Here is a 57,671-nt window from a genome sequence, read left to right as displayed (position 1 = left end):
AAGCCCGGCGGCAATCGGCGAAGACCTCGCGGCGATCCTCTATACATCCGGTTCTACCGGCTCACCCAAGGGCGTGATGCTGTCGCATCGCAATCTCCTGGCCGGCGCGCGCATCGTGCGCACCTATCTGGAGATTACCGGCAAGGATCGCATTCTTTCCCTACTGCCCTTCAGCTTTGATTATGGCCTCAACCAGCTGCTGACGGCAGTGGAACAGGGCGCGACAACAATCATCTCCACCTTTAGGCTCGGTGACGATATCGTCCGCGACCTGCGCGACCATGCCGTGACCGGGCTTGCCGGGGTGCCGACAGTCTGGGCGATCCTGACGAGGGCGGCGCCGTCGCTTGCCAGGACGCCGCTTCCGCATCTGCGTTACATCACCAATTCTGGCGGGCGCGTGCCGCAGGAAACTGTGAAGGCACTGCGCGAAAAGCTGCCGGACACGAAAATCTACCTGATGTACGGCCTGACCGAAGCCTTCCGCTCCACCTTCCTGCCGCCGGATGAAATCGATCGCCGCCCGACCTCCATCGGCAAGGCCATTCCCGAATGTGAGATATTCATCGTCACCGCCGAGGGACAGCGGGCAAAGCCCGGCGAACCCGGCATTCTAGTGCATCGAGGCCCGACCGTTTCGCTGGGCTACTGGAACCGGCCGGAAGACACGGCGAAAGTCCTGCGCCCGCATCCCTTCATTCCGGCGGCACTGGGCGGAGAAACCGTATGTTACTCCGGCGATCTGGCGGTGGAAGACGAAGACGGGTTCTTCAGCTTCGTTGCCCGTAACGATGCGATGATCAAGTCTTCGGGTTATCGCATCAGCCCGACCGAAGTCGAAGAAAGCCTGATGTCGACAGGCTTGTTCCAGCAGGTCGCCGTCATCGGCCTTCCGGACCCCTTTGCGGGGGAAAAGGTGCATGCCGTGGCGACTGCCGCCAATGAAAATATCGATGTTTCCGCGGCACTGAAGAAGGCCGCTGAAATGCTCGCCCCCTTCATGATCCCGCGCGCCATCGAGCTGGTCGACCGGTTGCCGGTCACCGCCAATGGCAAGGTGGACTACCGCGCGCTTGTGCGCGAACGGACGGACAATGGCGCCCACGGATAAACCCCAGAGCCACGGTCCCGCCCTTGCGGCCGCGTCATTCGATATCAGTGAAAACGATCTTGTGATCGGCGGGCTTGCCGTGCGCGATATCGTCGCCGAAACCGGAACTCCATGCTTTCTCTATGATGCTGGCGCGATGCGCCGCGCCTACCGCGATCTCCAGGCGACGCTCTCCGGTTTTGCCGATATCTATTATTCGGTGAAGGCCAATCCCCTGCCCGCCATCATCGCACTCTTCCGGCAGGAAGGCGCCGGCGCGGAAATCGCTTCCGCTGGCGAATATCGCGCCGCTATAAAGGCTGGTGTCGCGCCGGAAAACATCATCTTTGCCGGGCCCGGCAAAAGCAGAGCCGAATTGCACGAAGTGATCACGGGCGGCATCGGCGAAATCCATATCGAAAGCGCCGAGGAAATTGCCCGCATCGAGGCAATCGGCAAACCCGTCAAGGCCTCTGTCCGCATCAATCCGGTGCCGGATGCGCAAGCCGGCGCCATGCGCATGGGCGGCAAGGCCACCGCTTTTGGTTTCGATGAGGAAGAACTGGAAAATATCCTGCCGCTTTTCCGGCATGCGGGCGTTATCGATCTCGTCGGCATCCATATCTATGGCGGCACGCAGATTCTCGATGCGGACATGCTTGTCTCGCAATGGCGACATGCCATCGCAATTGCCGCCCGCATGGCGGAAATGCTCGGCAAGCCGCTTGAAACCATCGATCTCGGCGGCGGCCTCGGCATCCCTTACTTCGCCGGCGAAGCACCGCTCGATCTCGCGAAGGTAAAAGCCGCCGTGCCCGATCTGAAGGCACTGCTGAAAGCGCATCCGCTGATCGCCGACGCCCATGTCATCGTCGAGCCCGGCCGCTTCCTCGCCGGTCCGGGCGGCATCTATACGGCCGAAGTCAATTCCGTGAAGACCTCGCGCGGAACCACCTTCGTTGTGACGGATGGCGGCATGCACCATCACCTGGCCGCTTCGGGCAATCTCGGTCAGATCGTCAAGCGCAACTATCCCATCGTTGCGCCCGCCATGATGCAGGCCGACCACGCGGAGACTGCAACCATCGTCGGCCCGCTCTGCACGCCACTCGATACGCTGGCTCGCAATGCGGCATTGCCGAGGCTCCAGGCCGGTGACCTCATCGCCATCCTGCAGTCAGGCGCCTATGGCGCAAGCGCCAGCCCCGGGGGTTTTCTAAGCCACGCGGTGGCGAAGGAAGTGCTGGTGGAAAATGGGGCGTTTGAGATGATCGGGCGATAATCACCCTCGCAGCAGCCTGTCCCCCACAGCGAATTTCGATTTCAGCAGGCACTCGTCATATTCCGCCTCAGCCACGGAATCGAAGACGATGCCGCCGCCGACATTAAAGACGGCGCGACCGTCATCGAACAGTGTCATCGTACGGATCGCCACCGAAAAGCGCATTTCACCACCAGGAGACATGAGGCCGATGGCGCCGCAATAGGCGTCGCGGGGCGCCGCTTCCAGTTCGCGCAGGATTTTCATCGCCCACATTTTTGGCGCACCGGTAACCGATCCGCAGGGAAACAGCGCGGCGAAAATGTCTTCCACCGTCATGCCGGGCAAAAGTTTCGCCCTGATATGGCTGACCATCTGGTGCACGGTCGGATAGGTCTCGATATCGAAAAGCCGTGGCACATCGAGGCTGCCGACCTCGGTGATGCGGGAAATATCGTTGCGCAAGAGATCAACGATCATGCGGTTTTCGGCGAGCGTCTTTTCATCCGCAAGCATCGCCGCGATGATCGCCCTGTCCTCCTCCGCATCCGCTCCGCGCGGCGTCGTTCCCTTCATGGGATGGGTTTCGATGAACCCCTGCCCGTCAACCGAGAAAAACAGTTCCGGCGAGCGTGACAGGATGACCGGGCCGCCGAGATCGACCAGCGCGCCATATTTCACCGGCTGGCGCTCGATCAATGACCAGAATGCCGTCAGCGGATCGCCGCTCCAGCGGGCATGGACGGGCATGGTCAGATTGCCCTGATAACAGTCGCCCCGGCGTATATGGTCGTGCAACAGTTCGAAACACCGCCGATACTCGGGAAGTGTCCATGCCGGAACCGGATCGGCAAGAAACGCATCCGCGCCCGGAACTTCGTCAGGCCGCGCAAAGCGGCCGTCATCCGGCTGCGGGCCGGAAAAGACCCCGAAATTCAGGAACGGCACGTTGCGCGGTTCTTCCGCAAAAGGCGCAAGCTTCGGCTCGAACAGGAAACCGGCCTCATAAGACATATAGCCAGCTAAATATTTTCCGGCACGGCGCAGTTCTTCCATGCGCTTCAGCGCTGCAAAAAACGCTTCTCGCTCATCCGCTACGATGATTTCCTCCGGCTCGGTGAAGGCTGTCACCGTGCCGGTCGTGTCATCCCGGAAAAGAACGTAAGGCGCATGTGCCAAGGAAAAATCCGTAGAAGGTAAATCTGGAGACTTCAGGGCGTCGGAAAGAAACCTTTCCATCGTCATCCCCGGTTCCCGGATCAAGTCCGAGGATGTCCCGAGGATCTACCACCCGTTGACATTAGCGACCTCGGCAGATCCTCGGCACGAGACCGAGGATGACGTCGAGTGTGGAGACAGGTCACGAGGCATTAAACCGGATCTATATCGCCCCGCGCCCACATTTCGATGGTTTCCGCATAAAAATCGGCGAAACGGCCTTCCTCGATCGACTTGCGGATACCCTGCATCAGCTCCTGATAATAGGCAAGATTGTGCCAGGAAAGGAGCATGCCGCCCAGCGCCTCGTTGGCGCGTACGAGGTGATGCAGATAGGCGCGGGAGTAATCGCGCGAGGCCGGGCAGTTGGATTGTTCGTCGAGCGGGCGCATATCCTCGGCATGGCGGGCATTGCGGATATTGACCTTGCCGCGGCGCGTGAAGGCCAGACCATGACGGCCGGAACGCGTCGGCATCACGCAGTCGAACATGTCGATGCCGCGCGCCACCGATTTCAGGATATCGTCAGGCGTGCCGACGCCCATCAGGTAACGCGGCTTTTCAGTGGGCAGCACCGGCAGGGTAATATCGAGCATGCCCAGCATCACATCCTGCGGCTCACCGACGGCAAGGCCGCCGACCGCATAACCCTTGAGATCGAGCTGCTTCAGCCCTTCGGCGGAGCGAATGCGCAGGTCCGGCTGGTCGCCCCCCTGCACGATGCCGAACATGGCCTTGCCGGGCTGGTCGCCAAAGGCGACGCGGCAGCGCTCGGCCCAGCGCAGCGACATTTCCATGGCGCGCTCGATTTCCTTGCGCTCGGCCGGCAGCGCGATGCACTCATCGAGCTGCATCTGGATGTCCGAATCGAGCAGGCCCTGAATTTCGATCGAGCGTTCCGGTGACATGTGATGCAGCGAACCGTCCACATGGCTCTTGAAGGTCACGCCCTTCTCATCCAGCTTGCGCAGACCGGAAAGCGACATCACCTGAAAACCGCCGCTATCGGTGAGGATCGGGTGTGGCCAGCGGATCAGCTCATGCAGGCCGCCAAGGCGGGCGACACGCTCGGGGCCGGGCCGGAGCATCAGGTGATAGGTATTGCCGAGAATGATGTCCGCCCCCAGCTCGCGCACCTGATCAAGATACATGGCCTTGACGGTGCCGACAGTGCCGACGGGCATGAAGGCGGGCGTGCGGATGACGCCACGCGGCATGGCGACTTCGCCGAGGCGCGCGCCGCCGCTCGTGGCTTTCAGGGTGAAGGTGAATTTGTCGTGCATCAGTTTTTCCGGAACAACAGGCTGGAATCGCCATAGGAATAGAAACGGTATCCGGTTTCGATGGCGTGCTTATATGCGTCACGCATCGTTTCGAGACCGCAGAAAGCCGAAACCAGCATGAACAGCGTCGATTTCGGCAGGTGGAAATTGGTCATCAGCATATCGACCGCGCGGAAACGATAACCCGGCGTGATGAAAATGCCGGTCGCATCGGACCACGGGTGAATGGTGCCATCCTCCGCAGCCGCGCTTTCGATCAGACGCAACGACGTCGTGCCCACGCAGACAATGCGCCCGCCCCGCGCCTTGATCGCATTCAGCCTGTCGGCTGTTTCCTGCGAGACGTGGCCGATTTCGAAATGCATCTTGTGATCGTCGGTATCATCGGCCTTGACCGGCAGGAAGGTGCCTGCCCCAACGTGAAGCGTCACGAAATGCCGCTCGATACCGGCCTTGTCGAGCGCCGCAAATAGCTCAGGCGTGAAATGCAGCCCGGCGGTAGGCGCGGCAACGGCGCCCTTCTCGCGGGCATAGATGGTCTGGTAGTCGGTCTGGTCCTGCGCATCTTCCGGCCGTTTGGCCGCGATATAGGGCGGCAGGGGAATATGGCCGACGGAGGCAATGGCCTCGTCCAGAACGGGACCGGAGACGTCGAACAGCAGCGTGATCTCGCCCTCCTCGCCCTTCTGCTCGACGGTGGCCTCCAGATGGGCAAGGCCGCAGGCATTGTCGCGCTCATAACCGAAACGGATGCGGTCGCCCTGCTTGATGCGCTTGCCGGGACGCGCGAAAGCCTTCCAGCGGGACTGATCGGCGCGCATGTGCAGCGTGGCCGAAACGGCCGTCTCCGGCGCGCCTTCGCGCAGCCTGACACCTTCAAGCTGGGCGGGAATGACGCGGGTGTCGTTGAAAACAAGCGCATCGCCGGCCCGCAGGAAGGACGGCAGGTCGAAAACGCGATGGTCTTCCATGCGATTTTCATTCGGATCGACCACCAGCAGGCGCGCGCTATCACGCGGGTTGGCCGGGCGAAGGGCGATATTCTCCTCGGGCAGATCGAAATCGAACAGGTCTACACGCATTGCAAGGGCTCTCGAAAATATCAAAACCCGCCCTCAATGGGGCGGGTGGTGGGAGTGACAAGCTTCGTCTAACGAGACGTCATCCTCGGGCTTGATCCGGGGACCGAGGATGACGGCTGAGAGGTTGGCACCCTTGTCATCAATGTGAAACGCCCCGCAGTTTCCTGCGGAGCGGGTAAACACGTTATACGCTACCTTCAAGCCGCCGAAGCGAGCTTCATGGACACGATCGAATCGGGGTCCTTCACCGGCTCGCCGCGCTTGACCTTGTCGATGGCTTCCATGCCCTCGATGACCTGGCCCCAGACGGTGTACTGCTTGTTGAGCCACGGGGAATCCGTGAAGCAGATGAAGAACTGCGAGTTGGCGGAGTTCGGGTTCTGCGAACGGGCCATGGAGCAGGTGCCGCGCACATGCGGGATGGCGGAGAATTCTGCCTTCAGGTCCGGCTTTTCGGAGCCGCCCATGCCGGCGCGGGCCGGGTTGAAGCTTTCGGAACCCTTCTTGCCGAATTTCACGTCGCCGGTCTGGGCCATGAAGTCTTCGATAACGCGGTGGAAAACGACGCCGTCATAAGCACCTTCCGATACCAGTTCCTTGATGCGGGCAACGTGGCCCGGAGCAACTTCCGGAAGCAGCTGGATCACGACCTTGCCGGTCGTGGTTTCCATGATGATGGTGTTTTCCGGATCCTTGATCTCGGCCATGATTATTCTCCTCTGTTCGGGCTCTATTGCCCTGTCTTACTTCTTGCCGACAGTGACCTTGATCATCCGGTCGGGGTTGGAAACTTCGCCGTTGCTGCCCTGCCCGCGCTTGATCTTGTCCACGGCTTCCATGCCGGACACGACCTTGCCGACCACGGTGTACTGGCCGTTCAGGAACGGACCGTCGGCAAACATGATGAAGAACTGCGAATTGGCGGAATTCGGATCCTGCGAACGGGCCATGCCGACCACGCCGCGCGTGAACGGAACCTTGGAGAATTCGGCCGGAATATCCGGCAGGTCGGAGCCGCCAGTACCTGCGCGCTGGGCGCTGAAGCCCTTCTCCATGTTGCCATACTGCACGTCGCCGGTCTGCGCCATGAAGCCGTCGATGACGCGGTGGAAAGCCACGTTGTCGTAAGCGCCCTTCTTGGCCAGCGCCTCGATCTGCGCCACGTGCTTCGGCGCGACGTCGGGCATAAGCTCGATGACAACGGGGCCGTCCTTCAGCTGGACGGTGAGAAGTTCGGCGGCAGACGCAAAGGTGCTGGCGGCAAGCGCGCCCGCAAACATGGCGCCGGCAAAGGCAAATCGAACGAGTTTCATCGGATTGGCTCCAAATGTAAGGCTGAAGTCAGCGCTTCAGCTTGGCGTTAAGGGCTTCAAGCACGGCTTTCGGCACGAAGGCTTCGACATTGCCGCCCATGGCGGCGATCTGCCGAACCAATGTGGCTGTAATGGGTCGCGACGAGGTGCCGGCGGGCAGGAACACGGTCTGGATATCGGGCGCCATCTGGCGGTTCATGCCCGCCATCTGCATTTCATAATCGAGATCGGTGCCGTCACGCAGGCCGCGCAGCAGAAGTCGCGCGCCATGCTGACGGGCCGCATCGACAACCAGATTATCGAAGGAGACGACGTCCATGCGCGCCGCTTCGCCCGGCAGCTGCTCCGCAAGCGCCTGCTTTATCAGCGCTGCCCGTTCCTCGAAACTGAACATCGGCGCTTTTCCGGGATGAATGCCAACCGCGACAATGACCTTTGACGCCACGTTCAGCGCCTGGAGAAGCACATCCAGATGTCCGTTGGTCATCGGATCGAAGGATCCTGGATAAAAGGCAATCGTCATATCGCTCTCAGATGGTGGGCGCGTCTCGACGCTTCAGCATATGTGCCGCCTTTTGTCATGGAGAAGCACGCGGCGCAAGACTTTATAACCACCCCTCACAAGCGCGGCCGTGCCGTGAACCCCCGATGAACGGGCCGTTCAGTGCGGTTTCAGAGCCATTTTGTTTAAATGCACAGCATCGGGAAACCGAAATGCCTTTCGCCCGTTAAGCAACCGGAGAATCGAAAATGCTGGCCTTCATGATCGTCGTTTCGGTCATCTCGTCATTCGCAGCCGAGTATCTTTTCCTCGAATGAAGGCCTCATCCAGTTTCCTGAACGCCAGATGAACGAGCCATTCAAGGAAGTTTCACCGGGGCGATGCTAATCGATTTTTATGATTGACGCGGAACATGATCGGACATGGTGCGTTAACAAGAAACCAAAGGAACAGACAAATGTTTGTAAGAGAAAAACAGTCTACTTCGGCGAAAATCAGCGTCATCAGCACCGCCTGGACAGTTCTGGTTATCGCAATGGTAGCAACGACGTTTAGCCTTTATGAACAGAAGCCTGAAAAGCTTGGACCTGACTATCCGCAACTGACCGCCCGCTACCAGTATATGAATTATTACTGATAACGGGGAGAAACTCTCGAAACTCCGGAGACGACATCATGTTCACATTTCTGACGATGCTTCTTGCCCTGATCAGCGTAATGTTCGTGATGTCAATGATCTCTGTCGTTGCCGAGATGCGACGCGAGGACGAGGAGTTCAAGGCGATGGTCCGGCGCGACCGCGCTTTCTGAGTGCGGCAGGCTGGCATAAATCCGCTTTAAGAATGATTGTTCTCAGCCGCCCTGGAGCCTCCGGGCGGTTTTGTTTTGAAAGGCCTGCGATGGCCGCCCTCGTTCCTGTGCTTGTCACGGGAATCCAGTCAACACACGTCTGTGCGACGGGAAGACTCTTTTCAGCCCAAGGACTTGGGCGGGCTCGATTCCTGTCACAAGCACAGGAATGACGGTGTGGACGCCGCTGATATCCATCCGTTGCCTCCATTTCGGCGCCTCCAATCACACAACCGTTTTCAAAACCCCGTTTTTCCAAGGGAAATTCCCTTCAATTTCCGAATGGATTGATTTAAGGAACGCCGATACGTTGCGGGCCGGACAGCCGGCGACCGCGATGACGTTCCTGTGAGGTTTGCATAACGATGCTCGATTCCCTGAGAAATGCTTCTCGAACCATGGCAGCCAAGCTGCTGCTTCTCCTGCTTGTTGTTTCTTTTGGCATCTGGGGCGTTTCCGCATCGCTTGTCACCGCCAATTCCCACGCCGTCATGACGGTGGGTGACCAGACGGTCAGCCCGGAGGAATTCCGCCTCGCCTATCAGCGGCAGATTTCCGATCTCAGCCGCCAGTTCGGCACAAGGCTGACGACCGAACAGGCCAAGGCCTTCGGCATCGACCGCCAGGTCTTCAGCCAGCTTGCAGCCGGGGCATCGCTTGACGAACTCGCTTCGAAGATGAACCTCGGTCTTTCAGAAGACCGTCTTGCCAAACTCATTGCCGAAGACCCCGCCTTTAAATCGGTCAATGGCCAGTTCGACCGCAACCTCTTTACGGAGCGCCTGCGCAATTCCGGTTTCCGCGAGGACGACTACATCAAGGAACGCAGCAAGGTCGCCGTGCGCAGCCAGATCGTTGAAGCCGTCTCGGACGGTTTTGCCGCACCGCAGGTTCTCGTGGATGCCCTGAAGCAATATCGCAACGAGCAGCGCGCCGTTGATTATGTCATTCTTTCGAACGCCGTCATCCCGCCGGTCAAGGCCCCCGGCGACGACGTGCTCGCCCCCTGGTTCGAGACGAACAAGACGAAATATCGCGCGCCGGAATTCCGCAAATTCACCTATGTGAAGCTGGAACCTTCCGACATCGCGGAGCCAGCCTCGGTAACGGACGCCCAGATCGCCGATTATTATAACAGCCACAAGGACAGCTTCCGCACCGCCGGCCGCCGCACGGTCGAGCAGCTGACCTTCCCGGACAAGGAAATGGCCGCCGCCGCCGCCGAGCAGATCAGGCTCGGCAACACCACCTATGACCAGGTGGTGAAGGATCAGGGCAAGACGCCGTCCGACGTCACGCTTGGCGAATTCACAAAGGATACCATCCCCGACCAGTCGATTGCCGATGCCGCTTTTGCCATCCAGAAGGATGGGGGCGTTTCGCCAGTGGTTGAAGGTTCGTTCGGCCCGGTACTTCTGCGCGTCACGGGCATCAAGCCGGAAACCACCCGCACGCTGGAAGAGGCAAAGGAAGACATCCGCAAGGATCTCGCCACCGCTGCCGCCGCGGAAGAAATCACCAATGTGCACGACCGTTACGAGGATCTGCGCGCCGGCGGTTCTTCGCTTGCGGACGCCGCACAGCAGTTGAACCTGAAACCGGTCACCATTGCCGCCATCGACGCAGCCGGTCTCGACGAAAAGGGCGATGCGGTCGAAGGCCTGCCCTCCCCGCAGCTCGCCCAGGACGTGTTCAAGACCGAACCCGGAACCGAGGCCCTGCCGATCAATCTCGGCCGCGAAGGTTACATCTGGTTCGACGTCGAGCAGATCATCCCTGCCCGCGACCGCACGCTTGCCGAAGTCCGCGACGATGTCGTGGCCGACTGGACGGCCGAGCAGCAGCGCACCGCACTTGCCGCCAAGGCCGACGAGCTGAAGGCCCGCGTTGAAAAGGGCGAGACGCTGGAGGCTGTCGCGGGTGAGCTGAGCCTTGCAGTCGAACAGAAATCCGGCCTGCGCCGCACCAGCGAAGATGCGATTTTCGGTCGCCAGACCATCGCCGCCGTCTTCTCGGGCGCCGAAGGCGTGGTCGGCACCGCGGCCGATGCCGATGGTTCCAGCCGCATCCTCTTCAAGGTCACCTCTGTCGACACCAACGCGACGCCGGACGCGCTCGCCAATGACGACCAGCAGTTTGCCGCCATTGCCCGCGCGGCCGGCGACGACATGCTGGACCAGATGGTCAACCGCCTGCAGAATGACTATGGTGTGACGATCAACCAGGCCCTCGCCGATCAGGCGATGGTCGGCTTCTAACCCGGGAGGCGACGAGATGGCCGAACTGAAGCCGCTGATCGCCAGGGTCGCGAATGGAGAAAGCCTGAACCGCGCGGATGCGCGCACGGCTTTCGACATTCTGATGTCGGGCGAAGCCACGCCGTCGCAGATCGGCGGTTTCCTGATGGCGCTGCGCGTGCGCGGTGAAACGGTCGACGAAATCGTCGGCGCAGTCTCCTCCATGCGTTCCCGGATGTTGCCGGTTTCCGCCCCCGCCAATGCCATCGATATCGTCGGCACCGGCGGCGACGGCATCGGGACCTACAACATCTCGACACTCGCCTCGATCATCGTCGCCGGCACGGGCCTGCCGGTCGCCAAGCACGGCAACCGGGCATTGAGTTCCAAATCCGGCACGGCAGATGCGCTTTCCGCACTCGGCGTGAAGCTCGATATCGGTCCCGATCTCATCGCCCGCTGCATCAGCGAGGCGGGTCTCGGCTTCATGTTCGCGCAGATGCACCATTCCGCCATGCGCCACGTTGGCCCGAGCCGCGTCGAACTCGGTACGCGCACGATCTTCAACCTGCTCGGCCCCCTCTCCAACCCGGCCGGCGCAAAACGGCAATTGCTCGGCGTGTTTTCGCCACGCTGGCTGGTGCCGCTTGCCGAAGTGCTGCGTGATCTGGGTTCGGAAAGCATCTGGGTCGTGCATGGCGACGGCATGGATGAAGTCACCACCACGGGCGTCACCCATGTGGCGGCGCTCGAAGGCGGCAATATCCGCACCTTCGAGCTGACCCCAAAAGATTTTGGCGTTGAGCCGGCGCGGATGGACGACCTCAAGGGCGGCGACGGCATTGCCAATGCGGCGGCGCTTCGCGAGGTTCTTTCAGGCAAGCGCAATGCCTATCGCGACGTATCGCTTTGCAACGCAGCCGCAGCGCTTGTCATCTCCGGCAAGGCGGAAACGCTTGGCCAGGCCATGACGATTGCCAGCGATGCCCTCGACAGCGGCAAGGCTGCCGCCGCGCTGGAGCGTCTGGTCGCCGTATCAAACGAGGAATGAGAGCGAGATCATGAGCGACATTCTCAAGAAGATCGAGACTTACAAGCTCGAAGAAATCGCCGCCGCCAAGGCGAAGGTTTCACTGGCCGATCTGAAGGCCATGGCTGCCGACCAGAGCGCGCCCCGCGGTTTTTACAGGGCGCTGAAAACAAAGCAGGCCGAGGGCAAGTTCGGCCTTATCGCCGAAATCAAGAAGGCCAGCCCCTCCAAGGGCCTCATCCGCCCCGATTTCGATCCGCCGGCGCTGGCTGCGGCCTATGAGGCTGGCGGCGCTGCATGTCTTTCTGTCCTGACAGACAGGCCGAGCTTTCAAGGCGCTCCGGAATTCCTGACCGCCGCCCGCAATGCCTGCGCCCTGCCGGCGCTGCGCAAGGATTTCATGTTCGACACCTATCAGGTGCACGAAGCCCGCGCCTGGGGCGCGGACTGCATTCTCCTCATCATGGCCTCGCTGTCGGATGACGACGCGAAACGGCTGGAAGACGAGGCTTTCGCGCTTGGCATGGATGTGCTGATCGAAGTGCACGACGAAGAGGAAACGGAACGGGCGCTGAAGCTCGACTCGCCGCTTTTCGGCATCAACAATCGTAATCTCCGCACTTTCGAGGTTGGCCTCGAAACCAGCGAAAGACTGGCGGGACTGGTGCCCGCCGACCGGCTGCTGGTGGGCGAAAGCGGCATCTTCACCTTCGAGGATTGCCAGCGCCTGAAAAAAAGCGGCATCAGCACCTTCCTCGTCGGTGAAAGCCTGATGCGCAAGGACGATGTGACGGCGGCCACCAAGGCGCTGCTGACGGGCCAGTCCGGCATTCTGGCAGCGGAATAAACCCGGATGAGCGACGCCCAGAAGCTCACCCATATCGACGCGGCCGGTGAAGCGCATATGGTCGATGTTGGCGACAAGGCGGAAACCGTGCGTGTTGCGGTGGCCGAAGGCTTCGTGAAAATGAAGCCGGAAACGCTGGCGCTTATCCACGATGGCAACGCCAAGAAGGGCGATGTCATCGGCACCGCACGGCTGGCCGGCATCATGGCCGCAAAGCAGACCGCCAATCTCATTCCGCTCTGCCACCCGCTGATGCTGACCAAGGTGGCGGTGGACATCACCGAAGATGCCACCCTGCCCGGCCTCCGCGTTGAGGCCAGGGTGAAACTGTCGGGCAAGACCGGCGTGGAAATGGAAGCGCTGACCGCCGTCTCCATCGCCTGCCTGACGATCTATGACATGGCAAAGGCCGCCGACAAGGCGATGGAGATCATCAATATCCGCCTGCTTGAAAAGAGCGGCGGCAAATCCGGTGATTTCAAAGCCAGCGATTTCGGGCGACAGGAGAACTGAATGAAGCCGCTGCTGCCCGTGGATGAGGCCATCGCGCGCCTTCTGGACGCAGCGGTTCCGGTCACCGACACCGAAACTCTGCCGCTCGCCGAATGCGACGGCCGCGTTCTCTCGGTCGATCTCATCGCAAGCCTCACCCAGCCCCCCTTCGATGCCTCAGCCATGGACGGTTATGCATTGCGCAGCGCCGATGCACCGGCCATCGGCTCGGTCCTCACCGTCATCGGCCAGGCCGCCGCCGGTCATGCTTTTGCCGGTACGGTGGGTGAAGGACAGGCGGTGCGCATCTTCACCGGCGCGCCCGTGCCGCAGGGTGCGGATACGATCCTCATTCAGGAGGATGCCGAAGTCCTGGAAGGCGGAAAGATCCGCACGGCCTTCGATGTCACCGCTGGGCGACATATCCGACCGCGCGGGCAGGATTTTACCAAAGGCGAAACGGTGCTGGAGGCTGGAAGGGAACTCGGCTTTGCCGATCTCACGCTGGCGGCGGCGACGAACCACGCCACGCTTACCGTCTATCGCAGGCCACGCATCGCCATCCTTGCCACCGGCGACGAGTTGCTGCCGCCTGGAAGCGTTCCGCAGCCGGCACAGATCATCGCGTCCAACACCTTCGGCGTCGCCGCGCTGGCCCGCAAGGCCGGTGCAGAGGTACTGGATCTCGGCATTATCCCCGATGATGACGCGCTGATCCGCGCCGCCATCGGAGAGGCCGTCGCGGCGAAGGTTGATGTGCTGTTGACACTCGGCGGCGCCTCCGTCGGAGACCACGATCTGGTGCAGGCTGCATTGAAGGCGGAGGGCATGCAGCTCGATTTCTGGCGCATCGCCATGCGCCCGGGAAAACCGCTGATGGTGGGCTCCATCGGCAGCATGCAGGTTCTCGGCCTGCCCGGAAACCCAGTGGCCAGTCTCGTTTGCGGTCTGCTTTTCCTTGAACCCTTGGTCAGCCGGATTGGCCGGCGTGTGCCGCCGCAACGCATCGCGAACGCAAGAACCGCGACGGCGCTGAAAGCCAACGACCACCGCCAGGATTATCTTCGCGCCCGCCTGGTTAGCGGTCAAGGCGACGTGGTCGTGGCGGAGCCTTACGCCAGACAGGATTCATCCATGATGAACATCCTCGCCCATTCCGACCTCCTCATCATACGCCCTCCCCATGCGCCGCAGGCTGACGCCGGGGCCGAATGCCCGGTCATCAAACTCAGGGCCTGAACCCGCAGCCAAACAACGACAACACGCTTTCACGGCACCCGGATGAGGCATTTGTACACCCGCCTGCTGACATCGCCCGGAACGGCGCCGCGTTCAATGCCCTCAGGCCCGCCAGACAAACTGTAACGTTGCGCCTTTGGAGACGGCCGACAAATATCGGCTTCCCCAAAACCATGTCTTGGCGAATGGAAATTCCCCGCCCCTTGAGCTTTTTTCCTCTCCACGAATCACGTTGCTGTGCCAAAATAAATCAGCTGCAAAGCGTTATCGGGATTGACAGAATAAATGCGAAACTGTCACCAAGGCGGATAGTAGAGGTCAAAAATTCCGGAAATTCCAAAAAATGAAAATTACTTATAATTATCAATTAAATAAGATAAAAATCGTACAAAATAGAATTTCCTGCAATAAAAATTAGTTCTCCATAAATTAAGCTTTCCAAAACAGCCTCCATAATAATAATCATAGTCTATAAGCAGACTCACTGGAGTTTCTTGATGAACACGGCATCCACGCCCAAGACCACGGGACCCGACATTGCCGGGCAGATTGCCCACGCCATGCGGAGCATGGGTGTTTCGCCGATCCCGCGCAACTACAGCCTTTTCTACGAAGCCTATATCGGTTCGAACCCTGCGCTGACCAAGGATCTGGCGGCGCTGGGAAACCGGGCGACACAGGACGATCTGGACGAGCTATCCGCGCGTTACGGTGATGGCGGTCCCGCGCGCTTCATCGACGATGCGCATGAAAAGCTGCGACGCGAACTGGAAGCCCTTCTGGGGACCTTACGGCGGGAACAATCCTCCATCGAGAACTACAACAGGATCCTCGGCGAGACGCGGCAGCGTATCGATGACAAGAATGCCGCCAGCAGCAATATTCTGAGAAACGCAATTGCGTTGCTGGCCGAGGCCACCGGCTCGAAGATCATCGACGGAGAAAAGGCGTTCAACGACGTCAACCGCCATGCCGAGGAAATGCACCAGGTGCGCCTGGAGCTGGATGAATACAAGCGCATCGCCAATACCGATTCGCTGACCCGCCTTTCCAACCGGCGGGCTTTCGACGACCGGCTGGCAACCGTTTATGATACCTCCATCGGCCTGCAATATACGTCGCTCGTCCTGCTCGATATCGATCACTTCAAGCGGATCAACGACACGTTCGGCCATCCGGTCGGCGACAAGATTCTGGCTACCGTCGCTTCGGTCATTCGCGCCAATGTCCGCAAGGACGGCTTCGTCGCCAGAAGCGGCGGCGAGGAATTCGCCATCATTCTCGACGGCAATACGCCGGAGGAAGTCATGGTGATGTGCGAGCGCATCCGCCTGTCGCTGGAGAGCACACCCTTCCGCAATTCGAGATCAGGCGCGGATTACGGCACGGTAACGATCTCGATCGGTTTTGCCGCTGCCGCGCAGGCCACCAATCCAACCGAACTTTACGCCCATGCGGATACGGCGCTCTACCACGCCAAGGAAACCGGCCGGAACCGCTCGGTCTTCTACGAGGACGGTATGCAGAAGAACTATACCGGCAAAAACTGGCTGATTTATCGGACTTGAGGCAAATTGCGCCGATTTGGGCGCATTAAAAACACAGCGCTGTCCCCACCCTCATTCCTGACAAGCATAGGAATGAGGGCGAGAGGGGGAAGCCTCACCACATCGTCTTCGCGGCGCGCGCCGCCCATTCGCGATCATAGGTCTCCTGATCGAATTCCGCCTTGGCCGCCTTGAGCAGCAGACCCGGCGTCGGAAGCGACGACGGGTCGACAAAATTGTCGGGATTCCACAATTCAGACCGCATCAGCGCCCGTGCACACTGGAAATAGACTTCGTCGATCGTGACCACGATGACGGTGCGCGGATGTTTGCCATCCATCTCGAAGCTCTGCAACAACGTGGGGTCAACGGAAACCACGGCGCGGCCATTGATACGCATGGTCGTATTCGAGCCGGGGATCAGGAACATCAGCGCCACGCGCGGATCCCGCACGATGTTGAGAAGCGAATCCACGCGGTTATTGCCGCGCCAGTCCGGCAGCAGCACGGTCTTGTCATCGGCCACGCGCACCACACCGCCCTTGTCGCCGCGCGGTGAACAGTCCATGCCCTCCGGCCCAACCGTCGCCAGAGCGAGAAACGGTGACGTTTCGATCATCAGCCTGTATTTGGCCGTCAGCATGGCCTTTAATTCCTCGACCGTGCGAATGATCGTCATGTCAGTTCCTATCCCTCGAAATCACCCTGCGACACCGCCGGGCGCAATCCCTTACTCTTCCGCCGCTTCCGCCTTTTCCCGCTCTGCCCGCTCACGCGCCGTGCGCGCGGCGACGAGATCGGCTGGCTGGGCGTTGCCGCGGATCAGCGAACGGCCGGCATAAATGCCGCCGACGACCTCCATGGCGAAACGCTCCTCGTCGCGGTCGCGGAATTCCTCCACCAGACGGGCGGCGTCTTCCCGCTCCTCGCCCATGGCGCCCAGAACCTCCTCGCTGAAATTCAGCGCCGATTCCAGCGTCTCGCGAATCTGGTAATCCACGCCGGCCTTCAGCAGATCGATGGCATGGCCACGGTCATAGGCGCGGGCGAGAACCGGAACCAGCGGGAATTCATGCTTGACGATCTCCGCGATCCGGACCGCTGCTTCCTTGTCGTCGACGCAGATGAGAACAGCACGCGCCGTGCTGGCGCCGGCGGCATGGAGGATTTCCGCGCGTGAGCCATCGCCATAATAGACCTTGAAACCGAATTCCGCCGCATCGCGCACGAAGTCGGCATCCTTGTCGATCAAAGACAGCGTGTATCCGCGCGCCAGAAGCGGCTGGCTGACGATCTGGCCGAAACGTCCGAAACCGATCAGGAGAATGCTGCCCTCGACATTTTCAGGCACGTCCAGATCGTCGGTATTAGGAACCGCCGCCGGCACCAGCCGGTCATGCAGGATGACCATCAGTGGCGTCAGGACCATGGAGATGATGATCGTCGCCGTCAGGATGGCATTGGCCTCCCGGTCGAGAATGCCGGCGCTGACAGCCGCCGAATAGAGCACGAAGGCGAATTCGCCGCCCTGCGCCATCAGCACCGCCCGTTCCAGGCTCTCACGCCTGGTGGTGCCGAGCGCCCGCGCCACGCCATAGATGAGGAAGGCCTTGAGCAGCATGTATCCGGCGACACTGACCAGCACCAATTGCCAGTTGGAGGCAATGACGGCAAGATCGATCGCCATGCCGACGCCGAGGAAGAACAGGCCGAGCAGAATGCCGCGAAACGGCTCGATATCCGCCTCCAGCTGATGGCGGAAGGAGGATTCCGACAGCAGCACGCCGGCCAGGAAAGCGCCCATCGCCATGGAAAGGCCGCTGACTTGCATCAGAAGCGCCGAACCCAGCACCACCAGCAGCGCCGCAGCCGTCATCACCTCGCGCGCACCGGAGGCCGCCAGCAGGCGGAAGAACGGGTTGAGCAGATAACGTCCGGCAAGGATGAGCGCACCGACGGCGGCAAGCGCAATGCCGACGGAAACCCAGCGCTCCGACGCCGTGACATCTTCCCCGCCCGAACCGAGGAAGGCGACGAGCGCCAGCAGCGGCACGATGGCCAGATCCTCGAACAGCAGTATGGCGATGATGCGCTGCCCTTTCAGGCTGGACATGCTGTTGCGCTCCTGCAGCATCTGCATGACGATCGCCGTCGACGTCAGCACGAAGCCCGTGCCAGCGACGAAGGACATGATGACAGGAAAGCCGAGACCGACCCCGATCAACGTCAGGCCGCCCATGCAGACCAGCACCTGCAATGCGCCGAGCCCGAAAATATCCTGCCGCATGGACCACAGCCGCGACGGCTGCATTTCAAGGCCGATGATGAACAGGAACATCACCACGCCGAGTTCCGCTATGTGCAAAATGGCCTGCGAATCGGAAAAGAAACCAAGACCGTAAGGCCCGATCACCAGGCCGGCGGCGAGATAACCCAGCACAGAGCCGAGGCCGATGCGCTTGAAGATCGGCGCGGCGACAACGCCTGCCGCCAGCAATACGACCACCTGGGCCAGATCATTTCCGTTCGCTTCTACAGCCACACGCCACCCCGTTTAAATAGTGAGACAAGAGCTTTGCCCTTGTCCGATTATCGGCAACGCGCGAGAACATTTCCTCCGTCATGCCGGACTAGATCCGGCATCCAGCCACGGCGCGTCTGCGCCGTGAAAGGACTCTCCCGCGATCAAGGACTTGATCGCGCTGGACCCCGGATCAAGTCCGGGGTGACGAAGCGCGAATGCAACAACGTTGCCAAACGCAGCAGTTCTTCGAACCCTTTGCCATAGTTCTCACGAGGGCGTCTCCCTCGCTGTTTTCTCTACCGGTACCGTGGCTCCCTGCTCAAGCCTTTTTCGGCGAGCTCCCGTTCATAATCCGCAAACAGCCTGTCCCCGGTCTCACCCAGTTCCTTCAGGTATTTCCAGGTGTAAATGCCACTGTCATGGCCATCGTCAAAAACGATGCGCACCGCATAGTTGCCTGTCGCGACCATGGAGCGGATGGCGACATCGCGTTTGCCCGGCACCGTGACCTTTTGTCCCGGCCCGTGGCCCTGCACTTCGGCCGAGGGCGAAAGCACGCGCAGCATCTCGGCCTTCAGCCGGTAAACGCTTCCATCGTCGAAGGAAACGGTCAATTCGCGCCGGTCTTTCGACACAAGCAGCTCTGTCGGCCAGGCATCACTCATTTTTCACTTCCGCAAGCTCATCACATGCGTCAGAATTACGGACTTGCCTCAGGATAGGCAAGCCACTACATCATTTGAGGGGCGCATCGCGCAATGAGGATGGAGACGTGAACAGTTTCCCCGGATCGCTTGGAAAAGCGCAGTTCCTGACGGAAAACAACGCACCGATGGTGGACCCTTTCGGCCGCGCCATCACCTATCTGCGCGTTTCCGTGACCGACCGCTGCGATTTTCGCTGTACATATTGCATGTCCGAGCACATGACTTTCCTGCCGAAGAAGGACCTTCTGACGCTCGAAGAACTCGACCGGCTCTGTTCCGTCTTCATAACGCGCGGCGTCCGCAAGCTGAGGCTGACCGGCGGTGAGCCGCTGGTGCGCAAGAACATCATGTCCCTGGTGAGGAACCTCGGGCGGCATGTCGAGAGCGGTGCGCTCGAGGAATTGACGCTGACCACCAACGGCTCACAGCTGGCGAAATTCGCAGCCGAACTCGCCGATTGCGGCGTGCGCCGCATCAATGTCTCCCTCGATACGCTCGACAGCGATAAATTCCGCCATATCACCCGCTGGGGGGATATCGACCGGGTGATGGAGGGGCTCGATGCCGCACAGGCGGCAGGCATCAAGGTGAAACTCAACGCCGTTGCGCTGAAGGACTTCAACGATGCCGAAATGCCGGAGCTGATGCGCTTCGCCCACGGCCGCGGCATGGACCTGACGGTCATCGAGACCATGCCGATGGGCGAGATCGAGGAAGACCGCACCGACCGTTATCTGCCGCTTTCAAAATTGCGCAGCGATCTCGAGCAGAGCTTCACGCTCATCGACAGCGATTACCAGACCGGCGGCCCGGCCCGTTACGTGACGGTGAAGGAAACCGGCGGCCGGCTGGGCTTCATCACGCCCATGACCCATAATTTCTGCGAAAGCTGCAATCGTGTCCGTCTCACCTGTACCGGCACGCTCTATATGTGTCTCGGCCAGGACGACGCTGCCGATCTACGCACGGCGCTGCGCGCGTCCGACAGCGACGCCTATCTTTCCAGCGCCATCGATGAAGCCCTTCTGCGCAAGCCGAAAGGACACGATTTCATCATCGACCGCACCCACAACCGACCCGCAGTCTCCCGCCATATGAGCGTGACAGGCGGCTGAGGCTGGCTGAACGTCTTTCTCATCCACCCACCCATATAAACGGTTGAATTGCCAGCTCTGCCGTGCCACGTCTCTTTATATGGAGGAATGCGTGGTTGCGCCGTAACGGCGGCTCCAGATCGCCCGGAGGGCGGGCGGAGTAAACTGCGCATGGTCTGGGATATTTGGGAATGGCATTGACGGACAATACGCGCGGCGCGCTTTTCATGGCGCTCGCAATGGCAAGCTTCACGGCCAACGACGCGCTGACGAAGTCCGTCACCCCCTACATCAACACCGGTCAGATCATGTTCGTCCGCGGCATCATGACCGTGGTGCTGATCTATATCGCGGCCCGGCATTTCGGCGCGCTCCGGCCCCTGAAAACCCTTTTGCGCCCCATCATCATCCTGCGCTGTCTCTGCGAGGTGACCGCCGCCGTTCTTTATCTGACGGCGCTCGGCCTCATCGAATTTTCCAATGCCTCGGCCATATTGCAGTCCCTGCCGCTGGTGGTGACGCTGGGTGCGGCGTTGTTCCTGCGCGAACCTGTGGGCTGGCGGCGCTGGGTGGCGATCATCGTCGGTTTCATCGGCGTGCTCGTCATCATCCGGCCCGGCCCGGAAGGCTTTACGCCGGGCGCGCTGCTGGTTGTCGCATCGCTGGCCGTCACCGCCGCGCGTGATCTGCTGACGCGGAAAATGTATGCCGATGTGCCTTCGCTTGCGATCACCGTCATCACCGCCTTCGTAAACATGGCAGTGGGCGGCCTCTTGATCCTGCCCTTCGGCGGCTGGCAGCCCATGAACGTCACGATCGTCTCGCATCTGGCCGCCTCGGCCATTCTGGTGCTGGTCGGCTACCAGGCGATCATATTGTCGATGAGATCGGGCGAAATTTCCTTCGTCGCGCCGTTCCGGTATACCGGCCTGCTCTGGGGTTTCATGATCGGCATATTCTTCTTCAACGAGAAGATCGACAATTACACCATCATCGGCGCCATGATCATCATCGGTTCGGGCCTTTATACCTTCTACCGGGAAAGCCTCCGAAAGCGCTCGCAGATGGCCAAGCGCGCGGCCGCCACCCCCACTGCCGTGACCACCGTACGGCCGGCTTCCGTAACGAAAGCTGCCGTTACGGAAGAGGCGGGAGAATGACATGAACGGCGGCCGTTTTCTGGACAGAACCACCCCACCCCACATCATCACGCTGGTCGTCATCGCCGGTGTCGCGGCTCTGTGCATGAATGTGTTCCTGCCCTCGCTTGCAACGATGGCAGTGTATTTCGAGACCGATTACGCGGTGATGCAATTCGCCGTCTCGGGTTATCTCGCTGCCACCGCCTGCCTGCAGCTCGTCATCGGCCCGCTCTCCGACCTCTTCGGGCGCCGCCCCGTCATGCTCGCCAGCATCGCCGTCATGATCGTCGCGACGCTTGTGTGCATGCTGGCGCCCAATATCACAATCTTCATGATCGGGCGCGTGGCGCAGGCGGCCGTCGTTTCCGGCTTCGTGCTCGCCCGCGCGATCGTGCGCGACATGGTGCCCATGGAACAGGCGGCCTCGATGATCGGCTATGTGACGATGGGCATGTCCGTGGTGCCGATGGTGGGGCCAACGGTTGGCGGCCTGCTCAATGACATCTCGGGCTGGCAATCGAGCTTCGCCCTCCTCTGCCTGCTTGGCCTCGGCATCCTGGCGCTCGCCTGGCTCGATCTCGGCGAAACCAACCACAACAGATCGGCAAGCTTCTCGCAGCAGTTCCATGCCTGGCCGGAACTTCTGCGCTCGCCGCTGTTCTGGGGTTACGCTCTGACCTCGACCTTCTCATCGGGCATGTTCTTCTCCTTTCTCGGCGGCGCGCCTTTTGTCGGCAGCGTGCTTTATGGGCTTTCACCGGCCATGCTCGGCCTGCAATTCTTCTTCATGGCCAGCGGATACATGCTCGGCAACTTCATCTCCGGTCGTTATGCCAGCGAAATCGGCATCACCCGCATGATGCTGTCGGGCAATGTTATCGGCATTGCCGGCATCATCGCCGCCATCGCGCTGATCTCGGTCGGGGCGGAAAGCGCCTATGCGTTTTTTGTGCCACTCGCCCTGATCGGCGTCGGCAACGGCGTGACGCTGCCCAGCGCCAATGCCGGCATGGTCAGCGTCCAGCCGCATCTGGCTGGCTCAGCCTCCGGTCTCGGCGGCGCCATGACCATTGGCGGCGGCGCGGCACTCTCGGTTCTCGCCTCCTCGGTTCTTTCAAAAGAGGATGGAACCTGGCCGCTTCTACTGGTGATGCTGGCGACCGGCCTTGTCGCCCTCCTCACCACCTATATCGTAAGGCTGCAGGAAAAGCGGGAATGACGGCCCCTTTTGAAATACCCGGCCTGGTACTCGCCGGCGGGCTTTCGCGGCGTATGGGCAGCAACAAGGCGATGGTGCAATTGGGCGATGCGCCTCTCATGTCCCATGTCATCAGCCGCATCACGCCGCAGGTCTGCGACGTCACCATCAATGCGGCCAATGGCTGGGCGGAAAGTTTCGGCCTGCCGCTGCTGCCCGATACGCTGAACGGCCATGCCGGTCCGCTCGCGGGCGTTCTGGCCGGCATGCGCCATTTCCAGCACCGCGGCGACGCGGTCAGCCACTTTCTGACAGCGCCCGCCGACAGCCCGTTTTTCCCTGACGATCTTGTGGTGCGGCTTTGCGAACACCTGTCGGACAATGCAATCGTCATTGCCGCCTCCAGCGGCCAGCTTCATCCGGTCTTTGCGTTGTGGCCGGTCGCTCTCGCCGATGATCTCGAGGAATGGCTGAAGAACGATGCCAACCGGCGCATCCGCGCTTATCTTGCCCGGCATGTCACCATTGGGGTTGCTTTTGCGCCGCTGGAAACGGCAAAGGGCAGCCTCGATCCGTTCTTCAACATCAACACGCCGGATGAGCTTGCACTGGCGCGCAGCTATCTGGAGAGCATGGAAGCATGACGGCACAAAAGGTCTTCGGCATCGCCGGCTGGAAGAACTCAGGCAAAACTGGTCTTGCCGTGCGCATCGTCACCGAACTGACCGCGCGCGGCTACCGTGTCTCAACCATCAAGCACGCCCATCACGATTTCGATATTGACAAGGTCGGCGCCGATAGCTGGCGTCACCGGCAGGCCGGCGCGCACGAGGTCACCATCGTTTCCGGCACCCGCTTCGCCATCATGCATGAATTGCGCGGCGAACCGGAGCCCTCCTTCGAAGACATCCTCTCCCGCCTCGCGCCGTGCGACCTGGTGCTGATCGAAGGTTATAAATACGAGCCGGTGCCGAAAATCGAAGCGCGCCGGGTTGAGGCGGCGAAAACGGAACCGCTGGCGCCGCTCGATCCGCATATCGTCGCCATTGCCGCCGATCACGCGGTGACGGACACGGCGCTTCCGGTTTTTAATCTCGACGATACCGGCGCGATTGCCGACTTCATCGAGACAACGGTGGGTCTGGTCAGGGGTTAGACACGTAGCGGCTCGACGTGACTTGGCTGCATCCCCACATCCGTCATACCGGCCTTGAGCCGGTATCCAGCCAGCCCAAGTCCTTGGGCTGAGGAGACTCATTCCGCCGCGCAGACGCGCGTCGACTGGATGCCGGATCAGGTCCGGTATGACGGAGGAGAAAACCGCGAGAAACCAATGCCCACTAAGCCCGAGGCACCCATTCCAGAACTTTTTCCGCACGCATCACCCCATAAAATGAAAAAGCCGGGCTCATCACCCGGCTTCATCATTCCTTGAGACGCAATACCTATTCAAGGAAAGTGGATGGGTTCACCGGCGTCGCATCCTTGCGAACTTCGAAGTGAACCTGCGGACGTTTGGCGCTGCCGGTCATGCCCGAGGTGGCGATGGTCTGACCGCGCTGAACCTTCTGGCCACGCTGCACGTCGAGATTGGCAGCGTTGCCATATACCGTGACCTTGCCGTCGTCATGGCGGACAAGAACCGTGTTGCCGAGCTGCTTCAGGCCATTGCCGGCATAGATGACGACACCGTTTTCAGCGGCCTTGATCGGCGTGCCCTCGGGAACCGAAATGTTGATGCCGTCGTTGCGGCTGCCTTCGACATTGTCACCGAAATTATTGATGACCGCGCCGCGCACCGGCCAGCGATATTTGCCGATGCCGGTGGATTCCGGTGCGACGGACGCCATGTCGGCCTTTTTCTCGATATCGCTGACACTGGCGGTGGCCGGAGTTGCGGGCGCAGCCGGAGCGGCGGCGGCTGCCGGCGCCTTATAGGGCTCCGGCTTGACGGATGCGGTTTCGACGGGCTTTGCGGCTTCCTTGGCGGGAACGGAAGCGGTCTTGATGGCATCCGTCGAAGCACCCGGCATGTTGAGCGTCTGGCCGACGCGGATGCTTTCGTTGCCGAGACCGTTTGCCGCCTTGAGAGCAGCCACCGACACGCCGTTTGCACGGGCGATCTTGGCGAGGCTGTCGCCCGGCTGAACCTTGTAGCCACCAGAAGGCGGCAGCGGCTTGCCGCCCGGAGGCGTCAGTTTGCCAGCTTCAGCAGAAACCTTGTCACGGGCGGCGGCCTGCGACGGCAGCACGGCCACGTTTCCATCCGGCGCACGCAGCGGTGTCGGCTGGTCGCCATTGCGGTTGAGCGCAATATCTCCGGCGGCATCCTTGGCGGCGTTGCGGACCTGGCCGAACTTCGGAATGAGGATCGACTGGCCGGCCTGTGCGGCGGAAGCGGTCTTCAGGCCATTGACCCGCAGCAGTTCCTTTTCCGGAACGCCGTAGCGGTTGGAGAGGGTCGCGATGCTTTCGCCGGGACGCAGGGTCACGGAGGCGGCGCCATCGGTGTGCCAGCCGTTTTTGTCGGAACGAACGGTCGCGGTGGTCAGGTTGTCAGCGGCGGGTGCGGCAGCCTGCCGTGCGGGCGCTGCCAGAGACGGCGCGGCCTTGGGCTGGGCGGACGGGAAAGGCTGGGCCATGGCTTCGTTGCGGGTCGACGGATCGCGGCTTGCCACGGCTGTCGGCGCGGACAGCTCGGAACGCTGCACCGGCGAGGCCGAGGCGCGGGCCGTGGACGGCTGAACGCCGCCGTAACCGCCCGATTGCTGCGGATAGGAATTGCCGGCCATGTTCTGGTTGGCATAACCTCCCTGTGGCGCGGCAGAGGCGTAACCGCCATTCATGTCGCCCTGCGGAACCGGGGCCTGCCCGTAAGCACCGCCGCCCTGACGGGCAGGAATTGACGCCGTGGTCATCTGATCCGGTCCACTGGAAAAGAGGCCGCTGAACCGCGTTGCATCCGAGCTACAGCCCGTTGCGACGCTTGCCAGCAATGCCGCTGCGAACATTTTTGCGACTGATTTTCCGATTTTAGACGAATGTCTCATACGCATGACTCGATCTACACTGACGCCAACCCGCCGCATCGAGATCGATCCGGCACAAATTTCAATTCTTGCAAGGCCCATTTCCCGAGGTGGGGAAAACCATGCGTCGATGTTTATGATTAAAGCGCGTTAGTGTTACCACGCCGTTAAAACGTTAAGCCGTTTGGCGCTTTTTTGACACTTCGATAACCATGACGAAGACAGGATGCGCCATGATGAAACAATAAAATCTCTTAGAATCAAATGCTTGCGAAAATTCCGAACATTAGGAGACCAAAATACAATGTCTCCAAAATTTTCATTTTGTCACAAATGACGCGCAATATGGGTGCTGAGCGGCAGGTAGGGCGCCTCGAACAGTTCTTCCTTCTCGAAGCGGCTGCCGGTCTTGGAAAAGCGCGTCATCACGCAGCGATCACCTTCAACGATGATCGGCGCGATCATCATGCCGCCGGAAACGATCTGCTCGGCAAAGAAACGGGGCATGGTGGTGAAGGCCGCCGTGGAAACGATTCGGTCAAAAGTGCCCTCACCCACCAGGCCGTTGCTGCCATCCGCCTGGCGGATGACGACGTTGCGGATTGCAAGATCATCGAGACAGTTCTGCGCCTGCTGCACCAGCGTCTTGTACCGCTCCAGCGAAAAGACGCGCTCTACCCGGCGGGCAATGATCGCCGTCATGAAACCGCTGCCGGTACCGATTTCCAGCACGCGCTGGCCGGGTTTCAGCTGCAGGCGGGCGAGGATTTTCACCGCCATGTCGGCCCCTTCCATGAAGGAACCGCAGTCGATCGGGATGGTGCGGCTGGAATAGGCGTCGGCGGCAAATTGCGGCGGCACGAATTTGGATCGTGGCGTCTGCTCAACCGCCGTCAGCAGGTCGAGATCGGAAATCCCCTCGCCCCGCAAGCGCAGAACGAGAGCTGCAAAACCTTCCTTTTCGACCATGGCAGATTTCAATCGGCGACTCCGAATCCAAGCGCTTGCGCAACCCGATCCTTCACCGTGTAATCCGTCAGGTCAAGCTTCAGCGGCGTGACGGAAATCTTGCCATGCTTTAAGGCGTGGATATCGGTGCCTTCGCGGAAGGTGCCCATGCGTTCGCCGAAACGCAGCCAGTAATAGGGAAAACCGCGGCCATCCTGGCGTTCTTCCACCGTCAGGCCGAAATCGAGCTTGCCCTGCCCCGTGACGGACACGCCCTGCACATCCTTTGGCGCGCAATTGGGAAAATTGAGATTGAGGAAGGTGCCGTCAGGCAGATCGACATCGATGAGCTTGCGAATGAGATCGGGCGCATAGGTCTCGGCCACCTCCCACGGCACGACGCGGCCTTCGGCATGGCTGAAGGCCTGGCTGAGCGCAAAAGACCGCACGCCCTGCAGCGTGCCTTCAATGGCCCCGGCAATCGTACCGGAATAGGTCACGTCATCGGCCATGTTGGCGCCGGCATTGACACCTGACAGTACGAGATCCGGCTTTTCCGGCAGAACCTCGCGAATGCCCATGATAACGCAATCAGTCGGCGTGCCGCGCAGAGCGAAATGCTTGTCGGAAACCTTGCGAAGACGCAACGGCTCGGACAGCGTCAGGGAGTGAGCAAGCCCGCTCTGGTCTGTCTCCGGCGCAACGATCCAGACGTCGTCGGAGAGCGTGCGAGCGATACGCTCCAGCACGGCCAGCCCTTCGGCGTGGATACCGTCGTCGTTTGTCAGCAAAATCCGCATGTTTTCCTCCCGCTCTTCATTTTGCTCAGGCAGAACACTCCCCGAACCGTCATCCCGGCCTTGAGCCGGGATCTAGTCGACGCGCGACTGCGCCACGGGAATAGTCCTTTTCAGCCCAACGACTTGGGCTGGATGGATGCCGGATCAAGTCCGGCATGTCGGCATCTTTGAAATCAAGCCGCCTTTTCGATCCGCGTCAGACCGCCCATATAGGGCAGCAGCACATCAGGAATTGTGACAGAGCCATCGTCGTTCAGGTAATTTTCGAGAACGGCGATCAGGCAGCGGCCGACAGCCGTGCCGGAACCGTTCAGCGTATGCACGAACTTCGTCGCCTTGTCGTCCTTGCCGCGATAGCGCGCATTCATGCGGCGCGCCTGGAAATCGCCGCAGACCGAGCAGGACGAGATTTCGCGATAGGTATTCTGACCGGGCAGCCACACTTCCAGATCGTAGGTTTTGCGCGCGCCAAAGCCCATGTCACCGGTGCAGAGCGTCATGGTGCGGAAATGCAGGCCCAGCCGCTTCAGCACCTCCTCGGCGCATGCCGTCATGCGCTCATGCTCGGCGACAGCGCTTTCCGCATCCGTGATGGAGACGAGCTCGCACTTCCAGAACTGGTGCTGGCGCAGCATGCCGCGCGTGTCACGGCCTGCCGAACCCGCTTCCGAGCGGAAGGACGGTGTGAGTGCGGTGAAACGCAGGGGCAGCTTTTCCTGCTCGAGGATTTCGCCGGCCACGAGGTTGGTCAGGGTCACCTCCGCCGTCGGGATCAGCCAGCGGCCATCGGTGGTCTTGAACAGGTCCTCGGAGAATTTCGGCAATTGCCCGGTGCCGAACATCGCCTCGTCGCGCACCATCAGCGGCGAGGAAACTTCGGTATAGCCATGTTCCGAGGTGTGCAGGTCGATCATGAACTGGCCGAGCGCCCGCTCCAGCCGCGCGAGCTGGCTGGTGAGAACGGTGAAACGCGAACCCGAAAGTTTGGCGGCCCGCTCGAAATCCATATAACCAAGCGCTTCGCCGATTTCGAAATGTTCCCTGGCCTCATGGTTCCAGCCGGGCTTCTGGCCGACGACGCGGGTCACCACATTGTCATGCTCGTCCTTGCCATCGGGCACATCGTCGAAGGGCATGTTCGGCAGGCGCGACAGGGCGTCGTTCAACTCGGCGGTGACCTGGCGGTCCTCCTCCTCGGCGCGCGGCATCTTGTCCTTGAGGTCGGCGACCTCGGCTTTGAGTTTTTCCGCAAGCTCCATGTTCTTCTGCGCCATGGCGGCGCCGATTTCCTTGGAGGCGGCATTGCGGCGGGACTGCATGTCCTGCAGGGACTGGATGACGGAACGGCGCTTTTCATCGAGCGCGATCAGACCTGCGGCCGCAGGCTCCGCGCCACGGCGTGCGAGCGCCGCGTCAAAAGCTTCGGGGTTTTCACGTATCCATTTAATGTCGTGCATCGTCGTTCCAGACCGTTGTTGCATCACCGATGTTTTACAGCAAAACGCCGGGCAGAAGCCCGGCGCGAGGAGATGTCTTGAGCGGCGAGACCTTCGAAAACTCAGGTCTCCTCCAGCTCCGTGCTTGCGGATTCCGCAGCGCGCTTCCTCTCCACGAGTCGAGCCATGTAGATGGAAATCTCGTAGAGAATGATCGCAGGCAGTGCAAGACCGATCTGGGACATCGGATCCGGCGGGGTCAGCACGGCGGCGACCACAAAGGCCATGACAATCGCGAACTTGCGCTTCTCACGCAGCCAGTCGCTGGTCAGAAGGCCTACGCGCGCCAGAAGCGTCGTAACCACGGGCAGCTGGAACACCAGACCGAAGGACAGCACCAGCGTCATGATGAGGCTCAGATATTCCGACACCTTCGGCATCAGCGAAATCGCAACCTCGCCATCTTCTGGCAATTGCTGCATGGCGAGGAAGAACCACATGACCATGGGCGTGAAGAAGAAATAGACGAGCGCCGCTCCGATGAGGAACAGGATCGGCGATGCGACGAGGAATGGCAGGAAAGCAGCGCGCTCGTTCTTGTAGAGGCCGGGCGCCACGAATTTGTAAAGCTGCGAGGCGATCACCGGAAAGGAGATGACCATCGCGCCGAACATGGCGACCTTGATCTGCGTGAAGAAGAATTCCTGCGGCGCGGTATAGATCAGCGACGACTTCGTCACATCAAGGCCAGCCCAGAGAACCGCCCACTTATAGGGAATGACAAGCAGGTTGAAGAGATGCTTGGCAACGGCAAAACAGGCGATGAAGGCAACGAAGAACGCACCCAGCGACCAAATCAGCCGTGTGCGCAGTTCCATCAGATGTTCGATAAGCGGCTGCGGCTTGTCCTCGATGTCCCCGCTCATGCTTCATCCTTTTTGGGCTTTGCAGCCTTGGTTCTCGCCGGCTTCACCGGCTTGGCATCGGCGGCCACGACAGGCTTTTCAGCCACGACCTTCCTGGCGGCCGCTTTTCTCGCGACGGCTTTTACGGTCGGCTTTGCAGCTGAAGTCTCCGTGGAATTGACAGCAACGGGCTCGGACGCCGCGACCGCTTTGGCGCGGCTGGCGCGTTTCGGCCTGGCGGCAACCGCTTCCGCCTCGACGGTCGCAATCGATTTAGCCCGGGCACGCTTCGGCTTTTCCGCCGGTACGACCGGTGCCGCAACGGGGGCGCTGGCAGTCACGGGCGGGGTATCCGGCAGCTTCATCTCAGGCTCGGGAATGCTGACGAGCGGTGCAACCGGCTCACTGGTCGCCGGTGCTGCGGTCGACGTAGCAGGCGAGGATGACAGGCCCTCAGGCGGCGTGGTCGCCTTCTGAAGATCGGACTTGATCTCGTTGCCGAGCTGGCGAAGCGGGTTCATCGCATCACGCAGCGAGTTGGTCGGGTTGAGATTGCGGACATCCGATATGGTCTGGCGCACATCGTCCATGTCAGCCTCTTTGAGGGCCTCATCGAACTGGGTACGGAAATCCCCCGCCATCTTGCGAAGGCCAGCCATGGTCTTGCCAAAGGCGCGGATCATGGGCGGCAAGTCTTTCGGCCCGACAACCACGATCAGTACGACCGCAATCACCAGCAGCTCGCTCCAGCCGATATCAAACATCAATATGCTCCCGAGACCCTAACGCGCGTCAGTCTCAAACCAAACGGCAGGGCCGCTTACTTGATCTCGTCAGCCTTGTGGTCGACGGTCTTCGTGTTGGCATCGGCCGGCGGCGGCGTCTGGTCTTCGTCAGCCATGCCCTTCTTGAAGCTCTTGATGCCCTTGGCGACATCGCCCATCAATTCCGGGATCTTGCCGCGTCCGAAAAGGACGAGAACAATCACCAGCACGATGAGCCAATGCCACACACTAAAAGAACCCATAACTGAAACTCCTGAATTTCGCTTTCAGACGATGTAAGACGTTTGAAAGGCTTTTTCAAACAACAAATTGCCGCTTCAACAGGGTGTGAGCATAAAGTTTTTGCGTCGTGTCGCCCGCGCGATAACGATCTCAATCGTCGCCGTCGCCACCACTAGGCGCAAGCAGGCCCAGCTCTTCCAGATCAAGTTGCGTGATCGGGTCTTCATCCTCACGCAATTCGTCACTCATCATCGGCAGGGGCACGCCGAAATTGGAAGGTATGCGGCCGGAAAGCAGCCCTGCTCCCTTCAGCTCCTCGAGCCCCGGCAGGTCGCGCAATTCCTCGAGGCCGAAATGGTCGAGAAACTCAACCGTGGTACCGATCGTCACCGGCCGGCCGGGGGTGCGACGGCGGCCACGAAACCGGACCCAGCCCGCCTCCATCAAGACGTCAAGCGTGCCGCGCGAGGTCTGAACACCGCGGATTTCCTCGATTTCAGCGCGTGTCACCGGCTGATGATATGCGATAATCGCCAGGACTTCCAGCGCCGCGCGAGAGAGCTTCTTGGGTTCCTTTTCCTCGGCGCGGATGACGAAGGAAAGATCGCCGGCAGTGCGGAAGGCCCATTGCCCGCCCACCTGCACGAGATTGACGCCCCGGCCCGCATAAGCGGCTTTCAGACGCTGAAGAACGGCGTCGACATCCATGCCGCGCGGCAGGCGCTCCGCAATGAAACCCGGAGAGACCGGCTCGGCCGAGGCGAAAACCAAAGCCTCGGCGATCCGCTCGGCCTCTTTCAACTGGCGCTCGGAAAATACCGTGGGTTCTAGTCCCACCCCATCCGTCGCGATCGTCGCCTCGGCTGTCTCATCATTATCAGTCATTGTCAGTCCTCTCGGCGACCGCCGCACGATCATCCCTCGTGCCACGGCGCATATAGATGGGCTGGAAAGCGCCCTCCTGCCGGATTTGCAGCGTGCCCTCGCGCACAAGTTCCAGTGACGCGGCAAAGGCGCTGGCGATCGCCGTCACCCGCATCGCGGGATCGGGGACATATTGCAGCAGATATTGATCGAGCGCGGTCCATTCTCCGACATCGCCGAGGAGACCGGTTAAAAGCTCCCGCGCCTCCACCAGCGACCAGACCTGCCGTTTTTCAATGGTGACCTGGGTGATCGCCTGTCTCTGCCGCAGATTGGCGTAGGCGCTGAGCAGGTCATAAAGGCTCGCCTCGTAGGCAGAGCGGTTGATGTGCGGAATATGCTCCGGCGCGCCGCGGGCAAACACATCGCGGCCGAGCTGGGCGCGGTTGACGAGGCGTTCCGCCGCCTCGCGCATCGCTTCCAGCCGCTTCAGCCGGAAGGCAAGGGTTGCGGCCATTTCCTCACCCGAGGGGCCGTCATCCTTGGATTGCTGCGGAATGAGAAGCTTGGACTTGAGGAAGGCGAGCCACGCCGCCATGACCAGATAATCGGCCGCCAACTCGATGCGCACGCGCCGCGCGCTTTCCACGAATTGCAGATATTGCTCGGCAAGCGCCAGCACCGAAATGCGCGACAAATCGACCTTCTGCGTGCGGGCAAGATGCAGCAGCAGATCGAGCGGGCCTTCGAAACCCGCGACATCGATGACCAGTCCGGCCTCACCCGTCAGCCGCTCCGGCGTCACATCCTGCCAGAGCTTGTCCATCGGCGTCGAATTGCGAGATTTGTCTGCGGCCATCGTTCCATCCGCCGGATCTTCCGGCCTTGATCCCGAGTAAGCGGCCGCCCGACTGTCAGGAAACGGCCCACATGGCGTTGAATTCGGCTCTCAGTTCCGCTTCGTCGGATGGGTCCGCAGTCGGGAAACCCGCTTCAACTGCCCGCACCCGCTCCAGCGACCGGCCGGAAAGAACGGGAACCTCTTTCACAACCTCGAGCATTTCACCCATCACGCCGTTGCAATGCAAGACTATATCGCAGCCACCAGCAACAATATTCGCAGCTCTTTCACCCAGCGTGCCCTTCAACGCGTTCATCGAACTGTCGTCGGACATCAGCAGGCCGTCAAATCCGATCCGCCCGCGAATAATCTCCTCGATCACCTTCGGTGATGTCGTCGCCGGCCGTTCGCGGTCGACGGCGTTGAACACCAGATGCGCGCTCATCGCCATCAATTCGCGGTTCAGTGCACGGAAGGGCACGAAGTCATGCGCATCCAGCTCATCGAGCGGCACGTCGACCACAGGCAGTTCATGATGCGAATCCACCATGCCGCGACCATGACCCGGCATATGTTTCATGACAGGCAGCATGCCGCCCGCCTTCAGCCCGTCGGCCGCCGCCTGCCCCATCTCGGCCACCATGGTCGGCGTATAGCCATAGGCACGGTTGCCGATGACATTGCTGGCGCCTTCCACCGGCACGTCGAGCACCGGCAGGCAATCGACATTGATGCCGAATTTCATCAGGTCGAACGCGTGCAGTCGCGACATCAGCCAGGCGGCACGCAGACCGGCACCCCGGTCGCGCTCATAGATTTCACCGAGAATGCGGGCATTCGGATAAGCCTGCAGGATCGGCGGCTTGATACGCTGAACCCGTCCGCCCTCCTGATCGATCAGCACCGGCGCATCTGCCCGCCCGACGGCATCGCGCATGGCGGCGACGAGATCGGTGATCTGCTGCGGCTCGCCAATATTGCGCCCGAACAGGATGAAACCCCAGGGCTGCTCATCGCGGTAAAGGGCAATCTCGTCGGCAGTCAGCGAAAGCCCGCTGCATCCGAGGATCATAGCTTTGCAATCGGTCATGGTGTCACGCCTGTTACAGAATAGATGGGAAGAACTTTGCCTGCTCCTCGGCCAATGCCGGGGCAGCGACGTTTACCGTCCGTCACCCCGGCCTCCGAGCCGGGGTCCAGCGCGATCAAGTCCTTGATCGCGTAAGACTCGTTTCACGGCGCAGACGCGGCGTGGCTGGATGCCGGATCAAGTCCGGCATGACGGAGGTTAGCTGCTCCGTCACTGTCGTTAGACAATCAGCGCCGGGGTACTACCCCCGGCGCATCTCTATCACCGAGCCACCAGGCAGCTGCCACCGGCCGAACGGAACTTTTCGCACAGCGCCACGGCTTCGTTCTTGTCACCGGCCGGGATACGGACGCGGTAGAAGGTGCCCTTGCCGGCGATTTCGGCAGCCTTGATGTCGACGCCGCGTCCACCGATGACCGAGCCGAACTTGGCCGACATGTTCTGGTAGGACTTCTGCGCTTCCGCCTGGCTCGGCAGCGACGCGATCTGGATATAGTAGCCACCGGCGGACGGCGTGCTGGTCGCAGCCGGCGTAGCGGCTGCGGTCTGCTGCTGCGCGGCCTGCGGCTGAGCAGGCGCAGTCGTCGTCGGACGAACATTGCCCTGATTGGTCACCGTCGCCACGACGTTTGCGGGCTGCGAGGACGGACGTGTTGCCGGAAGCGGCGCGGCGGACTGCGCAGCCGGCTTGGTGGCGGCAGGCGTGTTGGCCTGCGGCTGAGCCTGTTCCGGCGCGACCGGAACCCGCGATGCGGCGATGACGGCGGGAGCGCCCTCACCCGGCTTGGCGGTCTGCGGCGCAGCAAGTTCCTCGACCTTGTCAGCCTTCGGCGGCTGGGCTGCCGGCACCTCGACTTCCTGTGCGACAAGCGTGCCGTCAGGCTTGACGATCATGGTGCGGACCTTGCGCGGGGAAACGCCGGTCGCAGCCGAACCTTCGTTCTGTGCGGCCTTTTCTTCCGGCGAAAGCAGGCGCGGATCCTCGGTCTCGCCAACCGGCGTGCCAGCGGCTTCCATATCGGCGTCGTTTTCGCCTTCCAGCGGCAATTGTTCAGGAATCAGAGTCCGCTGAACCACGTCCACGGGCTGTTCGTTGCTGGAAATCAGCGCCGGCTGCTTCGGATCGGCAGCGCTGCCGCCGGCAACGCGATCATATACCGCCTTGTCCTGGTTCGGCACGACACGACCGCCCGGATTTTCCGGCACGACCTTCATCGGGTCGTTATCGGCGGAGATGATGACCGGAGCGCCGTTGGAACCGGTGCTCGACGAACCACCGGAGACCAGCGCGTAAACACCGCCGCCGATCAGCACCAGGCCGATGGCAGCCGCAACCGGCATGATCCATCGGCGACCGCCGCGTTCATCCTCGTCACGATAAGCAGCCTGATTGTCGACGTACGTATTTTCGGGCTCGCGAGGCGCATTGCCACGGGAAGCGGCAGCCTCCTGCATGGAGCGGCGGAAATCCTCTTCCAGCGCCCGTTCGAACTCGTCGGCCTCTTCCGGAGCCTGAACAGGACGAGCCTGGGCAGCTCCGCGGTTTTCCGCGTGCTTGTGGCGGTCGAGACCACCGGCAACAGCAGGAGCGAACAGCGTCGCGAGCTCGGTGTCGATGTCGAGGTCTTCCTCATGACGGCGGGGAGCCGGCTTCGGCTCGAAAACGCCAACCGGCAGTTCCGGTACATCCATCTCGACGATGGTTTCCGGATGCTCTTCCGTCTCACCGATCTGCGAGGGATCGAAAGGCAGGCTTTCCAGCGTCTGTGGCGCGACAGGCTGGGGAGCGGCCGGGCGCGGCTGAACCGGAGCGGCAGCAACGGGTGCGGCGGCAACGGCAGCAACAGGTGCGGCAACGGGCGCAGGCCGGGGCTGCGGTGCGGGCTGCACCTTCACCGGCTGCGGTGCGGGTGCCTGAACGGCCACCGGCGCGGCCGGCTGCTGGCGAACCGGCTGCGGTGCAGGCGCTGGCGCGACCTCCGCTTCAGCGATGTCGGACAGATCCAGATCGAGATCGTCAAGCGCAAGCTCGAAATCATCATCGTTGAAGCCGGCGAAATCGAGCTCCTCGGCGGGTGCTGCGGGCGCTGCACCGGCAACCGGCGCTGCCTTCACCGGAGCGGCAGTAACCACGGGCGGTTCGACCTTGGCAGCCTGCGCTGCGGGGACCGCCTGCACGAGCGGCGCTTCACCGCGACCGGGAATGGAATATTTCGCGACGTCGTAAATCAACTCGTCCATCGGCGAGAGATGTTTCGCCGCCGGCTTCTCGGCAGCCTCAACCGCCAGAGGCTCTGCGGCAGGCGTAAAGACCTCGGCGACCGAAGGCGTGAAGGATGGCGCGGTCTCTTCCGCCTGGACGACGGCAGGCACGGGAGCGACTTCGACCTGCGGCTCTACCCGGGCCGCGACAGGCTGCCGTTCGGAGCGCGGCTCAACCCGCTTCGGGTCGGCGGCCGAAACATCGCGGCGGGCGCCGAAATTGGCAAGCGGCAACCGCAGGCTCGAAAATTCCAGCGAAGACCGGCCGCCATGCGATGGCGGACGAACGGAAATCGGAGCAGGCGCCTGTTCGGCGACGGCGATTTCCACTTCATCGGCGAGATCGAGGCTCTGGGACTCCGGTGTAGCAGCATAAGCGGCGGCAGCAATATTGCTGGAGACATCTGCCGGAAGCTCCGGCATGGCGTGCCATTCCGGCTGGACGGGTTCCGCGGCCTGCGGCTCTTCCCATGCCACCTGTGAGGCAGCCTGCTCGTAGACCATCGGCTCGGCAGGACGCGCCTGGCGCGAATGCACATCGAAAACTTCAGCCACCGCGCCGGCATCATCGCGGAAATCCGCCCGGATATCCTGCGTGGGGGTTTCGACGTAATTGTGGATATAGGCCTCATTGACCTCTGGAAGCAGCTCTTCCGCTGCTTCGGGAGCGAATGTCACCTCTGGTTCCGGTTCAGCTGCCGGCGCAAGTTCGGGCTCGCGGCGAGCGAAAACGGATTCGACCCGCTGCATGAAATCGCTTGGATGGATGCCTGCACGAACATCGTTTGCCGGATCAAGAACGATCGGATCGGCATGCGGCGCATCGTAAACCTCGAATTCCCGAAGCAGCTCGTCCTCGAGATTAAATTCGGGTTCGCGGCGGGCAACCGGTGAGACAGCGCGTGGCGCAGCTTCGGAACCCGCATGCGAAGGACGATCTTCGAAGCCGACGATACGCGCCAGTTCTGCCAGAGGATCGTTGTCAGCGAAGCCTTCGGACCGGGCGTCCCGGTTATACGCGACATTTTTTTCGACCATTACGTGTTCCACCATCTACGCATTGCAGCTCTTGCCAGCGTATTGTGAGCAAATAATGGTGAGATGTTATCGCATTTCGTCAGGTGCGTCCGCTCCTAAAAGCGTCAGTCCAGACCTCAGAACATTCGCGACAGCATTCACCAGCCCAAGTCTGGCAATGCTCAATTCTCGGTTTTTATCGTTAATAAAACGTAATTCCTGATGGTCTTTACCCTTGTTCCAGTGTCCATGGAAGGAACTGGCGAGATCATAGAGGTAAAAAGCAAGCCGGTGCGGCTCATGCGAAAGGGCCGCGGATTCGATCAGGCGCGGATATTCCGCGAGTTTTGCAACCAGCTGCAACTCATTGATATCGCTGATCAAATATACAGATGCCGCCATCTCCTCAGCCGAAGGAGAAAGCCCCGGAAACGCTTCCTGCGCCTGCCGGAAGATCGACATTGAGCGGGCATGCGCATATTGCACGTAAAAGACCGGATTATCCTTCGATTGTTCGGTCACTTTTGCAAAATCGAAGTCCAGCGGCTCGGAATTCTTCCGATAAAGCATCATGAATCGCACCGGATCGCGACCCACTTCGTCGACAACGTCGCGCAGGGTCACGAAGTCGCCGGAGCGCTTCGACATCTTCACCGGCTCACCATCGCGGAACAGCTTGACGAGCTGGCACAGAAGAACCGTCAGCTTCGACTTGCCCTCGGAGACGGCGCGCGCGACGGCTTCAAGACGCTTGACGTAACCGCCATGGTCGGCGCCGAGCACATAGATCATCTCGGAAAAACCACGGTCGAACTTGTTCTTGAAATAGGCGACGTCGGCGGCGAAATAGGTGTAGGAACCGTCCGACTTCATCAGCGCGCGGTCCATATCGTCGCCCACTTCGGTGGAGCGGAACAGCGTCTGTTCGCGGTCTTCCCAGTCATCAGGCAATTCGCCCTTCGGCGGCGGCAGCGTGCCCTTGTAGACATGGCCCTTGAAGGTGAGGTCGTTGATGGCCGACAGGATCGGCCCGCCATTGCCCTCATGCAGCGTGCGCTCCGAAAAGAACACGTCGTGCCGGACGTTGAGAAGCGCCAAATCCTCGCGGATCATCGCCATCATCGCGTCGATCGCCTTGTCCTTGACGATAGGCATCCACTTTTCTTCAGGCATGGCGCGCAGCTTGATGCCATATTCATCGGCCAGCGCCTGGCCGACGGGAACGAGGTAGTCACCGGGATAGAGACCGGACGGGATGGTGCCGATATCTTCGCCGAGCGCCTCGCGATACCGCAGGAACACCGAACGGGCCAGCACATCGATCTGCGAGCCGGCATCGTTGATGTAATATTCTTTGGTGACGCCGTAACCAGCAAATGCGAGCAGGTTCGCCAACGTGTCGCCGACCACGGCGCCACGGCAATGGCCGACATGCATCGGGCCGGTCGGGTTGGCCGAGACATATTCGACGTTGATCTTCTGGCCCGCACCGATGGTGGAGCGGCCGAAATCGATACCCTGGTTGATCATATCTGCCAGCAGACGCTGCCAGTAACCAACCGACACTTTGAGATTGATAAAGCCGGGACCCGCGACATTGACGCTATCGACATCGCCATCCGCCTGAAGCGCCGGCACGATGAGTTCGGCCAGGGCGCGCGGATTGGTGCCGAGCGGTTTCGCCAGCACCATGGCGGCATTGGTTGCGACATCGCCGTGGCTGAGATCACGCGGGGATTCGACGGTAATTCGACTGAAATCGACCTTTTCGCGGTTCTCTTTCACGAGGTCGAGGGTCTCGAGCGCGTTTTTGATCCTGGTATCGAAATCGGCAAAAATGTTCATCGTTCCAACCTGCGCGAAGGGCTTCTGTTCATGTCCGGTATTTTAGCCGGTCGGCTTCGCGATCGCCCGCTGCCCTATCTCAAATCGGGGGTGTGGTCAAACAGCCGCTGGTGGGCGCGCAGTGCATAACTATCGGTCATGCCGGCCAGATAGTCGCCCACATGCCGGGCTTTTGCGGCCACGCTCATGCCGGAAATGCTGTCTACCCAGTAGTGGCTCTGCATTTCCGCCGGCGTTTCCATATATCGGTGGAAAAGATCGGTGACGATCTGCGTCGCGCCGGCGCGGATGCGCATGATGTCCGGGTGCCGGTAGATATGGGCAAACAGCAGCTTCTTGATCTGCCGGTCGGTCTCGGCCATCTCGGGTGAGAACGTCGCGACGGTAAAATCGGCGGCCCTGATGTCGGCAGCCCGCTGCGGCTTCAGCCGGGCAAGATTTTGCTGCGCCACGCCGATCACATCCTCAACCATGTGAGTGATCTGGCGGCGCATGATCTCGTTGGCGAAACGTTCCTTGTCGAGCACGGGATATTTCGCCCGCACCTGCGCCATGAGGCCGCTGAGGAATGGTACCTCCTCCAGCATCTCGAAGGTGAGATAACCGGCGCGCAGACCGTCATCGATATCGTGGGTATTGTAAGCGATGTCATCGGCAATCGCCGCCACCTGCGCCTCAAGGCTGGCATAGCTGCCGATCTCGAGATCCTGCAACTCGCAATATTCGAGGATGGGCAGCGGAACCGGCCCCTTGATCCCCTCACCCTTCGCGTTCACCAGCGGGCCATTATGCTTGACGAGACCTTCCAGCGTTTCCCAGGTCAGGTTGATGCCGTCATATTCGGCGTAGCGGCGCTCCAGCTTGGTGACGATACGCAGCGACTGTGCATTGTGGTCAAACCCGCCATAGGGCAGCAGCACCGCATCGAGCGCGTCTTCGCCGGTATGGCCGAAAGGCGTGTGGCCGAAATCATGCACCAGCGCCACGCCTTCGGCCAGATCCTCGTCCAGCTTCAGTGCGCGGGCCAGAGCGCGGGCGATCTGCGCCACCTCAATGGTGTGGGTAAGCCGCGTGCGGTAATGGTCTCCGTCGGGGCTGATGAAGACCTGCGTCTTGTGCTTCAGGCGACGAAAGGCTGTCGTGTGGACGATGCGGTCCCGGTCACGCTGGAATTCGGAACGCGTCAGGCTTCCTTCTTCCGGAAACAGACGCCCGCGCGTCGTCCATGGATCCGAGGCGAAAACCGCCCTCTCCCCACTTCCGAAACCCAATGCGCGCTGGTCTATGATCATGCATCCACCTGTTGACTTCTTAAGGCCGAGACTTCCTTTTGGTCTCCGCCATTGACCTTTTCATTCACCCTTCATACCTATCGCAGAGGTCAGCGCAAAGCATCATCGCCGCGCAGACGCCCTCACACAGGCTATAGACCGTTAATTTGACCGGTTTATAATAGTGACAACGAGATTATTGCTCTCCGGTTCTTGACCCCGGCAGGAGGAACGACATGGAAAACAGCGACATTACCCTTTCGGAAGCAGCGGCAAAGCGAATCGCCCAGATCGTCGCCGCCGACGCCGGCAAACAGGCGCTGCGCGTCTCCGTCGAAGGCGGCGGCTGCTCTGGCTTCTCCTACAAGTTCGATCTGGCCGAAGACCCCGCCGATGACGACATCGTGATTGCGCGCGGTGATGCCAAGGTGCTGATCGACAGCCTTTCGGTCGTCTATATGGCGGGCTCTGAAATCGACTTCGTCGATAATCTGCTCGGCCAGTCCTTCCAGATCAAGAACCCCAATGCCGTGGCTAGCTGCGGTTGCGGCACCAGCTTCTCGATCTGACGATTCTATCCACCACATCCTCGCCTTCACCTTCCAAAAACGGTGGCAATCGCTTTTGCATCGGGTAAAAGTACCCTCACAAAAGGGAAACTCCGATGAAGATTGCCACCTGGAACATCAACGGCGTCAAGGCGCGCATCGAAAACCTCTGCCAGTGGCTGAAGGATTCTTCGCCTGATATCGTCTGCCTTCAGGAGATCAAGTCGGTCGATGAGGGGTTTCCGCGGCTGGAGATTGAGGCGCTTGGTTATCACGTCGAGACCCACGGCCAGAAGGGCTTCAACGGCGTTGCCCTGCTCTCCAAGGTGAAGCCCGATGAGGTCAATCGTGGCCTGCCGGGTGATGATGCCGACGAGCAGGCGCGTTTCATCGAAGGCGTGTTTTCCGTCGACGGTGGCGCCATCCGCGTCTGCTCGCTTTACCTGCCGAACGGCAATCCGCCTGACGATCCGGTCAAATATCCCTACAAGCTCGCCTGGATGGAGCGGCTGCGGCGCTTTGCCGAAGATCGCCTCGCGTTCGAGGAGCCGCTGATCCTCGCGGGGGACTACAACGTCATTCCGGAACCGTTCGATTGTCACGACCCCCGCGTGTGGGAAGGTGACGCGCTGTTTCTGCCGAAGACCCGCGCAGCCTTCCGCAAGCTGGAGAACCTTGGCTTTACCGATGCCGCACGTGCGACGACGGATGAAGCAGGACTATATTCCTTCTGGGATTATCAGGCCGGCGCATGGCCGAAAAATAACGGCATCCGCATCGACCATCTGATGCTGTCAGCCGAAGCAGCCGACAGGCTGGAATCGGTCAGCATCGAAAAACATGTGCGTGCGTGGGAAAAACCATCCGACCACGTGCCGGTCTGCGGTTACTTCGATTTCAGCCCCGCTGGCTGACAGGCCATCTTTACCGAGCTCTGGCGCGGCAATTTTCAATCCGGATCGTCAATCCGCATGGTCTGCGCCATTGCGATTGCCGCGCGGCGATCGTTCTCACCCGCCAGCGAAAAGGCCTGCTCCTGCAGGTTCTGAATCCAGGTGCAGTCCGCCGCCGTGCATTTATCCAGCGCCGCCGTCATGAAGGCGAGGCCCTGCGTCGTCTGGCCTTCCTGGAAGATCAGGTTGCCGAAAATCGACATGGCGCCGGCATGGCCGTGTTTGCGGGCCTGGTTGAGCCATTTCTTTGCCTGCTGCACATCCGCGCGGCCACCCTCGCCGGCAAGAATCATCTCTGCCAGACGGAACTGGGCCTCAGCCACACCGAAGGTGGAAGCAACCTGGAAATAAAGCTGTCGGGCCTGTGAAAGGTCCATTTTGACGGGGCTTCCGGGAATGCCGTGGCGGTAATAATCAGCGAGAGACAGCAGCGCATTGACGAAAAAGCCCGTATCCTCCGATCCCGGTTCGACACCCTGATTGGCGATTTCGCTGTAGATCTTGAAAGCTTCGAAGTCGTTCTTGGCGACGCCATCGCCATAGGCATACATGTTGGCAAGCGCCCAGCGCGAGCCTGTATGGCCCTTTTCGGCCGCGTAGCGATAGGCCTCGACAGCTTCACCCTTGTTGCCGTTCTTGTAGGCCTTGAAGCCGAACTTGAACAGGTCGAAGGGGCCGGATTCCTTGGTCACGCCCGCATTGATGTCAAAAGCCGCGGCAGGCATTGCGAGCGACGCAAGCAACATGCCCATGAGGAGCGGCTTTAAAACGTTGGCTTCACATTTCAGCATTTCAGCGAACTTCTCTCACTCTTCCCGGCATATAGCCAATACTTGCGGAATACTGCAAAGCCGAACCCCGCCGGGTCGCGATTTTTCGAACACACTGCGTCTTTCCGGCAGCACTTTCCAGCGCACCACCGGTGGTCTCCTGCGGCAATTGCCCAAATTTTCCAGTTAGACAGATATAGGCATAATTTCCGGCAACATAACGGCGTTCCGCCATCCACCGGTCAGCGCCAAACAAGAAATCCGGATGAAATTCCCGTATTACTTGCTTAAACCCTGAATCCAAACCTGTTTTCACTTTCTGCAACCCCGCGGGCCCACATCAAACGCCTGCATGTTCTTCCGATCCCGCTGCCCTAAACATAAGCCAAGCACCCTGTTTGTGGCGGGAAATGGACAGATATGCTCACATTCCAACGCGACCCCACGCTTGCAGAAAAGTGTTGCCAAATCGTCACAAAACTTTCGGGCCAGAAAATTTTATCGAGAAGGAATCATAGTCGGACATGAAAAAAGGCCCGGTTGGTAAACCGGACCTTTATTTTAGCATTAGCGAAAGGCTCAGATCAGAACTTGACCTTCACACCCGTCGAGATGGCTGCCACGAGGTCGTTGCCGAAATCGTAGCCTGCCTCGTTGCCGCAGGTGAAACCAGCGCCGCAGGGTCCGCCATTGATGGAGGAGCTGCCCGAGGTCAGGAGGCCGAGAGCGCCGGCAATCTTGAACTCGATGTTCTTGTTGGGCGAATAGACAATCTGCGTGCCGAGCGTCCACGTATCTGTCTGCGTCCCGATGACCGTGGACGTACCGCGATCCCAGGTCAGGCTGACGGCTCCGCTCCACTGTTCGTTGAACTTGTGACCAACGCCGCCGGAGATCGTCCAGCCGTCGCGATAGAACAGGTCAAGCGTGTTCAGGGTGTCTGCGCCACTTGGGACGCAGGGAGATGTGCCGACCGCGCAGAAAGGAATGACCTGAATCTGGCTCCAGTCAGTCCACTTCACGGAACCGAAAGCAAGCCAGTCTGGCGCTATGCCGGATTGAACTTTTAGTTCGATGCTGTCTGGCATGGAAACAGAGCCATAGATCGGCACGAGCTTGCCGCCGTATTTTGCAAGCGTCGGAGATATGGACGGCGGTGTCTGTGGGATCCCTCTAACATCGGCGAAGCCGGTCAAATCGTGATCGACAGCGCTGTTATAAACAAGGCTGGCGCGGAACGCGATCTCGGGAATCTCGTAGGCCATGCCGGCGCGCCAGCCCCAGCCGTCACCTTCCATCTCAAGTTTGCCGACGCCGCTGAAGCTGGACCAGGCCGGATTGAGGCCCAGAACGGCCGGCCCCAGAACCTGACGATACTTATAGCCGCTCAATTCCTGATAGAAGCCGCCGCCGATAATCGAGAAGTCACCCTTGCCAAGATCGAACTTCACCCGGCAGGTGGTCGCGTAATTGTGCGACTTGACCTTGGTTTCGATATTGTAGCTCGATCCCTGCCAGATACCGGGATTGAGATGCGCGCCCCAGGGCTGCGAATAGTCGAACATGCAGTCGCCGAAATCGCCGATCGATGCCTTGGCCCCGATGCGGGTCGACCAGAAGTTTTCGGAATCATCTGCCGTCCTGGACCAGGATGCAGGCAAGGGGCCACTTTTCAGCGGATTGTCCCGCGCATTCTCTACCTTGCGCTGCGGTGCGACGAAGGTCGCGGAGCTGTCGAGAACGTAATCGGACGGATCGAACAACAGATCGATATTATAACCGCCGCGCTCGAGACCGCCGGCCAGTGAAGGCGTTACCGCCGCGATGCTGACTGCGAAACATACCGCGCCGCGAAAAATTGCAGTTTTTGCCATCTCTCTCCCCAATCAAGGCAATGTGATCATCAAAAGAGTGAAGCGCTTCGCGGAAAATGACAATCTGCCGCACACTGGCACAGTTCTGCGACACTTCTCCATTTTTTACGTAAGAATTTCATGTCCATCCCCTTGCATAATCATTTTAGGTTATTTTTCTAATTAAACGGAAGCGACACGACACAAAATGAAACAATTTCCCACGCGTGACGGGAATTGTCGCCAAATAACCACACACGCGCGTTTCCCGAAGAAAGCCGCTTATCACGCCGTTTTTGTTGGCTTTTTTGACTGATCGGGAGATTTTCGAGCGCGAGATGGCGAGAAATGATCGCCCTCCGGCGAGCAACATGATTCGTCGTTGCAACGCAGCAATCGATAGACGGCGACCCTGTCGCTCCATAGCAAAAACGCCCCGTTTTTAGCGGGGCGTTTTTGTTCATGCAAAGCCGCAAGCCGCATGTCACCCCGCTTCGCTTACCCGCGTGAGCGCCGTTCTCAGGCTTGCGAGCTGAATTTCCAGCTCAGCCTTGCGCTCGCGTTCGGCGGCAACGACTTCCGGATCGGCATTGGCCACGAATTTCTCGTTCGACAACTTCTTGTCGATGCGTTCCATTTCCGCGTCCACCTTGCCGATCGCCTTCTCGAGACGAGCCTTTTCGGCCGCAAGATCGACCAGATTGCCAAGCGGCAGGCAGATGGTCGCCTCACCGACGATGATCTGGGCCGACCCCTTCGGCGCGAGATCGGCGGCACGGATTTCATCGGCCCGCGCCAGACGCCGGATAGCGGCGGCGTGGCGATCGAGCCGTGCTTCCGTGGAGGTATTGGCGCCAACGACCACCAGCGAGGCAGTGGCACCCGGCGGCACGTTCATCTCGGCGCGCGTCGAACGAATGCCGGAGACGAGATCGATCAGCCAGTTGATTTCCGCAGCCGCGGCGTCGTCGCGGAACTCCGGCTCCGGCCAGTCGGTAAGGCAAAGCAGATCATCGCGCTCCTTGCCCTCACCGGCCGTATGCGCCCAAAGCTCTTCCGTCATGAACGGCATGAAAGGATGCAGCAGCTTGTAGATCTCATCCAGAACATAAGCCGCGCAGGCCTGCGATTCCGACTTGGCCTTTTCATCGTCGCCGCCGAAGACCGGCTTCAGCAGTTCCAGATACCAGTCGCAGAACTGGTTCCAGACGAAACGGTAGAGAATGCCTGACGCATCGTTGAAGCGGAAGTTCTCAAGTGCCGCCGTCACATCGCGGGCCGTGTTGGCAAGCTCGGTCAGGATCCAGCGGTTGATCGTCAGCGAGGCGGTTTCCGGCAGGAAATGCGGGTCACGCTTCACGCCATTCATCTCGGCAAAGCGCGTCGCATTCCAGAGCTTCGTGCCGAAATTGCGGTAACCCGCAATACGTGCCGGATCGAGTTTCACGTCGCGACCCTGCGCCGCCATGATGGCAAGCGTGAAACGCAGCGCATCGGCACCATATTCATCGATCAGTTCCAGCGGGTCGATGACGTTGCCCTTGGATTTCGACATCTTCTGGCCGTTCTTGTCGCGAACCAGCGCATGAATATAGACCGTGCTGAACGGCTCAACCGGGTTACCGGCGTCGTCCTTCATGAAATGCAGGCCCATTTGCATCATCCGCACCACCCAGAAGGGGATGATGTCGAAGCCCGTGACAAGCACGTTTGTCGGATAATAGCGCGCCAGTTCCGGCGTCTGTTCCGGCCATCCGAGCGTCGAAAACGGCCAGAGCGCAGAAGAGAACCAGGTGTCGAGCACATCTTCGTCGCGCGTCAGGATTTCGCCCGGAGCAAAGTTCTCAAGCTTTTCCTCGACCCAGGCCTTCCACGGGCCTTCATGGGCGATGTAATGCTGGATGGCCGCCTGCAGCGCCTCTTCCTCGGTCTTCTCGACGAACACCTGCCCGTCCGGGCCGTACCATGCCGGAATCTGGTGTCCCCACCACAATTGCCGCGAGATGCACCAGGGCTGGATGTTCTCCATCCATTGGAAATAGGTGTTTTCCCAGTTCTTCGGCACGAAATTGGTGCGGCCTTCGCGAACCGAGGCAATCGCCGGCTGCGCCAGCGTCTTGTTGTCGACCCACCACTGGTCCGTCAGGCGCGGCTCGATCGGCACGCCGCCGCGGTCGCCATGCGGCACCACATGCTTGTGCGGCTCGATCCTGTCGAGCAGGCCGGCTTCCTCAAAAATTTCGACGATGATCTTGCGGGCGGCAAATCGGTCCTGACCTTCCAGACGGTCCCATGCGCCATGCAGCGCCGCCGGATGGTCGAGGCCTTCGAGGAAATCCTCGTTCTCCTTGATGGAGATGGTACCGTCGATATTCATGACATTGATGGCGCGCAGACCACAGCGCTTGCCGACTTCGAAGTCGTTGAAATCATGCGCGGGCGTGATCTTGACCGCACCCGTACCGGCGGTCGGGTCGGCGTAATCATCGGCGACGATGGGAATCCTGCGACCGACGATGGGCAGGATGACGTGTTTGCCGACGATGCCCTTGTACCGCTCGTCTTCCGGGTTCACGGCAATACCGGTATCGCCAAGCATGGTTTCCGGACGCGTCGTGGCGACAACGATATAATCGCGGGTCTCGAACTCGGTGGGCTTGCCCTCCTCGTCGAATGCGGTCGGGTACTGATAGGTAACGCCCTTTTCGAGCGGATAGCGCAGGTGCCAGAGATTACCCTTGACCTCGATCTGCTCGACTTCCATGTCGGAAATCGCAGTCAGCAGCTTGGGATCCCAGTTGACGAGGCGCTTGTCCTTGTAGATCAGGCCCTGCTTGTAGAGCGTGACGAAAACTTCGAGAACAGCCTCGGAGAGACCTTCATCCATGGTGAAGCGTTCGCGCGACCAGTCGCAGGACGCGCCGAGACGTTTCAGCTGGTTGAAGATCAGGCCGCCGGATTCGGCCTTCCATTCCCACACCTTCTCCACGAAGGCCTCGCGGCCCATGTCGCGACGGCCTGGAAGCTGCTGCTCCATCAGCTTGCGCTCGACGACCATCTGCGTGGCGATGCCGGCATGGTCCATGCCCGGCTGCCACAGCACATCCTTGCCGCGCATGCGCTCGAAGCGGACCAGAATATCCTGCAGCGTGTTGTTGAGCGCATGGCCCATGTGCAGGGATCCCGTCACATTCGGCGGCGGGATGACGATGGTGAAGGTTTCCGCGCCCGGCTTGGCGTTGGCGCCGGCACGAAAAGCGTTAGCCTCGTCCCAGGCTTTGGCGATCTTCGGTTCGACGGTGGCGGAATCGTAGGTCTTTTCGAGCATTTCCTGACCTGAATTTTAGAGTTCTTGTGTGGATTTTTTTAAATAAGGATGGACAGTCGAGAGTCAACAGAAACCGACCCTCAGGACGCTCCGTGAGCGACCCGATGGCCGACTATGCCCCGATAACGCTTTCATCTTCAATAAAAAAGCCGCCCCTGTGCCGGGCGGCCCCTGTTTAACGCCAATGCCACGCCTCCCGACGCGGGCGGGAGGCACCCGGCCCTGCGGCCAGCGTAAAATCAGCGGCGCGAGCCGCGCGCCACGCGCTCGATTTCTTCGCGCACGAGACGTTCAACCAGGGTTGGCAGATTGTCTTCCAGCCATTCCTGCAGCATCGGACGCAGCATCTCGGCCGCCATGTCCTCGATCGAACGACGTTCGACGCCGTCGAAAACCTCGGCCAGCTCACTGAAGGAACGCGCGATCTGCGCGCCCGCGGCGGCCGAGATGAGGTTGAGCGACAGGTCAGAGCCGGCCTGTGCTTTGTCTTCCGGCTGCGGCGCAACCAGATCGAGTGACGGCGCCTCGGCAATGGGTTCCTGCACGTCGATGTCGAAAACTTCCTCGGCGACGGCGGTTTCAATCGCACCGCGCAGCGCCATATGATCAAAATGGTTTTCCGGTACAGGCGCACTTTCAATGGCAGCGGCAGCGGCCCGGTCCTCGGAAGCGGCGGGCGCCTGCTGTTCAGCAGCAGTTGCCGCAGCCGCCACCATCAGCGGCCGTACATCCGTCGGACGCTGTGCCGCGGGCCGTTCGGTCTGCGGCACGGCGGGAGAAGAGGAAGCTGGAGAAGCCTGCATCGCCGCGCGCTGGCCCTGCGAGGCGAAGGCCTGCGGCCCCATGGCGGCGTTGCGGTCTGCGGCAGCGCGAACCCGCGCGGCGACATCGGCGAGCGACATCGTCTTTTCGACGGGGATTTCCTGGGGCTCGGCCAGGGACTTTTCATAAGCCGGTGAAAAATCCTGTGCAGGCCGCGCGCCAAAGGCCTGGTTTGCCGGCGGAGGGACGCGGGCCGGCGGGCTGGCTGGCTCCGTCATGTAAGTCGCGTCGCCTGCCGCCTCGTCCTCATCGTCATAAACCGGCGGTAACTGGCCGGAAAATGCGCCGGCGGGCCCTGGCTCGTTGCTTTCGATGATCCGGCGTATCGACGCCAGTATCTCTTCCATGGACGGTTCACGCGCTACGCTTGGCTGAGCCATATCAATCCCCGGTTTCCACTCTCTAGCACCCGGCCTCGCATCCCTTCGGATGCCAGGGGCACTTCGCACCTGTTCAATCTGCACATCACGGCAGCGGCCGCCGAAAACAACCGCCGCGCCGACAGTCTGCAACAGGCCTGAGAAAGACGCTCCGCATCTTCGCAACCCGCTGCAGGGGTCATGCGGGGCAGAAATACGCACACCCCGAATCACCTTAGTTTAGGGTAGCATAGCCACGAACTAAATCACTGATTCGACAAGTTTCAAGATGATACACAGCTTTGTGGGCGCGATGTTCTCGAAGACGCACACGGGATGAATTTCCAATCCTCACAAAAACGCCGGGGTGGAAATTCCACCCCGGCGTCAGGAACAGAATGATGGTACGGTGATCAGAAAACGAATTCGGCTGCCTTGGCGAAACCCGGCAGCGGCTTGACCGAAGCATTGAAGAAGGTCGCGGCCGACGTGCTGGCGCCATCGCGGCGATAAACGGTGGCCTTTGCGGCATTGCCGTATCCGACAACGACGACGAGACGCCCGCCGTCGCGCAACTGTTCGGTAAGTGCCGCCGGCACTTCCTCGACAGCGCCGTTCACGAAAATCAGATCGTAAGGCGCTTCGCTCGCATAACCCTTTTCGAGATCGCCGGTGACGACAGCGACATTGTCATAGCCAAGCGAAGCGAGCGTTTCGGTCGCCTGTGCGGCCAGCGCTTCATCGCATTCGAGCGAAACGACGGAGCCGGCAAGCTGGGACAGGATGGCGGCCGCATAACCGGAACCACCGCCGACTTCCAGGACCACGTCCTCCCTCGAAACGGCCGCGAGCTGCAGCAGCTTCGCGAGCGGCGAGGCCTTCATGACATAACGGGCCGGGCGGCCATCCCGGGCAGGACAGATCTGCAAATCCTCATCCACATAGGCAATCTGCCGTGCACCCGTCGGCACGAATGCCTCGCGCGGCACACTCAAAAACGCCTTCAGCACCGAATGCGAAGTCACGTCGGTCGTACGCAGCTGGCTGTCGACCATATTGGCGCGCGCGGTTTCGAAATCCATCATGTCGTTATCGCCTCAATTTCACGGATGCCGGTCGGGAAGTCCCGGCTCCAAAAGCTCAAAACGGCGCGGGCCTCCCCTCGCCTTTGAGTAATCTCATAATTGGCCAAGAGCGCGCTTTCAAGCGCGGTAAGACGGATGTGGGGTAAAAAGCAGAATGGCAGTGGCTTTCTTCACGGAACAAACGGCGAGACGTCGCCAATCGTGACGCGGAACAGGAAAAATCATCGTACCGTGGGAGAATTTTGGAGGCCTCGCCCGGAATTGAACCGGGGTACAAGGATTTGCAGTCCTCTGCGTCACCACTCCGCCACGAGGCCTCACACGCTCATCAATGGAGCGATGGCGGGCATTTAGAACGAATCCATTTGGGGCGCAAGAGGGATCGTTCCGAATGTCGTGTTTTTTCAGCCGGGTACGTGGAGTCCAACCGCCCACCTTGTCTAAGCCACTAAGATGACATGGCTTTTGGCGTCATATCGTTGCTCCGGACGAAAAATTGCCCGCAGCCGAAGCGTTTTCGACTGCGGGCAACCTGTGCATTTTCAGGAACGGTCGATCAAATCCGTCCCATCAGAACCAGGATCAGCACGATGACCAGCACCAGTCCGAGACCGCCCGAAGGGCCGTAACCGTAATTATGATAACCCCAGCTTGGCAGCGCGCCGATGAGGAACAGAATGAGCAGGATGACAAGGATGGTGCCGAGCATGTTTAACCCTCCACTATTGGCATGTGTCCGACTGCTTCAATGACGCAGCGCGTGAAAAGTTCCCTCTTCCGGCCTCTCCAGCAGGCTGAAAGAATGACGGCAGACGTGCCGTTTCAACAGGTTACACCGCTTTTGCCCATACATGATGGTCCGGCCGGAAGGGGCGTGCCGCCCCCCGCGCCTGGCGGATCAATGTCCCGGACAGTGAAGATGAGGAACTGTGCATAGTCTCGCGCGTCGCATCCATCGCGTGTCCTGGATCGCTGCAATTTATTCGAGGTAATTTCTCGCTCTATGTCTATTTTCGGTTGTCCGCCATAGTGAAGACAGTCCCCCGTACCCTGAAACCGGCGGGAGACGGAGAGATCCGGCTTCGCTGGCAGTGCGCCGGATCTCTCCCGCCCCCTCCCTCGCTCCGTCCCACTCCTGCCGCAGGCAGGTCGGCACACGTACATGTGACCGACGACCATGTGTGCTACCCCTTGCCTCGTCTCAGCCTCTCCGGATAGACCCCCGTAACGGGAGGGAGAAACGAGAATCATATGTCCGGTTTTGCGAACCTCATCCCGCTTTTCATCTTTGGCTTCCTCGTCTATTTTTTCTTTCGCTGGGTCGCGCGCGACATTCAGAACCCAAAGCGCAAGTAGTCGGAAGGAATAATACTGCCGCATCCGCCGCTTCCGGGAACCTCCGCGCCTCCATATCGTTTTTGCAGATGGACCTCGGAGGACAGGATGAAAACGCTCGCATCATCGGCCGCAATAGCCCTTTCGCTCGCGCTTGCGGGATGCACGACCGCCGGTCCGGCACCCTATGTGGAGCCCATTCCCGGGAGCATCATCTATAAAGGCCAGCCGCGCACAAAGCTGACGAAGTCACCGATCGGTAGCACCTTCACCCATGAGTTCCGCATAGACAGCAGCACAAGGGCGGTGGAAACCTATCGCATCGCGCCGGATCGCTCACTGGAACTCATTGACCGGCGCATCCTTCGCGAATGGCTGTTCGGACGCGACGACTGACCGCACCGGTCGGCTCCGAAACGGATTGCGCATCCCGCCTGCTTCGTTTAGAGCCGGGCGCGAAACCAACATGGATGAGCGATGAACACGCGCTGGCAGAAACCCGTCCTGATCGCCTTCGAAACGCCGGGTGATTATACGAGCATCGAAACAACCCAGGCCGCCTCCTGGGCCCTGATCGAGGACTGGCCGGTGGAGGATGGCGAGGCGCTAGACAAGGCGCTGCTGGTCTGCGCCGCCGTGGATGCCGGCAGGAAAAAGCCTGAAGACGCGCGCAAGGCCTTCATCGCCGCCGCGATCGAAGCGGGGCTCGACATCAAGGCGTAACGGCCCCGTCACGCGTCGCGACGGAGGCGCCAGGGGCGCTAACGTCAAGTTCATGGTTCGATCGATCGATACAGAGGAAAGCGTCCGGATATATGAAAAAAGCCCTGTTCATCTTTCTTCTCTCCTGCCTGGCGATCGGCCTTCTCGGCCACCTCGTCGTGGCGTTCGTCGTCACCGGCTGACACGCCGTAAATCAGGCGTTAAGAATCCCTAAATTTCATTCTGCTGTTATGGAACCGCGTTAAACTTTTTCCGTTCTCTTTTCGATCGAACAAGGAGGATTGAAATGCGTGACGGACTGAACGGTTTTCTTGAGATTTCGATGATCGGCTTCGTGGTTGCAAGCTGCCTCTTCATGGTGAACCTGCCGATCTGATCGGGGAACGAGCTTCGCAGGAGAGCATTGCGGTAAAGCTGGTGATGATGCCACCGGCACAGAAAATGCGGCCTTTTGGGCCGCATTTCTTTTTCATAGGACTTTCAGGATCAGGCAGAAAGCTTGGCGGCGATTTTCGCCACATGCGCGCCCTGGAAGCGCGCACCTTCAAGTTCGACTTCGGAGGGCTGGCGGGAGCCGTCGCCGTCGGTAATGGTGGAGGCGCCGTAAGGGGAGCCACCCTTGATTTCATCGACACCCATCTGGCCCTGGAAGGCATAGGGCAGACCTACGACGGCCATGCCGTGGTGCAGGAAGGTCGGCAGGAAACCGAGAATAGTCGATTCCTGGCCGCCATGCTGGGTGGCGGAAGAGGTGAAGGCGGAACCTACCTTGCCGACGAGCTTGCCGCCGAACCACAGGCCGCCCGTCTGGTCCCAGAAATTGCGCATCTGCGAAGCGACCGTGCCGAAGCGGGTGCCGGCGCCGACGATGATGGCATCGTATTCGGCCAGTTCGTCCACGGTGGCGATCGGCGCCGCTTGGTCGAGCTTGAAATGCGAAGACTTGGCGACCGCTTCCGGCACCAGTTCCGGAACGCGCTTGACGACGACGTCTGCGCCCGCCGATTTTGCACCCTCGGCAACAGCATAGGCCATCGTTTCGATATGACCGTAGGAAGAGTAATAGAGCACCAGAACTTTCGTCATTTTCTTTGTTTCCTTTGGGTTTATCGTTTCCGGCGTCCCGGCCAGAAGCCTTTTCAAAAACGTGATGATGATTATCGGCGACCCGTTACAAGCATGTGATGAAAATCTAGCTCACAGGCTCCTTCCACGCCAGCGGCCTATCGGCATACGCACTGTTCACCATAAGTGAACGGAAAAGCGAAACGTCAACTATTTGCCGAAATACATTTTTTCAAAACCGCTTTGCAATCATCGGGCACGGGGCTAACGTCTGATAAAACAGATGACGAGTACACCCATGTCCAATCCCTCTTCCGCTCAATCCGTCGTGACCGCCGCCATGCTCGCCATTGGCGACGAGTTGCTTTCGGGCCGTACCAAGGACAAGAATATCGGCCACCTCGCGGACGTGCTGACCATGTCCGGCATCGACCTCAAGGAAGTGCGTATCGTTGCCGATGAGGAGGACGCGATCGTCGAAGCGCTGAATGCGCTACGCAGCCGCTATGATTATGTCTTCACCTCGGGCGGCATAGGCCCGACCCATGACGACATCACCGCGGATGCGGTGTCCGTGGCGTTTGGCCTTCCCTGCGAGCACGATGCCGAAGCCTTGCGGATACTTGGCGACATGTATCGTGCCCGTGAGATGGAATTCACCGATGCGCGCAAGCGCATGGCGCGCATGCCGAAAGGTGCTGCCCACATCGCCAACCCCGTTTCCGTCGCCCCCGGCTTCATCATCGGCAATGTCTATGTCATGGCCGGCGTGCCGCAGGTGTTCCAGGCGATGCTCGACAACGTCATGCCGACGCTCCGCACCGGCGCCAAGGTGATGTCGCAGGCCGTACGCTCACCGTATGGCGAAGGCGATATCGGCACGCCGCTGACGGCCATCCAGAAAGCCCATCCCGAAACCAGCATCGGTTCCTATCCGAAATATGACGGGCAACGCTTTTCGACGGAAATCGTGGTGCGCGCCCGGGATGCAGGCGTGCTGAAGGCCGCGGCGGATGCGGTCGCGGCCATGATCGAAGCGATCGGACAGGAGAAAAGACTGGCGGCAGGCAAGGGCGACGCAACGGCTTGAGCGAGAAAGGGCCTTTGACGAACGGACTTTGACCAAAATCAAGGTGGCGGCCTGCAAAGGCGGCCACTCTCCCCACAGAAATTAGATGTCACCGAGGAGAGATAAATGGGTTACAAAACGATATTGGCAGTGGTCGACAATGTTTCGAACACACAGAAGCTCGGCGAATTCGTGGTGAGCCTTGCAGACCAGTTTTCCTCGCATGTCATCGGCCTGCACATGGAAACGCTGGCCGCCGTTCCCCTCGTCGCGCCGATGGAAATTCCCGATCCCGCCACCGTGCAGGCCCTGCAGGATGTGGCACACAAGGAAACCACCGATGTCGGCACGCTTTTCGAGCGCACGCTATCGGCCAACGGCATCTCGCATGAATGGCGAAGCTTCGTTACCTCGGTGGGTTACGCCTCCGCCTCTGCCATCGACAGCGCCCGTTGCGCCGATCTCGTCGTCGCCCGCCAGAGCAGTTCCTCGGCTTTGTCGGACAGCCGCACCGATATTGACAGCTTTCTCTATGAAAGCGGCCGTCCCGTTCTCCTCGTCCCGCATGTGCTCACCGTCGCCAAACCGATCAAACGCGTCCTGATCGCCTGGAATGGCTCTCGCGAGGCGACGCGCGCCACTTTCGACGCCCTGCCCTTTCTGAAAGCCGCCGACAGCGTCGAGATATTCTCCGTCGACCAGGCAGAAAGCGAAACGCAGTCCTCCGGGTTTGCCGGTACGGAACTGGCCGCCACGCTCGCCCGCCACGGCGTGAACGTGACGGTGACCTCACAGGAAAAGATTGCCGGCCTTTCGCCGCAGGCGGCCATCGAAAATCGCCTTTCCGATAACAGCATCGACCTTCTGGTCATGGGCGCTTACGGCCATTCCCGCTGGTGGGAACTGCTGTTCGGCGGCGTTACCCGCACACTGCTCGATTCCATGACGGCGATGACGCTGCTGTCGCGTTGAATATGGATGCGGCGCAAATGGCGCCGCCAGCCCCCCGCGATCTCGCTCGAAAGGAGCGTCCGCCACTGGTTTCTTCTCCCCGCCGGGGAGAAGTCCGCGGCAGCGGGATGAGGGGGCGAGGGTAGAGATAGACCGAGAGCCAGCCCCCTCATCCGACCCTTCGGGCCACCTTCTCCCCCTAAGGGAGAAGAAACAAGCGGCATTCTCTCAGCCAAAATCACGCCGGATAAGCGCAAAGCTTGCCTTTTTGCCGGTCTTGCGGCTATTAGCCAAAGCCATCGACAATTTTGACCAGATGGTAGACGACATGTCCCTTCCCGATAAAGCCTTTCCCGTTTCCTGGGACCAGTTTCACCGCGACGCCCGTGCGCTTGCCTGGCGTCTTGCCGGTCTCGACAAAGAGTTCCGGGCAATCGTCTGCATCACCCGCGGCGGCCTCGTTCCGGCGGCGATCATTTCCCGCGAACTGAACATCCGCATGATCGATACGGTCTGCATCGCCACCCGCCATGACTACGTCAACCAGGGTGATACGGTCCTGTTGAAAGGCGTAGCCCCCGAGCTGACTGTTGATGCCGGCGAAGGCGTGCTTGTCGTCGACGATCTGACCGATACCGGCAAGACGGCGCTCGAAGTGCGCGAGATGCTGCCGAAGGCGCATTTTGCCTGCGTTTACGCCAAACCGAAGGGGGTGCCGACCATCGATACTTTCGTCACCGAAGTGAGCCAGGACACCTGGATCTATTTCCCCTGGGACATGGGCTTCACCTATCAGGAGCCGATCGCCAAGGGATCGCGCGGCTGAGTGCCCACAGGGACCCATTTCTCATCCGTCATTGCGGCCTTGAGCCGGAATCCAGCCACGGCGCGTCTGCGCCGTGAGTCTCTTGCGATCAAGGACTTGATCGCGCTGGACCCCGGATCTGGTCCGGGGTGACGGAGTGAGGATGCACCAACCGCGCAAGACTTCCCCCAGCAATATGCACTCTTTCGCCGTCCCACCCGGGGGCGGCTTTTTTGTGTGAAAAGGCCTTTTTGCCGACAGCGGAAAACACGGAAAAACCGCAGTGTCGCCATTATGCCTCACCCCGGAAATGCGGGGTTTTGCCTTTCCGTTGCGGAAACCAGCCTCGCGCAAGCTTCAAATTTTTCCGCCAAGTCACTGATTTTTCTGAGAGCTTTTCCTATCCCCGTTTTCCACAGGCACTCCACACAATATCTTGTGGTTAAAAATGGGTTTCAATCTATGGCTTGACGAATCTGTGCCGCGAGAGGAAAGTGACAAATATGTTGCGGCGGCAACGAACCGGAAAGTAACGAGGCCGGTTCTTCTCCATCTTTAGCGCGCATGTCCAAACGGCGTCCCGGCCATGAGGGGGCGGTTCGCCGATGGCTTTTCTGCGCCTTCGGAACCGCCAAAAACATTACGCGGGGACTGGCAGCAAGAATGTGTTAATACTATATATAGTAGGCTTGCGGCCATCTTAAACACGAGATACAGGGATGACATCCAAGGATGAACATCCCATCAGATCGGCAACAACCGGCTGCGCGAAGGCATCGCACGGCTGGAACGAATTTTTGCGCCCTTCACCGGGCGCCCAATGGACGAGGACAGAAACCATGCGCATTGAACGCCGCTTCACGAAGCCCGGCCAATCGCCTTATGCGGAGATCGACTTCCGCAAGGCCGTCAGTGAAATCAAGAACCCGGATGGATCCATCGTGTTCCGTCTGGCTGACATCGACGTTCCCGCGCAGTTCAGCCAGGTTGCCACCGACGTTCTGGCGCAGAAATATTTCCGCAAGGCCGGCGTGCCGAAGTTCCTGAAGAAGGTTGAGGAAAATGACGTTCCTTCCTTCCTCTGGCGCTCCGTGCCCGATGAAAAGGCTCTGAAGGATGTTCCGGAAGCCGAGCGCTACGGCTCCGAGACCGATGCACGCCAGGTTTTCGATCGCCTGGCAGGCACCTGGGCCTATTGGGGCTGGAAGGGCAAATATTTCTCGTCCGAAGAAGATGCCCTCGCCTTCCGCGACGAGCTTGCTTATATGCTCGCCACCCAGCGTGTTGCCCCCAACTCCCCGCAATGGTTCAACACCGGCCTGCACTGGGCCTATGGCATTGATGGTCCCGGCCAGGGCCACTTTTATGTCGACCCCTTCACCGGCAAGCTGACCAAGTCCAAGTCGGCTTACGAACATCCGCAGCCGCATGCCTGCTTCATCCAGTCCGTTGAGGACGACCTCGTTAATGAAGGCGGCATCATGGATCTGTGGGTGCGTGAAGCGCGCCTGTTCAAATACGGCTCCGGCACCGGCTCCAACTTCTCTTATCTGCGTGGCGAAGGCGAAAAACTCTCCGGCGGCGGCAAATCGTCAGGCCTGATGAGCTTCCTCAAGATCGGTGACCGCGCAGCCGGCGCCATCAAGTCCGGCGGCACGACCCGCCGCGCAGCGAAGATGGTCGTCGTTGATGCCGACCACCCCGATATCGAAGCCTATATCGACTGGAAGGTGAACGAGGAGCAGAAGGTTGCCGCTCTCGTCACCGGTTCCAAGATCGTCGCCAAGCACCTGAAGGCGATCATGAAGGCCTGCGTCAACTGCGAAGCTGACAACGGCGATTGCTTCGACCCGGCCAAGAACCCTGCCCTGAAGCGCGAAATCCGCGCCGCCAAGAAGGACATGGTGCCGGAAAACTACGTCAAGCGCGTCATCCAGTTCGCCGAGCAGGGTTACAAGGACATCCAGTTCAAGACCTATGACACGGACTGGGATTCGGAAGCCTACCTCACTGTGTCGGGCCAGAACTCCAACAA

Annotated in this window: 52 protein-coding genes, 1 tRNA gene and 1 pseudogene (1 of these 54 running past the window's edge); 23 read left to right on the top strand and 31 right to left on the bottom strand. The window is 60.3% G+C overall.

Going from position 1 to position 57,671, the window contains the following annotated elements; translation table 11 throughout:
* Positions 1–1,111, top strand: the 3' portion of a protein-coding gene (locus WA845_RS18345) for an AMP-binding protein (protein WP_112554473.1). Its footprint begins 422 nt before the window's first position; only the last 1,111 of its 1,533 coding nucleotides appear in the window; its start codon lies beyond the left edge, outside the window; the stop codon is at positions 1,109–1,111.
* Positions 1,095–2,372, top strand: a complete 1,278-nt coding sequence (locus WA845_RS18340; protein ID WP_162719173.1) for a type III PLP-dependent enzyme — start codon at positions 1,095–1,097, stop codon at positions 2,370–2,372. Before WA845_RS18345 ends, WA845_RS18340 begins: the two co-directional genes overlap by 17 nt.
* Here WA845_RS18340 and WA845_RS18335 read toward each other — a convergent pair whose 3' ends face one another.
* The 6 genes from WA845_RS18335 to coaD form a co-directional block, all read right to left on the bottom strand.
* On the bottom strand, positions 2,373–3,530 hold the full coding sequence (locus WA845_RS18335; protein ID WP_107339416.1) for an aminodeoxychorismate synthase component I: 1,158 nt from the start codon (positions 3,528–3,530) through the stop codon (positions 2,373–2,375).
* A gap of 191 nt (positions 3,531–3,721) precedes the next feature.
* Complete coding sequence (gene tgt / locus WA845_RS18330) at positions 3,722–4,852, bottom strand: tRNA guanosine(34) transglycosylase Tgt (RefSeq protein ID WP_004442089.1); 1,131 nt, start codon at positions 4,850–4,852, stop codon at positions 3,722–3,724.
* Positions 4,852–5,934 carry a tRNA preQ1(34) S-adenosylmethionine ribosyltransferase-isomerase QueA gene (queA, locus tag WA845_RS18325; protein ID WP_045533700.1) on the bottom strand — a complete coding sequence of 361 codons (1,083 nt, stop codon included), beginning with the start codon at positions 5,932–5,934 and terminating at the stop codon, positions 4,852–4,854. The genes tgt and queA overlap by 1 nt, the downstream gene beginning before the upstream one ends.
* 197 nt (positions 5,935–6,131) lie before the next feature.
* A complete protein-coding gene (locus WA845_RS18320; protein WP_004442093.1) occupies positions 6,132–6,641 on the bottom strand; it encodes a peptidylprolyl isomerase in 510 nt (169 codons plus the stop codon).
* A gap of 36 nt (positions 6,642–6,677) precedes the next feature.
* Positions 6,678–7,247, bottom strand: a complete 570-nt coding sequence (locus WA845_RS18315; protein ID WP_004442095.1) for a peptidylprolyl isomerase — start codon at positions 7,245–7,247, stop codon at positions 6,678–6,680.
* A 28-nt stretch (positions 7,248–7,275) separates the two neighbouring features.
* The gene (coaD, locus tag WA845_RS18310; RefSeq protein WP_006698870.1) at positions 7,276–7,770 is read right to left on the bottom strand and encodes a pantetheine-phosphate adenylyltransferase; all 495 of its coding nucleotides are present in this window, start codon (positions 7,768–7,770) and stop codon (positions 7,276–7,278) included.
* 436 nt (positions 7,771–8,206) lie between these two features.
* Here coaD and WA845_RS18305 point away from each other — a divergent pair, with 436 nt between their 5' ends.
* The 8 genes from WA845_RS18305 (at position 8,207) to WA845_RS18270 (ending at position 16,011) form a co-directional block, all read left to right on the top strand.
* The gene (locus WA845_RS18305) at positions 8,207–8,386 is read left to right on the top strand and encodes a hypothetical protein (protein ID WP_004442101.1); all 180 of its coding nucleotides are present in this window, start codon (positions 8,207–8,209) and stop codon (positions 8,384–8,386) included.
* 38 nt (positions 8,387–8,424) lie between these two features.
* Positions 8,425–8,559 carry a hypothetical protein gene (locus tag WA845_RS18300; protein WP_006698869.1) on the top strand — a complete coding sequence of 45 codons (135 nt, stop codon included), beginning with the start codon at positions 8,425–8,427 and terminating at the stop codon, positions 8,557–8,559.
* Positions 8,560–8,963: 404 nt separating this feature from the next.
* Positions 8,964–10,856 (top strand): peptidyl-prolyl cis-trans isomerase, encoded by a 1,893-nt coding sequence (locus tag WA845_RS18295; RefSeq protein ID WP_022556257.1) that lies wholly within the window; start codon positions 8,964–8,966, stop codon positions 10,854–10,856.
* Between the two features lie 16 nt (positions 10,857–10,872).
* On the top strand, positions 10,873–11,886 hold the full coding sequence (trpD, locus tag WA845_RS18290; protein WP_112554475.1) for an anthranilate phosphoribosyltransferase: 1,014 nt from the start codon (positions 10,873–10,875) through the stop codon (positions 11,884–11,886).
* A gap of 10 nt (positions 11,887–11,896) precedes the next feature.
* Complete coding sequence (gene trpC, locus WA845_RS18285; RefSeq protein ID WP_022556258.1) at positions 11,897–12,712, top strand: indole-3-glycerol phosphate synthase TrpC; 816 nt, start codon at positions 11,897–11,899, stop codon at positions 12,710–12,712.
* A 6-nt stretch (positions 12,713–12,718) separates the two neighbouring features.
* The gene (gene moaC, locus WA845_RS18280; RefSeq protein WP_035211519.1) at positions 12,719–13,225 is read left to right on the top strand and encodes a cyclic pyranopterin monophosphate synthase MoaC; all 507 of its coding nucleotides are present in this window, start codon (positions 12,719–12,721) and stop codon (positions 13,223–13,225) included.
* On the top strand, positions 13,226–14,443 hold the full coding sequence (locus WA845_RS18275; RefSeq protein ID WP_112554477.1) for a molybdopterin-binding protein: 1,218 nt from the start codon (positions 13,226–13,228) through the stop codon (positions 14,441–14,443). It begins immediately after the preceding gene.
* 497 nt (positions 14,444–14,940) lie between these two features.
* Complete coding sequence (locus tag WA845_RS18270) at positions 14,941–16,011, top strand: GGDEF domain-containing protein (protein ID WP_022556260.1); 1,071 nt, start codon at positions 14,941–14,943, stop codon at positions 16,009–16,011.
* Between the two features lie 94 nt (positions 16,012–16,105).
* On the opposite strand, the gene WA845_RS18265 is transcribed toward WA845_RS18270, so the two are convergent.
* From WA845_RS18265 to WA845_RS18255, 3 genes are all read right to left on the bottom strand, one after another.
* Positions 16,106–16,669 (bottom strand): pyridoxamine 5'-phosphate oxidase family protein, encoded by a 564-nt coding sequence (locus WA845_RS18265; protein ID WP_337322531.1) that lies wholly within the window; start codon positions 16,667–16,669, stop codon positions 16,106–16,108.
* A 51-nt stretch (positions 16,670–16,720) separates the two neighbouring features.
* Complete coding sequence (locus WA845_RS18260) at positions 16,721–18,532, bottom strand: monovalent cation:proton antiporter-2 (CPA2) family protein (RefSeq protein ID WP_022556261.1); 1,812 nt, start codon at positions 18,530–18,532, stop codon at positions 16,721–16,723.
* A 278-nt stretch (positions 18,533–18,810) separates the two neighbouring features.
* On the bottom strand, positions 18,811–19,179 hold the full coding sequence (locus WA845_RS18255; RefSeq protein WP_004442123.1) for a gamma-butyrobetaine hydroxylase-like domain-containing protein: 369 nt from the start codon (positions 19,177–19,179) through the stop codon (positions 18,811–18,813).
* Between the two features lie 107 nt (positions 19,180–19,286).
* Between WA845_RS18255 and moaA the strand changes: the two genes are divergently transcribed.
* The 5 genes from moaA to mobB all read left to right on the top strand — a co-directional run bounded on the left by moaA (position 19,287) and on the right by mobB (position 23,811).
* Complete coding sequence (gene moaA, locus WA845_RS18250) at positions 19,287–20,336, top strand: GTP 3',8-cyclase MoaA (protein WP_044460021.1); 1,050 nt, start codon at positions 19,287–19,289, stop codon at positions 20,334–20,336.
* A gap of 170 nt (positions 20,337–20,506) precedes the next feature.
* A complete protein-coding gene (locus WA845_RS18245; protein WP_045533712.1) occupies positions 20,507–21,475 on the top strand; it encodes a DMT family transporter in 969 nt (322 codons plus the stop codon).
* A gap of 1 nt (position 21,476) precedes the next feature.
* On the top strand, positions 21,477–22,676 hold the full coding sequence (locus WA845_RS18240; protein WP_112554481.1) for a Bcr/CflA family efflux MFS transporter: 1,200 nt from the start codon (positions 21,477–21,479) through the stop codon (positions 22,674–22,676).
* Entirely contained in the window at positions 22,673–23,299 is a 627-nt protein-coding gene (gene mobA / locus WA845_RS18235; RefSeq protein ID WP_112554483.1) for a molybdenum cofactor guanylyltransferase MobA, read from the top strand. The genes WA845_RS18240 and mobA overlap by 4 nt, the downstream gene beginning before the upstream one ends.
* Positions 23,296–23,811: a molybdopterin-guanine dinucleotide biosynthesis protein B gene (mobB, locus tag WA845_RS18230; RefSeq protein WP_112554485.1), complete on the top strand. Its 516-nt coding sequence runs from the start codon at positions 23,296–23,298 to the stop codon at positions 23,809–23,811. The genes mobA and mobB overlap by 4 nt, the downstream gene beginning before the upstream one ends.
* Before the next feature lie 289 nt (positions 23,812–24,100).
* On the opposite strand, the gene WA845_RS18225 is transcribed toward mobB, so the two are convergent.
* From WA845_RS18225 to WA845_RS18165, 13 genes are all read right to left on the bottom strand, one after another.
* Positions 24,101–25,666 carry a peptidoglycan DD-metalloendopeptidase family protein gene (locus tag WA845_RS18225; RefSeq protein WP_037093448.1) on the bottom strand — a complete coding sequence of 522 codons (1,566 nt, stop codon included), beginning with the start codon at positions 25,664–25,666 and terminating at the stop codon, positions 24,101–24,103.
* Positions 25,667–26,011: 345 nt separating this feature from the next.
* Positions 26,012–26,665 carry a protein-L-isoaspartate(D-aspartate) O-methyltransferase gene (locus tag WA845_RS18220; protein WP_022556269.1) on the bottom strand — a complete coding sequence of 218 codons (654 nt, stop codon included), beginning with the start codon at positions 26,663–26,665 and terminating at the stop codon, positions 26,012–26,014.
* On the bottom strand, positions 26,662–27,432 hold the full coding sequence (gene surE, locus WA845_RS18215; RefSeq protein ID WP_004442133.1) for a 5'/3'-nucleotidase SurE: 771 nt from the start codon (positions 27,430–27,432) through the stop codon (positions 26,662–26,664). The genes WA845_RS18220 and surE overlap by 4 nt, the downstream gene beginning before the upstream one ends.
* Before the next feature lie 173 nt (positions 27,433–27,605).
* On the bottom strand, positions 27,606–28,889 hold the full coding sequence (gene serS / locus WA845_RS18210; RefSeq protein WP_004442134.1) for a serine--tRNA ligase: 1,284 nt from the start codon (positions 28,887–28,889) through the stop codon (positions 27,606–27,608).
* A gap of 101 nt (positions 28,890–28,990) precedes the next feature.
* Positions 28,991–29,794, bottom strand: a complete 804-nt coding sequence (tatC, locus tag WA845_RS18205) for a twin-arginine translocase subunit TatC (RefSeq protein ID WP_022556270.1) — start codon at positions 29,792–29,794, stop codon at positions 28,991–28,993.
* A complete protein-coding gene (tatB, locus tag WA845_RS18200; protein ID WP_112554487.1) occupies positions 29,791–30,537 on the bottom strand; it encodes a Sec-independent protein translocase protein TatB in 747 nt (248 codons plus the stop codon). The genes tatC and tatB overlap by 4 nt, the downstream gene beginning before the upstream one ends.
* A 56-nt stretch (positions 30,538–30,593) precedes the next feature.
* Positions 30,594–30,800, bottom strand: a complete 207-nt coding sequence (locus WA845_RS18195) for a twin-arginine translocase TatA/TatE family subunit (protein WP_003509722.1) — start codon at positions 30,798–30,800, stop codon at positions 30,594–30,596.
* Between the two features lie 130 nt (positions 30,801–30,930).
* Positions 30,931–31,665 carry an SMC-Scp complex subunit ScpB gene (gene scpB, locus WA845_RS18190; protein WP_112554489.1) on the bottom strand — a complete coding sequence of 245 codons (735 nt, stop codon included), beginning with the start codon at positions 31,663–31,665 and terminating at the stop codon, positions 30,931–30,933.
* Positions 31,658–32,503 (bottom strand): segregation and condensation protein A, encoded by an 846-nt coding sequence (locus WA845_RS18185; RefSeq protein WP_034498970.1) that lies wholly within the window; start codon positions 32,501–32,503, stop codon positions 31,658–31,660. The genes scpB and WA845_RS18185 overlap by 8 nt, the downstream gene beginning before the upstream one ends.
* 55 nt (positions 32,504–32,558) lie before the next feature.
* Positions 32,559–33,575, bottom strand: a complete 1,017-nt coding sequence (gene nagZ / locus WA845_RS18180) for a beta-N-acetylhexosaminidase (protein WP_022556274.1) — start codon at positions 33,573–33,575, stop codon at positions 32,559–32,561.
* Positions 33,576–33,836: 261 nt separating this feature from the next.
* Positions 33,837–36,875 (bottom strand): SPOR domain-containing protein, encoded by a 3,039-nt coding sequence (locus WA845_RS18175; RefSeq protein WP_112554491.1) that lies wholly within the window; start codon positions 36,873–36,875, stop codon positions 33,837–33,839.
* A 66-nt stretch (positions 36,876–36,941) separates the two neighbouring features.
* A complete protein-coding gene (gene argS, locus WA845_RS18170) occupies positions 36,942–38,699 on the bottom strand; it encodes an arginine--tRNA ligase (RefSeq protein ID WP_112554493.1) in 1,758 nt (585 codons plus the stop codon).
* Positions 38,700–38,773: 74 nt separating this feature from the next.
* Entirely contained in the window at positions 38,774–39,991 is a 1,218-nt protein-coding gene (locus WA845_RS18165) for a deoxyguanosinetriphosphate triphosphohydrolase (protein WP_004442160.1), read from the bottom strand.
* Positions 39,992–40,206: 215 nt separating this feature from the next.
* On the opposite strand from WA845_RS18165, the gene erpA reads away from it, so the two are divergent.
* Positions 40,207–40,539, top strand: coding sequence for an iron-sulfur cluster insertion protein ErpA (gene erpA / locus WA845_RS18160; RefSeq protein WP_003515615.1), 333 nt, complete (start codon positions 40,207–40,209; stop codon positions 40,537–40,539).
* Positions 40,540–40,634: 95 nt separating this feature from the next.
* A complete protein-coding gene (gene xth, locus WA845_RS18155; RefSeq protein WP_004442163.1) occupies positions 40,635–41,432 on the top strand; it encodes an exodeoxyribonuclease III in 798 nt (265 codons plus the stop codon).
* Positions 41,433–41,467: 35 nt separating this feature from the next.
* Here xth and exoR read toward each other — a convergent pair whose 3' ends face one another.
* The 8 genes from exoR to WA845_RS18115 form a co-directional block, all read right to left on the bottom strand.
* On the bottom strand, positions 41,468–42,262 hold the full coding sequence (gene exoR / locus WA845_RS18150; RefSeq protein WP_004442165.1) for an exopolysaccharide production regulator ExoR: 795 nt from the start codon (positions 42,260–42,262) through the stop codon (positions 41,468–41,470).
* A gap of 1 nt (position 42,263) precedes the next feature.
* Positions 42,264–42,557 (bottom strand): hypothetical protein, encoded by a 294-nt coding sequence (locus WA845_RS18145; protein ID WP_337322530.1) that lies wholly within the window; start codon positions 42,555–42,557, stop codon positions 42,264–42,266.
* 268 nt (positions 42,558–42,825) lie between these two features.
* Positions 42,826–44,115, bottom strand: coding sequence for an outer membrane protein transport protein (locus tag WA845_RS18140; protein WP_004442167.1), 1,290 nt, complete (start codon positions 44,113–44,115; stop codon positions 42,826–42,828).
* Between the two features lie 463 nt (positions 44,116–44,578).
* Positions 44,579–47,422: a valine--tRNA ligase gene (locus WA845_RS18135; protein ID WP_037094108.1), complete on the bottom strand. Its 2,844-nt coding sequence runs from the start codon at positions 47,420–47,422 to the stop codon at positions 44,579–44,581.
* A 239-nt stretch (positions 47,423–47,661) separates the two neighbouring features.
* The gene (gene popZ, locus WA845_RS18130; RefSeq protein WP_060942367.1) at positions 47,662–48,624 is read right to left on the bottom strand and encodes a cell division protein PopZ; all 963 of its coding nucleotides are present in this window, start codon (positions 48,622–48,624) and stop codon (positions 47,662–47,664) included.
* 392 nt (positions 48,625–49,016) lie between these two features.
* The gene (locus tag WA845_RS18125; protein WP_022556281.1) at positions 49,017–49,688 is read right to left on the bottom strand and encodes a protein-L-isoaspartate O-methyltransferase family protein; all 672 of its coding nucleotides are present in this window, start codon (positions 49,686–49,688) and stop codon (positions 49,017–49,019) included.
* A 243-nt stretch (positions 49,689–49,931) separates the two neighbouring features.
* Positions 49,932–50,005: transfer RNA gene (locus WA845_RS18120), tRNA-Cys, on the bottom strand.
* A 239-nt stretch (positions 50,006–50,244) separates the two neighbouring features.
* Entirely contained in the window at positions 50,245–50,397 is a 153-nt protein-coding gene (locus WA845_RS18115; protein WP_004442177.1) for a DUF3309 family protein, read from the bottom strand.
* Between the two features lie 734 nt (positions 50,398–51,131).
* Here WA845_RS18115 and WA845_RS18110 point away from each other — a divergent pair.
* Together WA845_RS18110 and WA845_RS18105 are read left to right on the top strand one after the other, a co-directional pair.
* Positions 51,132–51,419, top strand: coding sequence for a hypothetical protein (locus tag WA845_RS18110; protein WP_004442182.1), 288 nt, complete (start codon positions 51,132–51,134; stop codon positions 51,417–51,419).
* An 81-nt stretch (positions 51,420–51,500) separates the two neighbouring features.
* Positions 51,501–51,746, top strand: a complete 246-nt coding sequence (locus WA845_RS18105; protein ID WP_004442183.1) for a DUF982 domain-containing protein — start codon at positions 51,501–51,503, stop codon at positions 51,744–51,746.
* Between the two features lie 486 nt (positions 51,747–52,232).
* On the opposite strand, the gene wrbA is transcribed toward WA845_RS18105, so the two are convergent.
* On the bottom strand, positions 52,233–52,832 hold the full coding sequence (wrbA, locus tag WA845_RS18100) for an NAD(P)H:quinone oxidoreductase type IV (RefSeq protein WP_004442185.1): 600 nt from the start codon (positions 52,830–52,832) through the stop codon (positions 52,233–52,235).
* A gap of 277 nt (positions 52,833–53,109) precedes the next feature.
* On the opposite strand from wrbA, the gene WA845_RS18095 reads away from it, so the two are divergent.
* The 4 genes and pseudogenes from WA845_RS18095 to WA845_RS18080 all read left to right on the top strand — a co-directional run.
* Positions 53,110–53,901 (top strand): competence/damage-inducible protein A, encoded by a 792-nt coding sequence (locus WA845_RS18095; RefSeq protein WP_006698846.1) that lies wholly within the window; start codon positions 53,110–53,112, stop codon positions 53,899–53,901.
* Between the two features lie 105 nt (positions 53,902–54,006).
* Positions 54,007–54,852, top strand: coding sequence for a universal stress protein (locus tag WA845_RS18090; RefSeq protein ID WP_004442189.1), 846 nt, complete (start codon positions 54,007–54,009; stop codon positions 54,850–54,852).
* Between the two features lie 307 nt (positions 54,853–55,159).
* Positions 55,160–55,657, top strand: a complete 498-nt coding sequence (gpt, locus tag WA845_RS18085; RefSeq protein WP_006698845.1) for a xanthine phosphoribosyltransferase — start codon at positions 55,160–55,162, stop codon at positions 55,655–55,657.
* Positions 55,658–56,475: 818 nt separating this feature from the next.
* A pseudogene (locus tag WA845_RS18080) lies at positions 56,476–57,671 on the top strand (vitamin B12-dependent ribonucleotide reductase); the annotation flags it as partial.

The sequence above is a fragment of the Agrobacterium sp. CMT1 genome, from assembly GCF_037203725.1.
Classification (GTDB): Bacteria; Pseudomonadota; Alphaproteobacteria; order Rhizobiales; family Rhizobiaceae; genus Agrobacterium; species Agrobacterium pusense.
Note: the sequence above shows the minus strand (reverse complement) of the source record. Positions and strands in the feature narration are given on the sequence as shown.

What these genes read in the sequence shown, in the direction of transcription:
- tatC (WP_022556270.1), bottom strand. Translation starts at nt 29,794, where the DNA reads ATGAGCGGGGACATCGAGGACAAGCCGCAGCCGCTTATCGAACATCTG.
- tatB (WP_112554487.1), bottom strand. Translation starts at nt 30,537, where the DNA reads ATGTTTGATATCGGCTGGAGCGAGCTGCTGGTGATTGCGGTCGTACTG.
- WA845_RS18300 (WP_006698869.1), top strand. Translation starts at nt 8,425, where the DNA reads ATGTTCACATTTCTGACGATGCTTCTTGCCCTGATCAGCGTAATGTTC.
- WA845_RS18275 (WP_112554477.1), top strand. Translation starts at nt 13,226, where the DNA reads ATGAAGCCGCTGCTGCCCGTGGATGAGGCCATCGCGCGCCTTCTGGAC.
- WA845_RS18175 (WP_112554491.1), bottom strand. Translation starts at nt 36,875, where the DNA reads ATGGTCGAAAAAAATGTCGCGTATAACCGGGACGCCCGGTCCGAAGGC.
- moaC (WP_035211519.1), top strand. Translation starts at nt 12,719, where the DNA reads ATGAGCGACGCCCAGAAGCTCACCCATATCGACGCGGCCGGTGAAGCG.
- xth (WP_004442163.1), top strand. Translation starts at nt 40,635, where the DNA reads ATGAAGATTGCCACCTGGAACATCAACGGCGTCAAGGCGCGCATCGAA.
- tgt (WP_004442089.1), bottom strand. Translation starts at nt 4,852, where the DNA reads ATGCACGACAAATTCACCTTCACCCTGAAAGCCACGAGCGGCGGCGCG.
- coaD (WP_006698870.1), bottom strand. Translation starts at nt 7,770, where the DNA reads ATGACGATTGCCTTTTATCCAGGATCCTTCGATCCGATGACCAACGGA.
- WA845_RS18240 (WP_112554481.1), top strand. Translation starts at nt 21,477, where the DNA reads ATGAACGGCGGCCGTTTTCTGGACAGAACCACCCCACCCCACATCATC.
- WA845_RS18305 (WP_004442101.1), top strand. Translation starts at nt 8,207, where the DNA reads ATGTTTGTAAGAGAAAAACAGTCTACTTCGGCGAAAATCAGCGTCATC.
- WA845_RS18165 (WP_004442160.1), bottom strand. Translation starts at nt 39,991, where the DNA reads ATGATCATAGACCAGCGCGCATTGGGTTTCGGAAGTGGGGAGAGGGCG.
- serS (WP_004442134.1), bottom strand. Translation starts at nt 28,889, where the DNA reads ATGCACGACATTAAATGGATACGTGAAAACCCCGAAGCTTTTGACGCG.
- WA845_RS18315 (WP_004442095.1), bottom strand. Translation starts at nt 7,247, where the DNA reads ATGAAACTCGTTCGATTTGCCTTTGCCGGCGCCATGTTTGCGGGCGCG.
- popZ (WP_060942367.1), bottom strand. Translation starts at nt 48,624, where the DNA reads ATGGCTCAGCCAAGCGTAGCGCGTGAACCGTCCATGGAAGAGATACTG.
- WA845_RS18195 (WP_003509722.1), bottom strand. Translation starts at nt 30,800, where the DNA reads ATGGGTTCTTTTAGTGTGTGGCATTGGCTCATCGTGCTGGTGATTGTT.
- WA845_RS18270 (WP_022556260.1), top strand. Translation starts at nt 14,941, where the DNA reads ATGAACACGGCATCCACGCCCAAGACCACGGGACCCGACATTGCCGGG.
- WA845_RS18095 (WP_006698846.1), top strand. Translation starts at nt 53,110, where the DNA reads ATGTCCAATCCCTCTTCCGCTCAATCCGTCGTGACCGCCGCCATGCTC.
- WA845_RS18110 (WP_004442182.1), top strand. Translation starts at nt 51,132, where the DNA reads ATGAAAACGCTCGCATCATCGGCCGCAATAGCCCTTTCGCTCGCGCTT.
- WA845_RS18265 (WP_337322531.1), bottom strand. Translation starts at nt 16,669, where the DNA reads ATGACGATCATTCGCACGGTCGAGGAATTAAAGGCCATGCTGACGGCC.
- argS (WP_112554493.1), bottom strand. Translation starts at nt 38,699, where the DNA reads ATGAACATTTTTGCCGATTTCGATACCAGGATCAAAAACGCGCTCGAG.
- WA845_RS18090 (WP_004442189.1), top strand. Translation starts at nt 54,007, where the DNA reads ATGGGTTACAAAACGATATTGGCAGTGGTCGACAATGTTTCGAACACA.
- trpC (WP_022556258.1), top strand. Translation starts at nt 11,897, where the DNA reads ATGAGCGACATTCTCAAGAAGATCGAGACTTACAAGCTCGAAGAAATC.
- WA845_RS18245 (WP_045533712.1), top strand. Translation starts at nt 20,507, where the DNA reads ATGGCATTGACGGACAATACGCGCGGCGCGCTTTTCATGGCGCTCGCA.
- queA (WP_045533700.1), bottom strand. Translation starts at nt 5,934, where the DNA reads ATGCGTGTAGACCTGTTCGATTTCGATCTGCCCGAGGAGAATATCGCC.
- WA845_RS18225 (WP_037093448.1), bottom strand. Translation starts at nt 25,666, where the DNA reads ATGTTCGCAGCGGCATTGCTGGCAAGCGTCGCAACGGGCTGTAGCTCG.
- WA845_RS18185 (WP_034498970.1), bottom strand. Translation starts at nt 32,503, where the DNA reads ATGGCCGCAGACAAATCTCGCAATTCGACGCCGATGGACAAGCTCTGG.
- WA845_RS18115 (WP_004442177.1), bottom strand. Translation starts at nt 50,397, where the DNA reads ATGCTCGGCACCATCCTTGTCATCCTGCTCATTCTGTTCCTCATCGGC.
- mobB (WP_112554485.1), top strand. Translation starts at nt 23,296, where the DNA reads ATGACGGCACAAAAGGTCTTCGGCATCGCCGGCTGGAAGAACTCAGGC.
- scpB (WP_112554489.1), bottom strand. Translation starts at nt 31,665, where the DNA reads ATGACTGATAATGATGAGACAGCCGAGGCGACGATCGCGACGGATGGG.
- WA845_RS18255 (WP_004442123.1), bottom strand. Translation starts at nt 19,179, where the DNA reads ATGAGTGATGCCTGGCCGACAGAGCTGCTTGTGTCGAAAGACCGGCGC.
- trpD (WP_112554475.1), top strand. Translation starts at nt 10,873, where the DNA reads ATGGCCGAACTGAAGCCGCTGATCGCCAGGGTCGCGAATGGAGAAAGC.
- WA845_RS18105 (WP_004442183.1), top strand. Translation starts at nt 51,501, where the DNA reads ATGAACACGCGCTGGCAGAAACCCGTCCTGATCGCCTTCGAAACGCCG.
- erpA (WP_003515615.1), top strand. Translation starts at nt 40,207, where the DNA reads ATGGAAAACAGCGACATTACCCTTTCGGAAGCAGCGGCAAAGCGAATC.
- wrbA (WP_004442185.1), bottom strand. Translation starts at nt 52,832, where the DNA reads ATGACGAAAGTTCTGGTGCTCTATTACTCTTCCTACGGTCATATCGAA.
- gpt (WP_006698845.1), top strand. Translation starts at nt 55,160, where the DNA reads ATGTCCCTTCCCGATAAAGCCTTTCCCGTTTCCTGGGACCAGTTTCAC.
- WA845_RS18135 (WP_037094108.1), bottom strand. Translation starts at nt 47,422, where the DNA reads ATGCTCGAAAAGACCTACGATTCCGCCACCGTCGAACCGAAGATCGCC.
- exoR (WP_004442165.1), bottom strand. Translation starts at nt 42,262, where the DNA reads ATGCTGAAATGTGAAGCCAACGTTTTAAAGCCGCTCCTCATGGGCATG.
- WA845_RS18340 (WP_162719173.1), top strand. Translation starts at nt 1,095, where the DNA reads ATGGCGCCCACGGATAAACCCCAGAGCCACGGTCCCGCCCTTGCGGCC.
- mobA (WP_112554483.1), top strand. Translation starts at nt 22,673, where the DNA reads ATGACGGCCCCTTTTGAAATACCCGGCCTGGTACTCGCCGGCGGGCTT.
- WA845_RS18140 (WP_004442167.1), bottom strand. Translation starts at nt 44,115, where the DNA reads ATGGCAAAAACTGCAATTTTTCGCGGCGCGGTATGTTTCGCAGTCAGC.
- WA845_RS18295 (WP_022556257.1), top strand. Translation starts at nt 8,964, where the DNA reads ATGCTCGATTCCCTGAGAAATGCTTCTCGAACCATGGCAGCCAAGCTG.
- nagZ (WP_022556274.1), bottom strand. Translation starts at nt 33,575, where the DNA reads ATGACCGATTGCAAAGCTATGATCCTCGGATGCAGCGGGCTTTCGCTG.
- WA845_RS18125 (WP_022556281.1), bottom strand. Translation starts at nt 49,688, where the DNA reads ATGATGGATTTCGAAACCGCGCGCGCCAATATGGTCGACAGCCAGCTG.
- WA845_RS18320 (WP_004442093.1), bottom strand. Translation starts at nt 6,641, where the DNA reads ATGGCCGAGATCAAGGATCCGGAAAACACCATCATCATGGAAACCACG.
- surE (WP_004442133.1), bottom strand. Translation starts at nt 27,432, where the DNA reads ATGCGGATTTTGCTGACAAACGACGACGGTATCCACGCCGAAGGGCTG.